General features: G+C 29.9%; 58 protein-coding genes and 1 pseudogene. 24 read left to right on the top strand and 35 right to left on the bottom strand.

The features are described 5' to 3' along the window. From ACTF45_RS07300 to ccsB, 4 genes and pseudogenes are all read left to right on the top strand, one after another. A pseudogene (locus ACTF45_RS07300) lies at positions 1 to 1053 on the top strand (translational GTPase TypA); the annotation flags it as partial. 6 nt (positions 1054 to 1059) lie between these two features. After that, positions 1060 to 1443, top strand: coding sequence for a DUF309 domain-containing protein (locus tag ACTF45_RS07305; protein ID WP_288346781.1), 384 nt, complete (start codon positions 1060 to 1062; stop codon positions 1441 to 1443). Next, positions 1433 to 2161, top strand: a complete 729-nt coding sequence (lptB, locus tag ACTF45_RS07310; RefSeq protein WP_288346779.1) for an LPS export ABC transporter ATP-binding protein — start codon at positions 1433 to 1435, stop codon at positions 2159 to 2161. Before ACTF45_RS07305 ends, lptB begins: the two co-directional genes overlap by 11 nt. A gap of 111 nt (positions 2162 to 2272) precedes the next feature. Then, a complete protein-coding gene (gene ccsB, locus ACTF45_RS07315; protein ID WP_288346777.1) occupies positions 2273 to 3217 on the top strand; it encodes a c-type cytochrome biogenesis protein CcsB in 945 nt (314 codons plus the stop codon). Between the two features lie 10 nt (positions 3218 to 3227). Here the strand turns inward: ccsB and rpe are convergent, their stop codons facing one another. Further along, complete coding sequence (gene rpe / locus ACTF45_RS07320; RefSeq protein ID WP_288346775.1) at positions 3228 to 3983, bottom strand: ribulose-phosphate 3-epimerase; 756 nt, start codon at positions 3981 to 3983, stop codon at positions 3228 to 3230. A gap of 187 nt (positions 3984 to 4170) precedes the next feature. Here rpe and glpX point away from each other — a divergent pair, with 187 nt between their 5' ends. The 7 genes from glpX (at position 4171) to ACTF45_RS07355 (ending at position 11122) form a co-directional block, all read left to right on the top strand. Then, positions 4171 to 5172: a class II fructose-bisphosphatase gene (gene glpX / locus ACTF45_RS07325; protein WP_438949668.1), complete on the top strand. Its 1002-nt coding sequence runs from the start codon at positions 4171 to 4173 to the stop codon at positions 5170 to 5172. Between the two features lie 17 nt (positions 5173 to 5189). Further along, complete coding sequence (locus tag ACTF45_RS07330) at positions 5190 to 6500, top strand: glutamyl-tRNA reductase (RefSeq protein ID WP_288346772.1); 1311 nt, start codon at positions 5190 to 5192, stop codon at positions 6498 to 6500. A 129-nt stretch (positions 6501 to 6629) separates the two neighbouring features. After that, positions 6630 to 7925, top strand: a complete 1296-nt coding sequence (locus tag ACTF45_RS07335; RefSeq protein WP_438949669.1) for a glucose-1-phosphate adenylyltransferase — start codon at positions 6630 to 6632, stop codon at positions 7923 to 7925. A 98-nt stretch (positions 7926 to 8023) separates the two neighbouring features. Further along, on the top strand, positions 8024 to 9442 hold the full coding sequence (gene gndA / locus ACTF45_RS07340) for an NADP-dependent phosphogluconate dehydrogenase (protein ID WP_288346768.1): 1419 nt from the start codon (positions 8024 to 8026) through the stop codon (positions 9440 to 9442). Next, the gene (gene pgl / locus ACTF45_RS07345; RefSeq protein ID WP_288346766.1) at positions 9430 to 10167 is read left to right on the top strand and encodes a 6-phosphogluconolactonase; all 738 of its coding nucleotides are present in this window, start codon (positions 9430 to 9432) and stop codon (positions 10165 to 10167) included. The genes gndA and pgl overlap by 13 nt, the downstream gene beginning before the upstream one ends. 30 nt (positions 10168 to 10197) lie before the next feature. After that, a complete protein-coding gene (locus ACTF45_RS07350; protein ID WP_288346764.1) occupies positions 10198 to 10746 on the top strand; it encodes a CIA30 family protein in 549 nt (182 codons plus the stop codon). Then, positions 10736 to 11122, top strand: coding sequence for a coat-like protein (locus ACTF45_RS07355; protein WP_288346762.1), 387 nt, complete (start codon positions 10736 to 10738; stop codon positions 11120 to 11122). The genes ACTF45_RS07350 and ACTF45_RS07355 overlap by 11 nt, the downstream gene beginning before the upstream one ends. Positions 11123 to 11139: 17 nt before the next feature. Here ACTF45_RS07355 and ilvD read toward each other — a convergent pair whose 3' ends face one another. From ilvD to ACTF45_RS07370, 3 genes are read right to left on the bottom strand one after another with little or no spacing between them, the layout of a single operon-like run. Next, on the bottom strand, positions 11140 to 12819 hold the full coding sequence (gene ilvD, locus ACTF45_RS07360; protein ID WP_288346760.1) for a dihydroxy-acid dehydratase: 1680 nt from the start codon (positions 12817 to 12819) through the stop codon (positions 11140 to 11142). Positions 12820 to 12842: 23 nt separating this feature from the next. Further along, positions 12843 to 13133 carry a membrane protein gene (locus ACTF45_RS07365; protein WP_011132409.1) on the bottom strand — a complete coding sequence of 97 codons (291 nt, stop codon included), beginning with the start codon at positions 13131 to 13133 and terminating at the stop codon, positions 12843 to 12845. Between the two features lie 29 nt (positions 13134 to 13162). Beyond that, positions 13163 to 13780, bottom strand: coding sequence for a uracil phosphoribosyltransferase (locus ACTF45_RS07370; RefSeq protein WP_288346757.1), 618 nt, complete (start codon positions 13778 to 13780; stop codon positions 13163 to 13165). A gap of 62 nt (positions 13781 to 13842) precedes the next feature. On the opposite strand from ACTF45_RS07370, the gene ACTF45_RS07375 reads away from it, so the two are divergent. The 5 genes from ACTF45_RS07375 to purQ all read left to right on the top strand — a co-directional run bounded on the left by ACTF45_RS07375 (position 13843) and on the right by purQ (position 16659). After that, complete coding sequence (locus tag ACTF45_RS07375) at positions 13843 to 14355, top strand: pentapeptide repeat-containing protein (protein WP_288346755.1); 513 nt, start codon at positions 13843 to 13845, stop codon at positions 14353 to 14355. Positions 14356 to 14364: 9 nt separating this feature from the next. Beyond that, on the top strand, positions 14365 to 15420 hold the full coding sequence (locus ACTF45_RS07380; protein WP_438949670.1) for a GTP-binding protein: 1056 nt from the start codon (positions 14365 to 14367) through the stop codon (positions 15418 to 15420). A gap of 53 nt (positions 15421 to 15473) precedes the next feature. After that, positions 15474 to 15641, top strand: a complete 168-nt coding sequence (locus ACTF45_RS07385; protein ID WP_288346751.1) for a hypothetical protein — start codon at positions 15474 to 15476, stop codon at positions 15639 to 15641. 100 nt (positions 15642 to 15741) lie between these two features. Beyond that, a complete protein-coding gene (gene purS / locus ACTF45_RS07390; protein WP_288346749.1) occupies positions 15742 to 15993 on the top strand; it encodes a phosphoribosylformylglycinamidine synthase subunit PurS in 252 nt (83 codons plus the stop codon). Then, on the top strand, positions 15994 to 16659 hold the full coding sequence (purQ, locus tag ACTF45_RS07395; protein ID WP_288346747.1) for a phosphoribosylformylglycinamidine synthase subunit PurQ: 666 nt from the start codon (positions 15994 to 15996) through the stop codon (positions 16657 to 16659). A gap of 50 nt (positions 16660 to 16709) precedes the next feature. On the opposite strand, the gene fba is transcribed toward purQ, so the two are convergent. From fba to hisA, 16 genes are all read right to left on the bottom strand, one after another. Then, the gene (gene fba, locus ACTF45_RS07400; protein ID WP_288346745.1) at positions 16710 to 17783 is read right to left on the bottom strand and encodes a class II fructose-bisphosphate aldolase; all 1074 of its coding nucleotides are present in this window, start codon (positions 17781 to 17783) and stop codon (positions 16710 to 16712) included. Between the two features lie 164 nt (positions 17784 to 17947). Continuing rightward, complete coding sequence (locus ACTF45_RS07405) at positions 17948 to 19051, bottom strand: Gfo/Idh/MocA family protein (protein ID WP_438949671.1); 1104 nt, start codon at positions 19049 to 19051, stop codon at positions 17948 to 17950. Beyond that, the gene (locus ACTF45_RS07410) at positions 19051 to 19440 is read right to left on the bottom strand and encodes a hypothetical protein (protein ID WP_438949672.1); all 390 of its coding nucleotides are present in this window, start codon (positions 19438 to 19440) and stop codon (positions 19051 to 19053) included. Before ACTF45_RS07410 ends, ACTF45_RS07405 begins: the two co-directional genes overlap by 1 nt. A 4-nt stretch (positions 19441 to 19444) precedes the next feature. Next, on the bottom strand, positions 19445 to 20323 hold the full coding sequence (accD, locus tag ACTF45_RS07415) for an acetyl-CoA carboxylase, carboxyltransferase subunit beta (protein ID WP_288346739.1): 879 nt from the start codon (positions 20321 to 20323) through the stop codon (positions 19445 to 19447). 182 nt (positions 20324 to 20505) lie between these two features. Continuing rightward, positions 20506 to 21405, bottom strand: coding sequence for a phosphoribulokinase (locus tag ACTF45_RS07420; protein ID WP_288346737.1), 900 nt, complete (start codon positions 21403 to 21405; stop codon positions 20506 to 20508). A 90-nt stretch (positions 21406 to 21495) separates the two neighbouring features. Continuing rightward, on the bottom strand, positions 21496 to 22569 hold the full coding sequence (leuB, locus tag ACTF45_RS07425; protein WP_288346735.1) for a 3-isopropylmalate dehydrogenase: 1074 nt from the start codon (positions 22567 to 22569) through the stop codon (positions 21496 to 21498). Between the two features lie 28 nt (positions 22570 to 22597). Next, entirely contained in the window at positions 22598 to 23632 is a 1035-nt protein-coding gene (gene lpxD / locus ACTF45_RS07430; RefSeq protein ID WP_288346733.1) for a UDP-3-O-(3-hydroxymyristoyl)glucosamine N-acyltransferase, read from the bottom strand. Between the two features lie 14 nt (positions 23633 to 23646). Next, positions 23647 to 24729 (bottom strand): glutamate 5-kinase, encoded by a 1083-nt coding sequence (gene proB, locus ACTF45_RS07435; protein ID WP_438949673.1) that lies wholly within the window; start codon positions 24727 to 24729, stop codon positions 23647 to 23649. After that, positions 24726 to 25220: a YqeG family HAD IIIA-type phosphatase gene (locus ACTF45_RS07440; RefSeq protein WP_288346729.1), complete on the bottom strand. Its 495-nt coding sequence runs from the start codon at positions 25218 to 25220 to the stop codon at positions 24726 to 24728. The genes proB and ACTF45_RS07440 overlap by 4 nt, the downstream gene beginning before the upstream one ends. A 4-nt stretch (positions 25221 to 25224) precedes the next feature. Continuing rightward, the gene (locus ACTF45_RS07445; protein ID WP_288346727.1) at positions 25225 to 25761 is read right to left on the bottom strand and encodes a DUF3727 domain-containing protein; all 537 of its coding nucleotides are present in this window, start codon (positions 25759 to 25761) and stop codon (positions 25225 to 25227) included. Positions 25762 to 25794: 33 nt separating this feature from the next. Further along, on the bottom strand, positions 25795 to 26250 hold the full coding sequence (gene ruvX / locus ACTF45_RS07450) for a Holliday junction resolvase RuvX (RefSeq protein WP_288346726.1): 456 nt from the start codon (positions 26248 to 26250) through the stop codon (positions 25795 to 25797). Then, positions 26247 to 27302: a hypothetical protein gene (locus ACTF45_RS07455; RefSeq protein WP_438949674.1), complete on the bottom strand. Its 1056-nt coding sequence runs from the start codon at positions 27300 to 27302 to the stop codon at positions 26247 to 26249. Before ACTF45_RS07455 ends, ruvX begins: the two co-directional genes overlap by 4 nt. Continuing rightward, positions 27303 to 28463: a hypothetical protein gene (locus tag ACTF45_RS07460; protein ID WP_288346724.1), complete on the bottom strand. Its 1161-nt coding sequence runs from the start codon at positions 28461 to 28463 to the stop codon at positions 27303 to 27305. A 23-nt stretch (positions 28464 to 28486) separates the two neighbouring features. Beyond that, entirely contained in the window at positions 28487 to 29029 is a 543-nt protein-coding gene (locus ACTF45_RS07465) for a thylakoid membrane photosystem I accumulation factor (RefSeq protein ID WP_288346723.1), read from the bottom strand. Between the two features lie 14 nt (positions 29030 to 29043). Continuing rightward, the gene (locus tag ACTF45_RS07470; RefSeq protein WP_288346722.1) at positions 29044 to 30666 is read right to left on the bottom strand and encodes a DUF3685 domain-containing protein; all 1623 of its coding nucleotides are present in this window, start codon (positions 30664 to 30666) and stop codon (positions 29044 to 29046) included. A gap of 79 nt (positions 30667 to 30745) precedes the next feature. Further along, positions 30746 to 31513: a 1-(5-phosphoribosyl)-5-[(5-phosphoribosylamino)methylideneamino]imidazole-4-carboxamide isomerase gene (hisA, locus tag ACTF45_RS07475; protein ID WP_288346721.1), complete on the bottom strand. Its 768-nt coding sequence runs from the start codon at positions 31511 to 31513 to the stop codon at positions 30746 to 30748. 93 nt (positions 31514 to 31606) lie between these two features. Here hisA and ACTF45_RS07480 point away from each other — a divergent pair, with 93 nt between their 5' ends. Beyond that, positions 31607 to 32527: an NAD-dependent epimerase/dehydratase family protein gene (locus ACTF45_RS07480; RefSeq protein ID WP_288346720.1), complete on the top strand. Its 921-nt coding sequence runs from the start codon at positions 31607 to 31609 to the stop codon at positions 32525 to 32527. Here ACTF45_RS07480 and pgsA read toward each other — a convergent pair. Beyond that, positions 32501 to 33043 carry a CDP-diacylglycerol--glycerol-3-phosphate 3-phosphatidyltransferase gene (gene pgsA / locus ACTF45_RS07485; protein WP_438949675.1) on the bottom strand — a complete coding sequence of 181 codons (543 nt, stop codon included), beginning with the start codon at positions 33041 to 33043 and terminating at the stop codon, positions 32501 to 32503. The genes ACTF45_RS07480 and pgsA overlap by 27 nt on opposite strands. A 133-nt stretch (positions 33044 to 33176) precedes the next feature. Here pgsA and ACTF45_RS07490 point away from each other — a divergent pair, with 133 nt between their 5' ends. Next, positions 33177 to 33788 carry a PCC domain-containing protein gene (locus tag ACTF45_RS07490; RefSeq protein WP_288346719.1) on the top strand — a complete coding sequence of 204 codons (612 nt, stop codon included), beginning with the start codon at positions 33177 to 33179 and terminating at the stop codon, positions 33786 to 33788. An 11-nt stretch (positions 33789 to 33799) separates the two neighbouring features. Here ACTF45_RS07490 and ACTF45_RS07495 read toward each other — a convergent pair whose 3' ends face one another. The 3 genes from ACTF45_RS07495 to nth are packed head-to-tail and all read right to left on the bottom strand — an operon-like array spanning position 33800 to position 35361. Then, positions 33800 to 33988, bottom strand: a complete 189-nt coding sequence (locus ACTF45_RS07495; protein WP_011132434.1) for a hypothetical protein — start codon at positions 33986 to 33988, stop codon at positions 33800 to 33802. A 24-nt stretch (positions 33989 to 34012) separates the two neighbouring features. Continuing rightward, a complete protein-coding gene (locus ACTF45_RS07500; protein WP_438949676.1) occupies positions 34013 to 34672 on the bottom strand; it encodes an SDR family oxidoreductase in 660 nt (219 codons plus the stop codon). A 35-nt stretch (positions 34673 to 34707) separates the two neighbouring features. Further along, a complete protein-coding gene (nth, locus tag ACTF45_RS07505; protein ID WP_438949677.1) occupies positions 34708 to 35361 on the bottom strand; it encodes an endonuclease III in 654 nt (217 codons plus the stop codon). 98 nt (positions 35362 to 35459) lie between these two features. Between nth and ACTF45_RS07510 the strand changes: the two genes are divergently transcribed. Both ACTF45_RS07510 and ACTF45_RS07515 read left to right on the top strand, forming a co-directional pair. Further along, the gene (locus tag ACTF45_RS07510) at positions 35460 to 36518 is read left to right on the top strand and encodes an ABC transporter ATP-binding protein (RefSeq protein WP_438949678.1); all 1059 of its coding nucleotides are present in this window, start codon (positions 35460 to 35462) and stop codon (positions 36516 to 36518) included. A gap of 246 nt (positions 36519 to 36764) precedes the next feature. Then, on the top strand, positions 36765 to 37319 hold the full coding sequence (locus ACTF45_RS07515; protein WP_438949679.1) for a ferritin: 555 nt from the start codon (positions 36765 to 36767) through the stop codon (positions 37317 to 37319). Here the strand turns inward: ACTF45_RS07515 and ACTF45_RS07520 are convergent. From ACTF45_RS07520 to ACTF45_RS07540, 5 genes are all read right to left on the bottom strand, one after another. Continuing rightward, on the bottom strand, positions 37305 to 37559 hold the full coding sequence (locus tag ACTF45_RS07520; RefSeq protein WP_438949680.1) for a hypothetical protein: 255 nt from the start codon (positions 37557 to 37559) through the stop codon (positions 37305 to 37307). The two genes, ACTF45_RS07515 and ACTF45_RS07520, sit on opposite strands and share 15 nt — an antisense overlap. A 43-nt stretch (positions 37560 to 37602) precedes the next feature. Beyond that, positions 37603 to 38190, bottom strand: a complete 588-nt coding sequence (locus ACTF45_RS07525; protein ID WP_438949681.1) for a helix-turn-helix domain-containing protein — start codon at positions 38188 to 38190, stop codon at positions 37603 to 37605. 54 nt (positions 38191 to 38244) lie between these two features. Then, on the bottom strand, positions 38245 to 38475 hold the full coding sequence (locus tag ACTF45_RS07530) for a hypothetical protein (RefSeq protein WP_438949682.1): 231 nt from the start codon (positions 38473 to 38475) through the stop codon (positions 38245 to 38247). A 38-nt stretch (positions 38476 to 38513) separates the two neighbouring features. Beyond that, positions 38514 to 39320 (bottom strand): ABC transporter ATP-binding protein, encoded by an 807-nt coding sequence (locus tag ACTF45_RS07535; RefSeq protein ID WP_438949683.1) that lies wholly within the window; start codon positions 39318 to 39320, stop codon positions 38514 to 38516. A 106-nt stretch (positions 39321 to 39426) separates the two neighbouring features. Further along, complete coding sequence (locus ACTF45_RS07540; protein WP_438949684.1) at positions 39427 to 40749, bottom strand: Rieske 2Fe-2S domain-containing protein; 1323 nt, start codon at positions 40747 to 40749, stop codon at positions 39427 to 39429. Positions 40750 to 41113: 364 nt separating this feature from the next. On the opposite strand from ACTF45_RS07540, the gene ACTF45_RS07545 reads away from it, so the two are divergent. Continuing rightward, positions 41114 to 41458: an RNA-binding protein gene (locus ACTF45_RS07545; RefSeq protein WP_438949685.1), complete on the top strand. Its 345-nt coding sequence runs from the start codon at positions 41114 to 41116 to the stop codon at positions 41456 to 41458. 27 nt (positions 41459 to 41485) lie between these two features. On the opposite strand, the gene ACTF45_RS07550 is transcribed toward ACTF45_RS07545, so the two are convergent. Together ACTF45_RS07550 and ACTF45_RS07555 are read right to left on the bottom strand one after the other, a co-directional pair. After that, positions 41486 to 41668, bottom strand: a complete 183-nt coding sequence (locus tag ACTF45_RS07550; protein ID WP_438949686.1) for a hypothetical protein — start codon at positions 41666 to 41668, stop codon at positions 41486 to 41488. A gap of 399 nt (positions 41669 to 42067) precedes the next feature. Then, the gene (locus ACTF45_RS07555) at positions 42068 to 42364 is read right to left on the bottom strand and encodes a hypothetical protein (RefSeq protein WP_011132444.1); all 297 of its coding nucleotides are present in this window, start codon (positions 42362 to 42364) and stop codon (positions 42068 to 42070) included. A gap of 199 nt (positions 42365 to 42563) precedes the next feature. Here ACTF45_RS07555 and ACTF45_RS07560 point away from each other — a divergent pair, with 199 nt between their 5' ends. Further along, positions 42564 to 42743 carry a hypothetical protein gene (locus ACTF45_RS07560; protein ID WP_438949687.1) on the top strand — a complete coding sequence of 60 codons (180 nt, stop codon included), beginning with the start codon at positions 42564 to 42566 and terminating at the stop codon, positions 42741 to 42743. A 27-nt stretch (positions 42744 to 42770) separates the two neighbouring features. On the opposite strand, the gene ACTF45_RS07565 is transcribed toward ACTF45_RS07560, so the two are convergent. Next, a complete protein-coding gene (locus ACTF45_RS07565) occupies positions 42771 to 42929 on the bottom strand; it encodes a hypothetical protein (protein WP_438949688.1) in 159 nt (52 codons plus the stop codon). A 67-nt stretch (positions 42930 to 42996) separates the two neighbouring features. Between ACTF45_RS07565 and ACTF45_RS07570 the strand changes: the two genes are divergently transcribed. After that, positions 42997 to 43362 (top strand): hypothetical protein, encoded by a 366-nt coding sequence (locus ACTF45_RS07570; protein WP_438949689.1) that lies wholly within the window; start codon positions 42997 to 42999, stop codon positions 43360 to 43362. Between the two features lie 151 nt (positions 43363 to 43513). Further along, positions 43514 to 43846, top strand: coding sequence for a hypothetical protein (locus tag ACTF45_RS07575; RefSeq protein WP_438949690.1), 333 nt, complete (start codon positions 43514 to 43516; stop codon positions 43844 to 43846). Between the two features lie 871 nt (positions 43847 to 44717). On the opposite strand, the gene ACTF45_RS07580 is transcribed toward ACTF45_RS07575, so the two are convergent. The 3 genes from ACTF45_RS07580 to ACTF45_RS07590 form a co-directional block, all read right to left on the bottom strand. Continuing rightward, positions 44718 to 45089 (bottom strand): hypothetical protein, encoded by a 372-nt coding sequence (locus tag ACTF45_RS07580; RefSeq protein ID WP_438949691.1) that lies wholly within the window; start codon positions 45087 to 45089, stop codon positions 44718 to 44720. 132 nt (positions 45090 to 45221) lie between these two features. Next, positions 45222 to 45467: a cytochrome oxidase gene (locus tag ACTF45_RS07585; protein ID WP_438949692.1), complete on the bottom strand. Its 246-nt coding sequence runs from the start codon at positions 45465 to 45467 to the stop codon at positions 45222 to 45224. Between the two features lie 288 nt (positions 45468 to 45755). Continuing rightward, the gene (locus ACTF45_RS07590) at positions 45756 to 45950 is read right to left on the bottom strand and encodes a hypothetical protein (protein ID WP_438949693.1); all 195 of its coding nucleotides are present in this window, start codon (positions 45948 to 45950) and stop codon (positions 45756 to 45758) included. Positions 45951 to 46499 lie beyond the last annotated feature (549 nt).

Genomic DNA, 46499 nt, shown 5'->3' on the forward strand with positions numbered 1-46499 from the left:
AAGGGTAAAGTAAGTAAACTTTTAGGATTCGAAGGATTACAAAGAATTGATATTAATGAGGCCTTCGCAGGAGATATTGTTGCAGTTTCAGGTTTTGATGATGTAAATATTGGAGAAACGATTGCTTGTCCTGATTCTCCTCATCCACTTCCTTTAATTAAAGTTGACGAACCTACACTAAACATGACATTTGTTGTGAATGATTCTCCATTTGCGGGTAAAGAAGGGAAATTCGTTACGAGCAGACAATTAAAAAATAGATTAGAGAGGGAATTATTAACTAATGTAGCCCTAAGAGTTGAAGAAACCGATTCTCCAGATAGATTTTCTGTCTCTGGGAGAGGTGAGCTTCATTTAGGGATTTTAATTGAAACAATGAGAAGAGAAGGTTTTGAATTCCAAATCTCGCAACCACAAGTTATTTTTAGAGAAATTGATGATGTTCAATGCGAACCCATAGAAACATTAGTCTTAGATGTTCCAGAAGTAGCGGTTGGCTCTTGTATTGAAAAACTGGGATCAAGAAAAGCTGAGATGAAAAACATGCAGACAAGTTCAGATGGAAGAACCCAGTTAGAATTTCTTGTACCATCAAGAGGACTTATAGGCTTTCGTGGTGAATTTGTTCGAATAACTAGAGGTGAAGGAATTATGAGTCACTCTTTTTATGAATATAAACCTAAAGCTGGAGATTTTGAAACGAGAAGAAATGGTGTACTTATTTCTTTTGAAGAGGGTGTCGCTACTTTCTATGCTTTAAAAAATGCGGAAGATAGAGGTGTTTATTTTATCAAACCAGGAGTGAAAGTTTATAAAGGTATGATTATTGGCGAGAATAATAGGTCACAAGATTTAGAGTTAAATATCTGTAAAACAAAGCAATTGACTAATATGAGATCTGCTGGAGCAGAAGAGTTAGATACTTTACAATCTCCTGTTGATATTACACTCGAGCGAGCTCTTGAATATATAGGTCCTGATGAAATGTTAGAGGTGACGCCTGATTCTATAAGAATGAGGAAATTAAATAAGAAGAAGGCAATGAAAAAATAAAATATTATGAGAGAAGAAGATATTAAAAGTTTTGAGGATGCTTTTTTTGATGCTTTAAATCTCTTTAATAATCAAAAATGGTATGAAGCTCATGATGCCTTTGAGGACATATGGAATACTCTTGAAGGAGATGAGAGACAAATAATACAAGGAATACTTCAAGTATCTGTCTCTCAATTTCATTTAAGTAAAGGGAATCTAAATGGAGCAACTATATTATTGGGAGAAGGCTTAGGTAGGATAAAAAACAGAACTAATATTGATTTAGGAATAGATCTAGTATCTTTTTGCAAATGTCTTGATGAATTATTAAGAAAACTTCAATATAAAGAGGAATTAACTAAAAATGATAAACCTTACCTACTGATAAAAGAGCAAAATGAATTTTGAAATAAAAAACGTATTTCTGACTATCGAAGGTAAATCCATAGTTAATGATGTGTCTATAAAGGTTTTCCCAGGCGAAATTGTAGGTTTAATGGGACCAAATGGTGCAGGTAAAACATCTACTTTTAATCTTGCGGTTGGCAATTTAAAACCTGATAAGGGAGATATATTAATGAATAGCAAATCTATAAAAAATTTACCTTTGCCTAGTAGAGCAAAACTTGGTTTAGGATATTTAACTCAAGAAGCAAGTATCTTTAGAGATCTAACAGTTAAAGAAAATATTGACTTAGCATTAGATAATTCATTTTCTAGTAGAGCAATAGTAAGAAATAAGAGAGAAAAAATAATAAATGAATTTAATCTGAATAAAGTTGTTGATAATTATGGTTATCAATTATCAGGAGGGGAGAGAAGACGTTGTGAAATAGCAAGAGCTCTATCAGTTGGTAGACAAGGACCTAAATATTTACTTTTGGATGAACCTTTTGCAGGGATCGACCCATTAGCTGTAAATGATTTAAAAAAACTTATTATTAAACTTAGTGATAATGGAATGGGAATTCTTATAACAGATCATAATGTAAGAGAGACTTTATTAATTACAAGTAAATCTTATGTTTTAAGTGAAGGAAAGATACTTGCGCATGGATCATCTGATGAACTTGCAAATAATCAAATAGTGAAAAAGTTTTATTTGGGGGATGATTTTCAGCTTTAAGTACTTAATTAAGAAATAAATTTAAATTAAAATAATTGATAAAATCATGAATTTTTTATATTTTTTATTATTTTATAATTAAGTAAACTTATACAGTTTTATATTTTACTAATGATATTTGATGGTTTTATCAAAAATTTTATTTACGATCCAGTATCTTTTATAGGCATTTTAATTTTTTATTTTTTATTAATTAATTTGCCTATTTCTCTAATAGCGTTATTTAATAAAAAATCCTCTTCTTATGTGCGACTAATTACAATCTTAATTAATCTCTTTATAGCTTTACAGCTTATCTCAAGATGGATAATCTCTGGACATTTCCCAATAAGTAATTTATATGAATCTCTTTATTTCTTAGTTTGGGGTATAACTTTAGGTCAATTATTAGTTGAGAAAGAATACTCGACTCCGATAATCCCGGCAATAGCAATACCTATTGAACTTTTAACTATAGCTTTTGCTTGCTTTGTTTTGCCTGAAGATTTAAAGCTATCATCTAATCTTGTCCCAGCATTAAGATCAAGTTGGTTAGTTATGCATGTAAGCGTAGTCATGCTAAGTTATGCCGCCCTTATCATTGGCTCTTTACTATCAGCTTCTGTACTCTTTATCAATAATAGTCAACCTCTTCAACTTAGAAGTAGTTCTATAGGTGTAGGCGGTTTCAAAATATCTGATTCATACTCGACCAACAATGTCATTGAGCCTATAAATTTTTCTCATTCTGAGGAATTAGATACTCTTAGTTATCGATCTATATTAGTAGGATTTGTTCTTCTCACTCTTGGCTTAATTACTGGAGCTATCTGGGCTAATGAAGCTTGGGGAACTTGGTGGAGTTGGGATCCTAAGGAGACTTGGGCTTTCATTTCTTGGTTATTTTATGCTGCCTATTTGCATATGAGAATAAGTAGGGGTTGGCAAGGTAGAAGACCAGCATTACTTGCTACTTCTGGCTTTTTTGTCGTACTAATATGTTACATCGGAGTAAATTTCTTAGGTGTAGGTTTGCACAGTTATGGTTGGATATTTGGAATATTTAATTTGTTTTAAATTCCAGTTATTAAGGCTCTGAAATTATCTTTCCATTTTGCGCATCTAGAGCAACTGACCTTAATTCATCACAACCCTCTTTTAATGTTGGATAAGCAAACATCCCACTTCCTGCAATAAAACAATTCGCACCAGCTTCTGCACATTGCGAAATGGTCCAATTTGCTTTTATTCCGCCATCAACTTCAATATCTACATTTAAATTCTTTTCAATTACGAAGTGTCTAATTTTTCTTATTTTATTTAACATTGTTGGTATGTAAGCTTGCCCACCAAATCCTGGATTAACGGTCATTACTAAGACATGATCAACCATATCCATAATGTTTTCAATCATTTCAAATGGCGTATGAGGATTTAATGCAACCGATGGTGATCCTCCAAGATCTCTTATCTTGCCAAGAACTCTATGAAGGTGAACATTAGCTTCAGCATGAGCTATGACAACTCCAGGCTCTCCATTAGGACCTCTAGTGGCTTTTACATATGCCTCAAGCATGGTTTCACAATTATATTGGCTTACCATTAATTGAGTCTCAAAAGGAACTTCGCAATATTTTCTACATGCAGCAATCATTTCAGGACCAAATGTAAGATTTGGTACAAAATTTCCATCCATGACATCAAATTGAATACGGTCAACACCTGCTTCTTCAAGATCTTTAACGCATGCACCCATATTTGCCCAGTCTGCTGGTAGTACGGAAGGAATTATTTGAATTGGTCGATTAACACCTACTGAATTTTTAGAGTTAGTTTCTGGCATTTTATTTTTAAAATATTTAATAAAGATACTATATTTGGTTGCTTATTCCTAATTTCAAGTCACGGCCTGATAAAGTAACACCTGCAAAGAGTTAAAATAAGCTAATTAGCAAATTAATTCTTATAAAAAAGGCATTTTTTATGAGAATATGTTTTAAACCTCTTAGAAAATCTTTTAAAATTTAATTGTGAATCAAACTTTAATTCAAGAAATTCTCGAAGTAGTCGAGCAAGCCGCAATCGCATCAGCGAAACTTACAGGTTTAGGTCAGAAAGACGAAGCTGATGCAGCTGCTGTTGAAGCAATGAGGTTGCGTATGGGCAAAATTGAGATGAAAGGAAAAATTGTAATAGGTGAAGGTGAACGTGACGAAGCACCAATGTTATATATCGGGGAAGAGGTAGGTAGTGGAAACGGTCCAGGGGTTGACTTTGCTGTAGACCCTTGTGAAGGAACTAATCTATGTGCTAACAACCAAAGAGGATCCATGGCAGTATTAGCTGCTTCGGACACTGGGGGGCTTTTCAATGCACCTGATTTTTATATGAATAAATTAGCAGCTCCTCCAGCGGCAAAAGGAAAGGTAGATATTAGGAAATCAGCTACTGAGAATTTAAAGATTTTAAGTAATTGCTTAGATCTAGCGATTGATGAACTTACTGTAGTAGTTATGGACAGAGCAAGACATAAAGGTTTGATCAAGGAGATTCGAGAATGTGGAGCAAAAATTCAACCAATTTCTGATGGAGACGTTCAAGCTGCAATTGCTTGCGGATTTGCAGGTACAGGGACTCATTGCTTAATGGGTATTGGAGCAGCTCCAGAAGGTGTTATTTCTGCCGCTGCCATGAGAGCTCTTGGTGGACATTTTCAAGGACAGTTAGTTTATGACCCTGCAATTGCGCAGACCTCTGAATGGGCCAACTATACAAAAGAAGGGAATATCAAACGTTTAAATGAAATGGGAATTACTGATATTGACAAAATCTATGAGGCCAACGAACTTGCATCAGGAGAAAATGTGATCTTTGCAGGAAGTGGAATTACTGATGGATTATTATTTGATGGAGTCAAATTTGAAAAAGACTGCACTAGAACCAGTAGCCTTGTAATAAGTACATTAGATAGTACTTGTAGATTTACAAATACAATACACATGAAAGATGGTGCTAAAAGTATTAGCCTTTAATATTTCAATTTAATTTTATGCATATTGTTGTCGTCGGACTAAGTCATCGCACGGCACCTGTCGAAGTGCGCGAGAAGTTAAGTATTCCTGATCAATCGATTTCAGAATCATTAAAAACTCTGAGTATCAATTCTGATATTTTAGAAGTTTCTATTTTAAGTACTTGTAATAGGTTAGAAATATACGCTCTTGTTAAAGAGATAAATATTGGTATTTCAACTATTAAAGAATTTTTAACAGATTACTCGAGCGTAAATTTTGAAGACCTAAATCCTCATCTTTTTGACTTTAGACAAGAGGAAGCTGTTTTACATTTAATGAAAGTCTCAGCTGGATTAGATAGCTTAGTTTTGGGCGAAGGGCAAATACTCTCGCAAGTTAAAAAAATGATGAGATTAGGTCAGGAGAATCAATCTACTGGGCCAATTCTTAATAGGTTATTAAGTCAATCAGTTAGTGCCGGGAAAAAAGTTAGATCTGAAACAAATTTAGGAACTGGTGCTGTTTCAATTAGTTCAGCTGCTGTAGAACTGGCTCAATTAAAAATTGGACAGGATCATGGTGTTGATGGGCTCGTTAGTTTGAAATCAGAAAAAGTTCTAGTTGTTGGAGCTGGAAGGATGAGTAGACTTTTAATAACTCATTTGAAATCTAAAGGATGCCATAAGCTTACTCTTTTAAATAGAAATATTGATAGAGCAGTTAATCTTGCAGGAGATTTCCCAGACCTTGAAATAAATTGCAAGAGTTTAAATGAATTGGATGAAAATATATCTTTAGCCTCTCTTGTCTTTACAAGTACTGCCTCTGAAAAACCTTTTATTGATTTAGCAAGAGTTGAAAATATTAGTTTAAATAACAAACTTAAATTTATTGATATAGGTGTTCCAAGAAATATATCAAATGATGTTAAGCATCATGCTTCTATAGAGTCTTTTGATGTTGATGACTTGGAGGAAGTTGTTTCTAGAAATCAAGAATTTAGACAAAAAATAGCAAAAGAGGCTGAATCTTTAGTTAAAGATGAAAGAATCATTTTTTTGGAGTGGTGGGCTAGTTTGGAAGCAGTTCCAGTTATAAATAAATTAAGATCTGATTTGGAATTAATAAGAAAAGAAGAGTTACAAAAGGCACTTAGTAGAATGGGACCTGATTTTTCTGCTCGAGAAAGGAAAGTTGTAGAGGCTTTAACTAAAGGGATTATTAATAAGATTCTTCACACACCAGTCACTAAATTGAGAAGTCCTCAGTCAAGAGATGAAAGACAAGCATCATTAAAAATTGTTGAAAAATTGTTTTCTTTGGTAGATGATGAACAAAATTTTTAAAAATAACTGACTTTATATTAAGTTTTTCATTAGATTTTTCTAAATACCTTTGTAAAGTGGCCATTCCCATTTTTAAATTTGCACATAATCAGTTAATTTTAATAGTTGAGTATACCTCCATTAAATTGAATGAAGCGTGTGTTGGCAATCATCCTCGGAGGAGGAAAAGGTTCTAGGCTTTATCCCTTAACAAAAATGAGGGCTAAACCTGCGGTTCCTTTAGCAGGTAAATATCGTTTGATTGATATCCCAATTAGTAATTGTATTAATTCTGGGATTAATAAAATGTACGTTTTAACTCAGTTTAATAGTGCTTCTCTTAACAGACATATTGGGAGAACCTACAATTTAAGTGCTCCTTTTGGGCAAGGATTTGTGGAAGTACTAGCTGCTCAGCAGACTCCTGATAGTCCAAAGTGGTTTGAAGGTACTGCTGATGCAGTAAGAAAGTATCAATGGTTATTCCAAGAGTGGGATGTGGATGAATATTTAATATTATCTGGTGATCAGCTTTATAGGATGGACTATAGTTTATTTGTCCAACACCATAGAGATAATAAAGCTGATTTAACAGTAGCTGCTTTACCTGTTGATGAATCTCAGGCTGAAGGTTTTGGCCTTATGAGAACAGATGATTTGGGTAATATTAAAGAATTTAGTGAAAAGCCAACCGGTGAGAAATTAAAATCAATGGCGGTTGATACCTCTAAGTTCGGATTAACTAAGGAATCAGCACAAGAGAAACCGTATCTTGCCTCGATGGGAATTTATGTTTTCAGTAGAAAGACACTTTTCGATCTCTTAAATAAGTTCCCTAGTTATACAGATTTTGGTAAAGATATAATTCCTGAGGCATTAAGTAGAGGCGATACATTAAAGAGTTATGTTTTTGATGATTACTGGGAAGATATAGGAACTATAGGAGCATTTTTCGAATCAAACTTAGCACTAACACAACAACCAAAACCTCCGTTTAGTTTTTATGATGAAAAATTTCCTATATATACTAGGCCTAGATATCTTCCTCCATCAAAACTTGTAGATGCTCAAATTACTGATTCAATAGTTTGTGAAGGAACTATTTTGAAATCTTGTAGCATCTTGCATTGTGTTTTAGGTGTGAGAAGTAGAATTGAAAGCGATTCTGTTATTGAAGATACTCTTGTAATGGGATCTGATTTTTTTGAATCGCTAGAAGAGAGGATTGAATTAAGAAAAGGTGGTGGTACTCCTCTTGGAGTAGGGGAAGGTTCAACTATAAAAAGGGCAATTCTTGATAAGAATGCAAGAATTGGGGATAACGTGGTGATAGTAAATAAGGATAGAGTAGAAGAAGCAGATAAACCAGACCTTGGATTTTATATAAGAAATGGAATCGTTGTTGTAGTTAAAAATGCAACTATTGCTAACGGAACAATTATTTAATTTAGTTTTTCGATCATTTTTCGCTGACATAAGTAATGTTTTTTAAGCAATTTCTCTAAGTTGCATGCAATATATATTTATTGCGTTTTTTATTTTTTATGTCCAAGGCACATTTTGGTTTAATCGGTCTTGGAGTTATGGGGGAGAATTTAGTTCTTAATGCAGAAAGGAACGGATTTTCTAGTGTAGTTTTTAATAGAACCTATTCAAAAACTCAAGAATTCTTAGAAGGTAGAGGTTTAGGAAAGAATGTAGAAGGAGCTAAAACACTTCAAGAATTTGTGAATAAACTTGAGAGACCAAGAAGAATTTTAATGATGGTTAAAGCCGGGGCAGCTACAGATGCTGTTATTGATAATATTTCTGAATATCTTGAAGAAGGTGATTTATTAATTGATGGAGGTAATTCTCAGTTTAAAGATACTGAAAGAAGAGTTGCGACTCTTGAAAGTAAAAGCTTTGGATATATAGGAATGGGTGTCTCTGGAGGGGCTAAAGGAGCCTTGGAGGGGCCAAGCATGATGCCTGGTGGAACTAAAGCCTCTTATGACGCTATAGAAAGTTTATTGACTAAAATGGCTGCGAAAGTAGAAGACGGTCCTTGTGTAGCTTATGTTGGACCCGGTGGTTCAGGCCACTTCGTTAAAACTGTTCATAATGGTATTGAATATGGCATTGAGCAAATTCTTGCAGAAGCATATGACCTTATGAAAAGAGTCAAAAATATGAATGGATCACAAATGGCTGAGGTTTTTGGTCTTTGGAATAATACTGATGAATTGGCATCTTATCTTGTAGAAATAACGCAGATATGTTTAAACACCAAAGATGAACTAACAGGCGAAGATGTTGTGGAAAAAATATTGGATAAAGCTGGCCAAAAAGGTACTGGATTGTGGACTGTTGTTAGTGCCTTAGAACTGGGCATATCAGTTCCCACTATTTATGCATCATTAAATGCAAGGGTTATGAGTTCTCTTAAGGTTCAACGTAGTGAAATCGAGAAAACAATTCCGATGGAAGCTATTGAAGATTTTGATTTAGGAGAAATCTCTAATGGTATGAAACCTTTGTTTGATGCAGTCGTTCTTGCTACTATTGCTAGTTACGCTCAAGGGATGGATATATTAAGTGAAGCTTCATCAGTTTATAATTATGAGCTAAATATGCCATCTATTGCTCAAATATGGAAAGGTGGTTGCATTATTAGATCAAAATTATTAAAAAAGATTCAAGATGCATATCAAAAAGATCCAAATTTGAAGAATCTAATTTTTGATGATTGGTTCAACAACGAAATTTCTACAAGAATTGATAATTTAGCAAGTGTCGTTTCTTCTTCAACTAAGGCTGGTATTCCAGTGCCTTGTTTATCAAGCACTTTAGATTATTTAAATAGTTACAGAACAAACAGACTCCCTCAGAATTTAGTTCAAGCCATGAGAGATTGTTTTGGCTCACATACTTACGAAAGAGTTGATAAGGAAGGAAGTTTTCATACTGAATGGATGAAATGATTGAACAATCTTATGGTGGATACAAACTTTACATATATAAAGATAAACTTGAACTCTCATCTAATGTCTCTAATTTTATAGAAAATCAAATTGTTCAAAAGTTAAAAATTAAAGACAGATTTCAATTTTGTGTAAGTGGTGGTTCAACTCCTAAATCTGTATATCAATTACTTTCAGAAAGAGATATTGAATGGGAGAAGGTTGATATTTTTTTAGGTGATGAGAGGTGTGTTGATCCAAAATCTGAATTAAGTAACTCTCTGATGATAAAAAATTCCTTGCTAACTAAATATGGTTCTAAAGCCTTCTTTTATGAGATTTTTAGTGATAAAAAAGTTGACGATAATATCTCTAAAAATTTATTAATTTCTAAATTAAATGAAAAATGTAATGGTAAACCTCCATCTTTTGATTTAACTTTATTAGGCCTTGGAGATGATGGTCATACCGCTTCATTATTTCCATATCAGAAAGATAATAATGCTGATGATTTAGTGATTTTTAATGAGGGTAAGGGGCTTAAAAGAATTTCTCTAACACCTAAAGTACTCTCTGCTTCTTCAAATATAATATTTTTAGTTAGTGGTGCTTCTAAACAATTAGCACTCCAGAGGTTATTGGATAAAGATGAATCTCAAGAAAGGACTCCCTCTAAACTAATTAAATCAAGTAACCAGATATCAATATTTTGCGATGAAGAATCTTCAAAAGAATTATCAATTTAGTTAAAGTCTATATTAGATCTAAACTAATTAATGAGTAATAAAAAAGTTTTATTCCAGAAAAAAGAGTTTGAAGGATGGAAAACCTTAAACGATACGGTTATGGGTGGTTCAAGTTCAGCTTATTGCGAAAATACAAATTCTGGGTTGCTATTAAAGGGAAATATCATAGAGAAAGCTGGTGGCTTTGTTAGTTGCAGATCATCGATATATAAACCTTCATTAGATATTAACGAGTATCAATCTTTTGAATTAAAAATAGATGGTCAAGGAAGAACCTTTAAATTTGCAGTCGCATGCGAAGATGACATCCTTGGCCTGACAGAATTTATTCCTGGTGGTCTGAGATGGATAAAATCTTTTCCTACTAAAAAATTTGGAACAACTAAGATAGAAATTCCTTTTAATTCTCTTAATCCATCAGTAAGAGCTAATAAGGTCCGTTTCCCTTTCAAATTCAAACCATCAAAAATTAAGAGATTACAACTGCTGCATTCAAAATTTGGAGATGATGGTCTACTTAATGATGGATTCAAATCGGGTCCAATAAAAATCTTAATAAAATCAATCAGTGTTCTTTGAAGATTTTGATAATAAATTTAATACTTTAATTGCTAAGTCTGCAGATTTAACAAATAAACCTTTTCTGCACTCAGTAGTAAATATTAATGGCGAATATGAAAGAGATAATGAGGATATTGATTTAACTGTAAATATTTTATGTAGAGATAATGAAGGGAAAAGATTAGATATCTATGATCTTGAGTTGGAACTTTTTAGATCAAATAGTGAATTAGTTTTAGTTATTTCAAAGCTGAACTTTCCTGATGAACCTATTTTATGGAGTGGTGTAAAAACAATATGGATGAATAGTAATGATGGCAAAAAATGCTCTCCACCAAAATATAGTTCAAGATTGGAGAACCTTGCTACGAGGATAAAAAATCTTATTACCTAGAAAAGGCTATTTGGATATTATTCTTCCAAATCTGTAACGGCTCCTAGGCTTGAGGTGCTAACAATTCTTGCATATTTAGAAAGAACTCCTTTTTTATATTTTTTACTAGGCTTTTCCCAGTTAATTCTTCTTATTTCTAATTCCTCATCAGATAGTTCAACTTCGATTAATTGGTTTGTCGCATCAACAGTTATTAAATCCCCTTCTTTTATTAACGCTATATTTCCTCCAACTGCTGCCTCTGGCGCAATATGACCAACAACTAGGCCATAGGTGCCTCCACTAAATCTACCATCAGTTATTAGAGCTACTTTTTCTCCCAGGCCTTGCCCAACAATTGCCGATGTTGGTGCCAACATTTCTCTCATCCCTGGTCCGCCCACAGGACCTTCATTTCTTATGACAACAACATTACCAGCTTTAATATCATTATTCAAAATTGATTTGAGACAATCCTCCTCACTCTCAAAAATGCGAGCAGGTCCTTTTAATACAGGATTCTTTATTCCACTAATTTTGGCTACACAACCTTCCGAGGCTAAGTTACCTTTTAGAATCGCTAAGTGACCTTTTTTATAAAGCGGATTATCAATATCTCGAATGACATCCTGATTCTCTGGAGGTTTATCTGGAATATCTTTTAAGGATTCAACTATTGTTTTACCCTCTATGTTTCTACAATTACCATGTATTAAACCTGCGTTTAGAAGTATTTTCATAACTTGTGGGATTCCACCTGCTTTATGAAGATCGACTGTTACGTATTTACCGCTGGGTTTTAAGTCGCAAATTACAGGTACTTTTTGTCTTATTCTTTCGAAATCATCAATATTGATATCTATGCCTGCTGTATTTGCTATTGCTAATATATGGAGAACGGCATTAGTTGAACCTCCAATTGCCATAATGACAGATATTGCATTCTCAAATGATTCTTTAGTCATGAGAGTTAAAGGTCTAATGTCTTTTCTAATTGCATCAACTAATATTTCAGCACTTTTTTCAGCGCTAACTTCCTTCTCGTAATCTTCAGCTGCCATTGTTGAACTATACGGAAGACTTAAACCCAAGACTTCTATAACGGCAGACATAGTGTTAGCTGTAAACATTCCGCCACAACTTCCAGCTCCTGGGATACAATTTTTTTCAACTTCAATTAATCTCTTTTCATTTATTTTCCCAGAAGTTAATTGCCCAACAGCTTCAAATGCACTGACAACTGTAAGATCCTCACCATTTAATTTGCCAGGTTTTATTGTCCCTCCATAAATAAATATGGATGGGATATTCATTCTTGCAATTGCAATCATTGCTCCTGGCATATTTTTATCACAACCTCCAATAGCTAAAACCCCATCCATACTTTGCGCATTGCATGCTGTTTCGATTGAATCAGCTATAACCTCTCTTGAAACTAGGGAATATTTCATCCCCTCTGTTCCCATAGAGATTCCATCACTTACGGTGATGGTTCCGAACATCTGAGGCATTCCCCCTGCTTCTCTTATTGACTCTTCAGCTTTTAGGGCTAACTTGTTTAACCCCATATTGCATGGTGTGATAGTACTAAATCCGTTAGCAACTCCAATAATGGGTTTAGTAAAATCTTCATCACTAAAACCAACAGCTCTTAACATTGATCTGTTGGGAGATCTTTGGACACCTTGAGTTATTGCAGATGATCTTAATTTATTCATATGATTTGAGAACCTTTTTTATTTTATTGTCCTAACTCCTCAAGTTGCCTCCTTACATCAGCAATTGCAGAATTAAGCTCTTCAACTTTCTGCTCTAATTTATCCCCTTCAACGTCTTTAATGTTTTCGTTAGTGTCAATAGCCTCTGAACCATCTTGAATTCTAGATGAATACATCATTGCTTTTTGTTTCTTTTCTTCTTTTCTTTTATCTGCTTCGGAAATTAACCACCATGCCAAACCTGCTGCTCCGATAAAAGCCCCACTTATTAAAGATAAAAAATTATTTGAAGACGAATCTCTATATTCAGACATTGGTAATTAATTTCTATTTACATTATATCTTAGTTCTTATCTGAAAATATAGTACTCAAACGCAATAAAGGGTTTCCAATTCCGGGCTTCAACAAATTTGAATTTTCGTCTTCTTCATCAATACAAGATGTATATATAACTTGTTGAGGAAATATCTTTGCAACTTCATTTAGACCTTTATTGCTGCAAATGGATGATATTAATAAAATCCTATTAGATTCAACCCCTAATCTTTTTAAGTTAATAAGAGTTTCGATTGGATTTGATTTCATCTTTATTTGATCTGAATAAACCATAACACCTACATTTTCTTCGATCTTTGTTGGTAATTCTCCTAACAAAAGAGTTGAATTGGGGATCACTTCTTTTGCTCCGTACCATAGGGATAATCCTTCAGGCATTATCGCTATTACTTTTATTGGGTAATCATTATTTATAAACACACCTTCTGCCTCTCCATGATCTGTTTTTATCGACTCTTTTTTATATGGAAGCCAATCTCTTAAAGCTTCATAAGTAAGCCATTTTCCTAATTGTTCATAGCCAGTTGAATATAAAATATTAGGAGTATTTTTCTCTCTTAAAATTGAAAGCCAATGTTTTATTAATGGATGAGGAGGAACAATAACCTTTAGTGACATTGCCATATATTTTCCTTTAAGATGGTAATACAAACTTTAAAACCCTAGATCTAAAATACATTTTTATTATGATTAAATCAATTAATTTTCCTTCCCTCAAGAATGCTTTAATAACTATATTGTTTATTGGAATCCTATTTTTTAATTTTGTAAACTCTGCTTGGGCTAAACGACCCCCAGAAATAAGAAACCAGCAAGACCTTGATCTAGAGGAAGATATGCATGGTCAAGATCTTAGTGGGAATGAATTTGTAAAGTTCAATTTAAATGGATTTGATTTTAGTCAAAGTAACTTGGAGGGCGCAGTTTTTAATAATAGTAAATTGCAAAACGCAACTATGACTGGAGCTAACCTTAGTGACGCTTTAGCATATGCAACAGATTTTACAGACGCAGATCTTTCAGATGTGAATTTCACAAATGCTTTATTAATGGAAAGTAATTTTGAAGGAGCTAAGATTGATGGCGCAGATTTTACTAATGCAGTTCTTAGCCGTATACAACAAAAAGAATTATGTGAAATAGCAAATGGTACTAATAGTTCGACAGGAGAAAGTACAGAATATAGTCTTGGTTGTTAGAAAATATATATGAATAAAAGAATACCTGTAATTGTAATTTCTGGATTTCTTGGTTCAGGAAAGACTACTTTTTTAAGATATTTACTTAGAGAGAGCAATAAAAAATTTGGGTTAATAATTAACGAATTTGGCGATGTTGGTATTGATGGTGACCTGGTTAAAAGCTGCAATGGCTGTGACGATTCTGCTGAAGACTGTATTATTGAATTAAATAATGGTTGTTTATGTTGCACCGTTCAAGATGATTTTATTCCCTCGATAAAATCACTTTTAAATTTTAATCCAGATATAGAAGCAATAATCATTGAGACAAGTGGACTTGCCTTACCCTTACCATTGATACAAGCACTCAATTGGCCTGAGATAAGGACATCAATATATCTTGATCTCGTAATTGGCATAGTCAATGGAGAGTCAATGCTTAAGGGCTCTCCAATAAATGATTTAAGTGAAATAACTAACCAGTACGATGAGTTAAATAAGATTGACCATAATGCATCTATTGACGAACTCTTTGAAGAACAGTTAGAGGTTTCTGATATCGTTCTAATATCTAGAGCAGATGTTTTGAATGAAAAAGAATTTAATTCTATCGAAAATATAATCAAAGAAAAGTTTAATTCAACTGTTCCCATTCTTAAATCTTTTAATGGCAAAATTGATTTAAAATATCTATTTGATATTGATTTAAAAAAGGATAATTATAAAAAATTTATTTCTGAAGAACATGATCATAATCACGTTGAACTTGTCTCTGATTCAGTAAAGTTAAATTATTTTCTTGACAAAAAAGAATTTGAGAAAGAGATAGTAAACGTTTTAAGTGAAATTAATATTCTTCGAATAAAAGGACGTATATGGATTCCAAATAAATCTTTGCCTTTACAAATACAAATAGTTGGAAAAAAAATAAATACTTGGTATGAAGAAGCACCTCTTAATTGTTGGAGACCAATTGATAGTGGTGGACTTGAATTAGTCGTAATTGCCTTTAATAGTGAATCGATTAATAAATTTATAAAAAAAATTAAAGAGAAATTTAAGGTTTTAAACGTCCAAATTTAAGCATTTAATTTTATAGTTGTTTCTGGAAAATTTCCCTGATTTCAAAATTGAAAATGGAAGATTCAAAAATTGCTTTTAAAGCTAGTATCCTTGCTGAAGATTCAATTCCTTGTTTTAAAGTTATTTGCTCTAAATGTGCTGGGTCAGGTAATTTTAAAACTCCTGAAAACTCAAGAAGAACTTGTTTAGAATGTTTTGGTAAGGGTTATTTATACGTTTAATTAAATTTTTTGTTTTTAATGATAAAAATATTTGTTTATTGATTAAGAGTACTTTTTTATTAAAATTTACACTATTCTTTTATTAGAAATAATTTTTTAATTGGATCAATTTGAAGTTAAAGTTTTTATAAGGTTAAGACCTTCCGTTCTTGATCCAGCAGGAGAGGCAATAAAATCTGCTTCCAGCAAACTTGGAGTCGCAGGAATTAAATCTTTAAGAATAGGAAAAATGATTGAAGTTAAAATCGAAAGTAATGAAGAAGATATTAAAGAAAAAATTGATTTATTGTGCGACCGGTTATTTGCTAATACAGTCATTGAAGACTATGAGTATTCAATAAATAAATTATAAATGGCTAGTTTTACTGTTGGTATTGTCGTTTTCCCTGGTTCTAATTGTGATCGTGATGTTTCCTGGGCTTTAGAGGGTTGTTTAGACATTAAAACAAAATTCCTATGGCATGAATCATCTGATTTGAATGATGTTGATTCAATTGTTTTGCCAGGAGGATTTAGTTATGGTGATTATTTAAGATGTGGAGCAATAGCAAGATTCTCTCCATTAATAAATTCTTTACATGACTTTGTTAAAAGCGGAAGACGTGTATTAGGAATATGTAATGGGTTTCAGATTTTAACTGAATCAGGTTTTCTTCCTGGAGCACTTGTTGCTAATAAAAATCTCAATTTCATTTGTGATGATGTTGACTTGAATGTAATCACTTCGAAAGGCGGTTGGTTTCAAAAGTCAAACGAAACACAAAATATAAAATTACCAATAGCTCATGGAGAAGGTCGTTATCATTGCGATCAAGATACACTTAAAAAACTTACTGATAATGATTTAATTGCATTGAAATACAAAACTAATCCTAATGGTTCAACCTCTGACATAGCAGGTATAACTAATGAAAAAGGAAATGTTTTAGGATTAATGCCTCATCCTGAACGAGCTTGTGATGAATCCATTGGCGGAATAGATGGTCTCTATACTTTGAGATCTTTAATTACTCAATAAAAAAAGACCTCGAATATTGAGGTCTTTTTTATTTTATCTTTGCTTAAATATTATACTGCTGCTTTTACTTTTGGATCTAAGTTACCCTTGGCATAAAGATCAGCGTAATAATTTGTGCTGCTTTGTTTGATCTTACTTGCTTGACCTTCGCACCAGAATTGCTTATATCTATCTAGACAAACTTGCTTCATGTATTTTCTTGCAGGTTTATTGAAATGTCTTGGGTCGAAGTTGGCTGTGTCGGCAAAAGCAGCTTCTCTAACTGCTGCTGTAAATGCAAGTCTATTATCAGTATCGATATTTACCTTCCTTACCCCGTTTCTAATTCCCTCTTGAATTTCTTCTACAGGTACACCGTATGTCTGTGGAATTTCTCCACCATATTTATTAATGATATCTAACCATTCTTGAGGAACTGAACTTGACCCATGCATCACAAGATGAGTATTTGGTAAAGCTTTATGGATCTCAGCAATTCTGCTTATAGCAAGAACCTCTCCTGTTGGCTTTCTTGTGAATTTATATGCACCATGACTTGTTCCTATCGCTATAGCTAAAGCATCAACTTTGGTTTTCGCTACAAAGTCTGCAGCTTCTTCAGGATCAGTTAAAAGCATATCTGTTGAAAGTTCACCTTCAAATCCATGACCATCTTCAGCTTCACCTTTTCCTGTCTCTAAGGATCCTAAGCAACCTAATTCACCCTCAACACTAACTCCCACTGAATGTGCGAAATCTACTACCTTTTTTGTTACTGCAACATTATATTCATAACTTGCGGGTGTTTTTGCATCTGCCTCTAAAGATCCGTCCATCATTACTGATGTAAAACCATTAATAGCTGCTGAATAACAAGTTGATGGCTCATTACCATGATCCTGATGCATTACAACTGGAATATTTGGATAAGTTTCTGTTGCGGCAAGGATCAAGTGACGAAGGAAAATCTCTCCAGCATAATTTCTTGCTCCTCTTGAAGCTTGAAGAATTACAGGGCTATCAGTTTCGTAAGCAGCCTCCATAATTGCTTGAACCTGTTCAAGATTATTTACGTTAAAAGCTGGTATACCGTAACCATTCTCGGCTGCGTGATCTAAAAGTAGTCTCAGTGGAACGAGGGCCATAATTAAAAATTAATTAGATGCTTAAGAAAAAATAAGCAATATGTTCCGAGAGTTTAATATATAGAGGGATCAAATGTCACGTCATTAGATATACAAATCACTAAAAAATTAAAATTAATTCAATACTTTATCGAGTAATAATTGTTACTCAGCAATGTATATAGCTAAATTTTTATAGAAATACCACTCTCAGAGGATCTTCTTATTGCTTCACAAACTCTTTGACTAATAAGTCCCTCAGACAATCCAGGGATTACAGGTGTTTGATTATTGATACTCTCAGCCCATAAATTGTGAATTCTCTTAACAGGTGCAATTCTTCCATCAGACCATGTTTTTTCAAAATTGTAGAGAGGATCCGCAGGCAAATTATATGTTTTATCCTCTTTGTTTGAAAATTTTAAATTAAAACCATGTACGTAATCTTTTTGATTCTCACTGCTTAGGAAAAGTGAACCTTCACTTCCGTACACTTCCAAACTAAATCCTCTTCCATTTTTTGAAATCGAGGATAATGAAACCTGACATGGTATGAGAGTGCTATCGTAATTAGTTATTTCAAGGTTAGCTATACAAATATCTTCACTTGTTACTTCCAATATCTTGGAGGAATTAGACAATGATCTTTCCTTAATTGATGTTGATATTTTTCCAGATACCTTTATCGATTCTCCAAAAAACCAGTTCAACATATCGAATGCATGAGTTCCCAAAGCTCCAATTACTCCTCCCCCTTTTTCTCTTAATGAATACCAGTTCCATGCTCTCTTGGGATCAGATCTGCTGCCCATTAACCAATCAAGTTTAATTAAATAAATTTTACCTAAAATATTCTCATCAATTATTTTCTTGGTTTGTAGAAAAAGAGGTACTGCTCTATATTCAAAATCTACGCAAACACTCAAATTATTAATTAAGGATATTCTTTGGAGTTCTTCAATTTCTTCGGAAGTTAAGGCAACAGGTTTTTCTAATAAAAGATGTTTATTATTCTCCAGTGCTTCCTTTGCTAATTTAAATCTTGATTCAGGAGATGTAGCAATTATTATACCGTCGATATCTTTAGATTTAACTAATTTTCCCCAATCATGATAAAAATTTAAACCGGTTTCTTTCTCTAATGATGGTCCTTTTTCTTTTTTATAGTGATAAATTGTAGTTGGAATTAAGTAATCTGATTCTTTTAAAGCTTCTAAATGAATTTTTTTTCCAAATCCTAAGCCAGCAATTGCGATTCTTAATTTTCGTGAAATATTAATGTTAGTCATTAATCTATTTTTTCAGAACAACCTTTTTCAATAACAACATCAATAAGCTCATCATTATTTGAAGTTTGCCACTTTGAACCGAACTGTGGGATCCCATTAATTGAAGTATCTTTATATGTTTTATCCTTACAATTAATTCTCATAACATAAAGAGATAATTCTTCTTTATCGCTTGGTTCATTAGGATTTTTAAGGAACTTTGTTAAAACTGTTATTTCTTCAGCATTTATTTCCTTAATACTTCCCATATCAATCCATTCCTTACCATCATTATTTTCTTTTAAAAGTAGCCAATCTACATTACTGACAGCATATGCAAATTCAGAGTTATTTAAAATTAGAATTAAAAAGGTAAAACATAAAGAAAAAAATTTATAAATAATATTCATCTTTTTAATTTGTCTGAACCAGTTCTTTTACACCATGGACTTTTAAAAGTTTTGTCAAAGTGCTTTTTAGTTCCTTCCTATTTACGATTACATCAACAAATCCATGTTCTAAAAGATATTCTGCTGTTTGAAAATTATCAGGTAATTTTTCTCTTAAAGTTTGTTCTATTACTCTCCTCCCTGCAAATCCAATAAGAGCTTTTGGTTCAGCCAATATTAGATCTCCTAACATCGCAAAACTAGCAGTAACTCCTCCCGTAGTTGGATGAGTTAATAAAGGCATGTAAAGAAGATTTTTTGCTCTATGTTTTTTTAGTGCACCTGATATTTTTGCCATTTGCATAAGGCTTAACATTCCCTCTTGCATTCTTGCTCCACCAGATGCACAAACAATTAAAATTGGATAGTTTTTAATTGTTGCTCTTTCAATAATTCTCGTAATCTTTTCTCCTACTACGGATCCCATTGATCCTCCCATAAATCTAAAATCCATTACTGCTAAGGCTAAAGGCATTGAATTAACGGAGCATAAACCAGTTATTACTCCATCTTTGAGACCAGTACCCTTTTGACTCTCCTTTATTCGTTCTGAATAAGATCTTCTATCCTTAAATTTTAATGGGTCAGTGGGACTTAATGATTCATCAAACTCTTTAAATGAATCTTTGTCAGCGATTATATTTATTCTTTCATCGCTATTAATCCTATTATGATGGCCACAATTACTGCACACATTAAAATTTGAAATTAAATCTTTTCTATAAGCAACCTGGCCACATTCTGAACATTTAACCCAAAGACCATCACTTTCCTCAGGATCTTGAGATACCTTCCCAACAAATTGATCTTTTCTCCTTGCGGCAAACCAGTCGATTAAAGACACAATATTCTCTGTTTTTTTCTATTTAAGTCTAAATAAGGCCCTTTTATCAAGGAAGATATATAAATATTTGAAATTCTTTATTAGTTAAATTTTACAAATACCATAATATGTTTATTTTCATGTATTTATGCCTTCAAAATTAAGATTATTTTGAAGGCTTAAGTAAAAGGTACTAAAAATATCTATAAATGTTTTTTTTCTTCAATCATTTTATGGATTATTGGAGTGAGGATCAATTCCATGGCAAAACCCATTTTCCCTCCATTAACAACTATGCTCGTTGGGCTTGACATGAATGAATCATGAATCATTCCCAAAAGATATTGAAAGTCAATTCCCCATTTTTCTCTTGCCCCTTTTCTGAAATGTATTATTACAAAACTTTCATCTGGCGTAGGAATGTTTCTACATATAAAAGGATTCGATGTATCAATTGTTGGTATTCTCTGGAAATTTATATCCGTTTTACTAAATTGTGGACAAATATGATTTATGTAGTCTGGCATTCTTCTCAAAATAGTATCAACTATGGTTTCTGCTGAATAACCTCTTTCAGCATTATCCCGATGTATTTTTTGTATCCACTCTAAGTTTGTAATAGGTACAACACCAACAAGTAAGTCTGCATAGGAGGAAACATTATATCCTTCTCCCTCAACACCACCATGCAAACCTTCGTAGAAAAGAACATCTGTTCCATTCGGAATATCCTCCCATGGGGTGAATTGTCCTGGTTCTAATGATGTTCCAAGTCTTGCATTATGTTCCTGTGCTTCTTCAGTACTGTGAAGATAATATCTTTTTTTTCCTCCACCTGATTCACCATAAATTTTAAAAAGTTCTTCTAATTTGTCAAAAAGATTTGCTTCTGGCCCGAAGTGAGAAAAATTCTCCCCTTTTGAAAGTGCTTCTGCCATTGCTTTTTTCATAGGCATTCTTTCGAACCTGTGATAACTATCTCCTTCCACAACAGCTGGAACTATATCTTCTCTTGCAAAAATATGCTCAAATGCTCTTTTTACTGTACTTGTTCCTGCACCTGATGATCCTGTTACAGCAACTACTGGATGACGTTTAGACATTTAATTAAAACAATATCCATTAATTCTGACAGGTCATATGCCAACTTTTTGTTCAAGTTAAAGATATTTTTTAATTTATTAATTTTTTATTCAAATTTCTTGGATTATTTTTTCTCCAATTTCACTACAAGAAAGAACTTGGCAATTACCATTATCTAGATCTGACGTTCTATATCCTTTCGATAAAACATTATCAATTGCTATTTCTATATCATCAGCTGCTTCTATCTCATTTAGACCAATTTTAAGCATCATTGAAGTAGACAAAGCCATTGCTATAGGATTAGCAATATTTTTTCCAGCTATATCAGGAGCGGAACCATGAACAGGTTCAAAGACACCAGGTCCTGAATTGCTTAATGATGCTGATGGAAGCATTCCAATCGAGCCAGTTATCATTGCGGCTAGGTCACTTAAAATATCTCCGAATAAATTGCTAGTTAAAATTACATCAAATTGGCCAGGATCCTTTACGAGTTGCATGGCGGCATTATCAACATACATATTACTTAAAGCTAAATCGTTTTCTTTTGAAGCGACTAATGAAACTGTATCTCTCCATAATTGGCTTACTTCTAAAACGTTTGATTTATCTACAGAACATATTTTTTTATTTCTTTGATTTGCTATCTTAATTGCAACTTCTGTAATTCTTTCTATTTCATTTGAATCATAAACCATTGTATTGAAAGCTTTTTTAATTTTAGTGTTCGTGATTTCTCCTCTAGGCTGTCCAAAATAGATTCCACCTATTAGCTCTCTTACTACAATTAAATCTACATTTTCAATAACTTCTTTTTTTAAAGAACTTGAATCCAGTAAGGATTTTCTTATCTTTACGGGTCTTATATTAGCGAATAAATTTAATGCTTCTCTTAATTTAAGTAAACCACTTTCTGGCCTTAATTCTCTTGGTAAAGTATCATATTTCACATCACCTACACAAGCCAAAAGTACTGCATCACTAGCTTTACATTGATCTAATGTCTCTTTTGGCGCTGGATCATTATGTTTCTCATAAGCTATACCACCAAAATATTCTTCCTTAATATCAAGATTAAAACCATACTTCTTAGAAAGTTTTTTTAAAATGGTTATTGAAATTTCTGATATTTCTGGGCCTATACCATCTCCAGAAAGTAGAACAACTTTATATCTTTTCATTTAGTTTTTAATTTATTAAAAGAATAATTTATTTCTTGTCTAGTTGTCTAAGTTTTTTTGCTAATTCAGGTAGTTTTTTAAAAACACTTGAACTCCTTAACCAAGATTTATTTTTCATAGCTGGGAAGCCGCTAACAACTTCTCCATCTTCAATATCACAATGAATCCCACATTTTGAACTAGCTATGACATTATTCCCAACTTTCACTCTGTTATTAACACCTACTTGTCCAGCTAGGATTACGCTATTTCCAATCACAGCTCCTCCTGCTATCCCAACTTGAGCAGCAAATGCACAATTTTTTCCTATTTTAACTCCATGACCTATTTGAACTAAGTTATCCATCTTAGTTCCTTCATCTATAAATGTATTACCGACAGATGGCCTATCAATACAACAGTTTGTCCCAATTTCTACAAAGCTCTTTATTATTACACAACCTTTTTGAGGCATTTTAATCCACTTACCTTCTTGGGGAATAAAACCAAACCCTTCAGAACCTATGACAGTATTTGAATTTATTACACAATTATTTTCAATGCTTGTGTTTTCATAAATTACACAATTCGGATGAATTACATTATTATTCCCTAATCTTACGTTTCCTAAAATAGTTGTACCAGGAAAAATTTTGTTGTTATCGCCAATTATTGAATTTTCGCCTACATAAACATTAGGTCCTACATAACAATTTTCTCCTACTTTTGCAGAACTTCTTATAACAGCTGAATCGTCAATACCTGGGTTGAAATTAATTTCTTCATATAGAAAATTTAATACTTCCGCAAATGCTATTCTTGGATTCTCAACAACTATATTTGAAATATTTAGTGATTCTAGTAAACCTAATATTTCATTATTATTTGATGTAATAATTGCTGAAGCAGAAGTTTTTCCTAAATTATCTTTCAATATATTATTTTCTTCTAAAAAGGATATTTGATTTTTTAATGCAATATCTAAAGAAGCAGCATTTTCTATATCTATATTTTCGAATATGTTTGCTTTGATAAATTTTGAATCTCCACTTTTTATGAGATCAACTAATTTACTTAATAACATTTTTCGATTTTTTTTTAGGTAAGAGCAAGAACATCCCTATGAACAACGATCATTGATGAATTAATGTTTTCTTTTTTATTTAAGATTCTTTTTAGAGAATCACTACTCATTGATGTTATACCTTTTGCAACTTCTTTCTTATTAGTATTTACAATTCTAACAGCCTGATTAACAGTAAAATCTCCTTCTACCTCTTTAACTCCTACAACTAGAAGAGAGGCACCTTTTTGCTCAATTGCAAGACAAGCACCTTCATCTAATGTTATTTGTCCAACTGTTTTAATAGCATGAGATAACCAACTTTTTTTATTACCTACTGGTTTATCAACAGGATGAAATATTGTGCCTATTTTTTTTTCATTGAAAATATTTATTAAATTATTTTCATTTCTGCCATCGGCTAATTGAACTTCTACTCCTCCTTTTGTTGCTATTTCAGCAGCAATTAATTTTGTTGTAATACCACCTGTCCCCCATTCGTTATTATAATTTTGGATGTTTTTATCTTTTATAATTTTTAATTGATTACTATTAACTTCTTTTATTGGATGAGCATCTTCATTATTTCTTGGGTCTTTTGAATATAAATTTTCTATATCAGTTAATAAAATCAGCTTATTGGCATTTATTGCTAAAGCAACTAAAGCAGAAAGAGTATCGTTGTCTCCATATTTAAGCTCTTCATTGGCAATAGAATCATTCTCGTTGACTATAGGTATGACATTCATATCAATTAACTTTTTAAATGTTTTTGAAGCATTATTAAAGGATTCTCGTGAATCAAAATCAGTTTTTGTTATTAGTATTTGAGCTATATTATGACCTAGCTTTTTCATTGTCTTTTCATATAAAGTCATTAAATTAACTTGTCCTATTGCAGCTACAGCTTGAAGTGTACTAAGTTCTTTTGGTCTTGTATTCAAATTTAATTTTTTACATCCTAGTCCAACTGCGCCACTTGTCACGAGAATGACTTTATTGCCTTTTAAAATAAAACTTGTTAGAGATTTACACAAACTTTCTATTACTTGTTCTGTAGATTGATCCTCATTTCCTCTGAGAATACTAGTACCAATTTTTACGACCCATGTTTTCATTTTAAAAAATTAGAAATCATTTTTTCTAGGATTAATGTTAAATTTATTTTTATTGGTAATCCATTTTTGCTTAATCTTTTAACTAATATTGTCTGAATATTACATCTATTTCCCACGATAATATCTGTAAAAATTCTATCTCCTATTATTGCAATATTTTTTGAGTCCTCATTCATTTCTGAAATTACATCCAAAGTAATTTTTTTCCTTGGTTTCAGCGCGTTTGATTTATATCGGATATCTAATTCCTTAGCAATCTTTCTAATTCGTTCATTAGAGGGATTATTACTAATTAAGTACAAAGAGAATAATTTTTTAGATTCTTTTATCCAATTTTTTACATTTATTGGAACTATATTTGATTGGCGACTTAATAATGTACCATCAACATCTATTAATAAGCTTTTAATTCCTTCATTTTGTAGTTTTAAATGAGATATTTCATATATAGGTAATTTAGAGTCCCAATAGACATTAACAAGAGAACTCATTATTTTAAAAACTACTCTTTTCTAACTCAGATTCTATTAAGGGTTGAACTTTATCAAATTCATCATCCTCAATTAATAACGCTCCTTGGTCGATAAGTTTTCCTACGATAAAAAAAGGATCTAGAGGAATATATAATCCATATTCTTGTTCCAATAAATTAAAACTCACAAGTAATTCATATGTTTCACTTTCCTCCTCTATACCATCTTCTTCTAACTCATCATAAATTGGCTCTTCGAGTTCACCAGATACAGTTAATGTAACTGCGGATCTTATAAGTTTTAGATCATGTTCTTGTAGAACTGCATCAGCATTCTTTAAGACTTGCTCGTTTTTCTCAATTTTTTCAATTAATTCTGGCTCATCATTTTCATTAATTTTGAATAAACTGACTGGTGTATCTACGGGTGTTAATAATGCATATTCTTTTTCTTCAACCTTTACTATTTGTTCAAGATAACAAAATAGTTCATTTCCATTTGAATCATTTAGGATAAGTGTTTGTGCCTCATAATTATCTTTGGAGTTATGATCGTTCATTTTTGATTTAACTTATATAGATTTATATTAATATTATATTTGTTTATTACCCACTAATTCTTTTAACTCAGGACCTTCCTGAATCCATTGCTCAAGAATTATTTTGGCAGATAAGCTATCAATAAGTCCAGATTTATCTTTCTTTACTCCAAATCTATTTGTTGATTCCCACGTGGAGCTATGTTCATTAACGAAGGAAAAAGGAAGTTTTAATTCATTAAAAAGAAATTCACCATAAGTTTTGCAATCAAGAGCTTGAAATGTCATCCCCCCCGCCTCGTCAAGCGGTAAACCAACAATAAAACCAGTTAAATTAAGTTTTTTAATGTGTTCTTTAATAATAATTATTTCGTTATTATTTCTTTCTCTCTTTAATGCAGGAAGAATATTTACCGTAATAAAAAGTGAATCACAATATGCTAATCCTATTCTTTTTAGCCCAACATCTAAACTTAATATTGACTTAGATTTGGGCTTGCAATATTTCACTTAGACTTCAAAGGAAATGGGGACGGGTAAGCGTTACCTTGTGGATTTAGTTTTTCAAAAATTGATTCTAATGATTGGTTTATTTTATTAGTCTGCTTAGATTCGTTCCTAACAATAGTATTTCTAACAAGGATAATTTCTTGGTAATTATCTCTAAAACCAGAATTCTCTAAATATGTATTTAATTCAGCACTTTCTTCATAGGTCTTAATTATAGAATAAGGAGATTTTTCAAAAAAATTATTCAGAATATTTTTTAAAATAGGACTTAATCTAGCATCCCAACTTTTACCAATCGTTAATGTATAAATTTTATTATCTTGAAAATTTATATCTTTTAAAATTGTGCATAAAACAGCATTGTTGTGAATTATTGCCCCGCTATTTGAATCATTTCTATTGGAAATATCTTTTTGATCAAGATCCAATATCGTCCTTATTAATGGAGATTGATTTGAACGAATAAAATTAAGTACATTTAATAAATTTAATTTGGTTATTGCTTGAAATTCATCAATAAAATAATAATTTTTATTTTTATTTTTAATGGACTTATTAATATTATTTTTACTCCACAGTTTCACCTTTTGTAATGGTTGGAACCCTAATTCTCTTGCACTTGAAATAAGGTAATTATTTTCTATATCTGAATTAATTACCCAGCTTGTAGTTTTTATATCTGTAATAGAGATTGATTTCTTGATCAATCCTAGTATCAAATCTTTTTCAGTTATAGAAGACTTTATAGTTGTTAAATTAGGCTTCGATATCCTTAAACAAGAACCCTTGAAGTTTAAAGGAAATATATTTAAATAACCTACAATTTTTTTTTCTTCTATTGCAATAATACATTTATGCTTATTTTTTTTTAAATTATTTAAAAAAATTTTTAAGTCCTCAAAAGTGTTTATAATTGCCATTTTTAAAAACCAATTATTTAACTTCTCACTTCTAAAATCCATTAATAGATTTAAATGACGAATATGAAGCTCCTCAAAGGAAACTTTTCTATCCTTATTAGAATTCAAAATATGATTTGAATCTTGTTTCATTTATTTATTATTCCTTATTAATACTATAGGTGTTTTTTCGTCAGAATTGCCTGCGGGATTAACCTTTAGGATTTCTTTGAGTATATTATTTACTGAACTATTTGAACTGGCTAATATTTTTACACCACCTAGATCATTTACATCAACTACGGCTACATCTACTTTAAGCTGTTTCGATAACTTATCACAAAACAATTTCGTATTTATTGGACCCATAACTATGCTTTTATCATATGGAACAACTGTTCCACTTATGTCATCAATTAGTGAGGATTCAAAACCAGTTAATCTATAAAATATCCCTTTAATCCCAATACATTTAAATAAAAAACCTAAAATTAATGAAAAGGTTATCCTCATAACACCTATTTTATCGATAAGTAATTGCATACCACAAGCGGTGGCAAGGCTACTTGTGGGATGAAAAAAATAACATAATATTTTTGAAAAAATATTGTATTCTAAGTTTTGAGGTGCGACATATCTTCCTTGCATAATTGCTAGTGGTGTCTCACCTATAGTTAAAATATCTTTCTCTTTTGTGACATTTTTGCAGTACTTCATAACAGTTTCAATTGGATTATCAAATGAGCCAAGCAAATCAGTTTTAACAGCTATAGCTTTATAACCAAGTTTTAAAGGAATTTCAATTAATTCTTTTTTATTATGATGATTTAAATTCACTAATAAACCATCTTGTTTTTTTGTAATGCCAAAATGACCGTAATTTTCCCAAAAAATCTTTAACCATATATATTTGATTTTGTTTTTAAAATCACTATTTTTAAATTTTAAAATTACTTGTATTAATAGTTCTGAATTTGCTTTTATAATTGTTGTTGGCCAATAATTATGTATATTTTTTTTTATAGATCCAGAATAAATATAAATACTTTCCTCATAATCTAATTTTTTAAGATAATGATTATTTTTAGATTGAAAAAAATCTAAATCTAGATTTAGATTAGAAACCATAGTTTCTTTATTTTTACTTTTATTGATTATTTTTAAATTAATAATTACTTCACTATTTTTATCTTTATTTCTATACTTATAATCTTGAGGTATTAAAACTAATTTTGATTTGAGGGATTTATTAAAATAAAAATCTAGAAATATTTTTAAAAATAAAAATAAGAAAATAATTTTTAGAATAATCATATGTTTTTTATTTCAAAAACTCATTAGAGATCATTTTTTTTTTCTGAGATTATACTGTTGTATTCGTTAAAGCTTTCAACTGAGAATGATATCTCATTAATGTCTATCCCTTTTAATTCTCCAATAATCTTATTCAAATCATCAATATTAACCAATCCATTCATATCAAATTTAACTTCTCCAGTGCTATCCAAAATTATTGTCTGAGGAATTAAACCATTCCAATAATAATTAGGTAGATTCGAGTCTGTTTTAGAAGAGTCATTTTGTAATTCATCTGTAGTAAGAGCAATTAAGTCAATATTATTTCTCCAAATCAGATCTAATCCTGAGATTATTGGAGCCATAGCTTTACTGTCAGAGCTGTCGTCAAGATAAAAAAATAAAACAGAGATCCTTCCGTTTTTTAATGATTCTTCAAGAGTAGTTTGAGGAGGAACTATAGCTCCATTACCTGCATATATTGGAAAAATATTTCCGTCATAGCTATTTGTATCTCTACTTGCATTAGCGGGGTAAGAAGTAAAAAATATTAATAAGATAAGTATTGATTGAAATAACTTCATTAATGGAAGGAAATTTATTTAGTGCTAGATCTACCTAAACCTTGTAGGATACCTTTCCCAACTAAACCAATAGCTTTGCCTACTACTTTTGTTAAGAAATTCACGAAAAGGTTACCAATATATTTTACAGCAATTTCTAATTGAGGAGCTATTGCATCTCTAATTTCAACTAATAAAGTAACTTGTTTTTGAAACCACTCTAAATTTTCTAGTTCTTTTTCTCTATTCTCATTTTTATAGTATCTTGTAAATTTAGAATCAATGATATCGATATATTCGCGTTTACTTTCATATAAATAAATTGGCATATAAATATTTTCATGCCATCTATTATAGTTGTTGATATTATTTCTAAATCTTTCAAAAGATCTTGTAGATTGCAATTGTGGATTTATCAGTATTGTTCTTAATTCCGGCCAGCTTGAACAAATATTAAATACTTCAGAGGCTAATAAATTACAATTTCTTATTATCCAATTAGATATTATATTTTCTAGAACAACAAATGATTCTGTCTCGTATAGAGGTAATAGTTTGCCATCAAAATCTATGGGTTCATTTTTTATTATTGGATCTATAAACATTATTGATTCATGTGACTCTCTATCTTTTTCATTGCAAGTTACTTCTTTATAGATATATTCATTTATTGAGATCGATTCGCCATTTTTTTTAATTCTGAAATAGCCTTCAGTTATATTTGATATGGTATTGAGCTTTAGTTCTTCAATAAGAGAATTAAAGTCCTCTTTATAGTCTTTTTCTTTATAATTTTCTTTTATATTTTTTATTAAATTATCAAGTTCATCAAGCATTGTACAAATTAGACGTGAAATAAACTCTTTTTTTATACCTGACAAAATGATAGATGAATTATTAAATTCAACATCGAAATTGGTTGAAGCATATCTCTTACTAAGACGTTCAAGTATTAAATCCCAAATTTCTAATGTATTTTTATCTTTTATAAAAATAGTATTAGTATTTTTATTTTCTATATTGATTTTGTTTTCAGTGTAAATAGCTTCTGAATAAAGGTCTAATGAATTACCCCATAGGAATATTAGGAAGGATTTGGCAGTTATAAGTTCTCTTAATCTTCCCTTTAAAATGAATTTGTAAAATTCAGGTGTTGAGTCAGAATTCACATATTTGAAAATATAATTTATTTCATTATCAATTTGTTTGAGACCAGATGATAATAATTTCTGATTAAAAGTAAGTTCTTTTTCTTTTTTAACAACTACAGAAGGATTATTTTCCAGGTCGAATACTCTTCCTCCCTCTGAGATGATATTTATAGACTCTAAAACTTTATCAACACTTGGATTTAAAAGTAAACCTTCACTATTTAAAGAGGGAGTTACTTTTGTTTTATTTAAAAGTTCACCTGAAAAAATTACAAGAATATTTGATTCATCCCACCTCTCTTTTAATTTTAATAATTCCAATCTTATGAGATCTTCTGATTGGTAATTAAGAATATTCCATATTATTAAATCTGGATTTAAATTTTTACTACCGCTATCTAGTGTGATATTTAAATTATTGTCTAATGAAGTCAACTTTAATGATAAAGATTCTGCAATTAAGCTTGGAGCAATAATTAGTATCGATTTTTTCTTAGTTAATTCCAATTTTAAAAGTCTACCTCTTATACAAAATTAACTAACAAATTCGTTAAAAACCAGTGCTTTATAAATATTTACTGGGTTTTCAGGCGTAATAGTCTTTATTAATTGGAATATCATTTATTCTTTCTGTAGATAAAATATTACTTGCTTCACTTATTGTAAATTTATTTTCATAAAGAGCTTTTCCTACTATTACTCCACATAGTCCAGAATCTTCAAATTTAGTTAATGATAACAAGTCAGAAATTGAACCTACACCGCCTGAAGCAATAACCGGAATATCAGTAATTTCAATAATCTCTTTTATAAAAACTTCATTTGTCCCTTCTAAGGTTCCATCGGTATTAATGTCTGTAATAATAAAACTGGCAATTTTAAAAGAGGAAAATTCCTTTACTAAATCTGTGGCTAACACATCGGATTCTTCTAGCCATCCTCTTGTGCTTACTTTTCCCTCCTTTGAATCAATTCCAACAATAATTCTTTTTGGAAATTTGCTTGATAGACTTTTAACTAGTTCTTTATTTTCAATAGCTGAGGTTCCCATTATAACCTTATCGACTCCGTAGGAAAATAATTGTTCAATCCTTTCTTGTGATCTTATACCTCCTCCAATTTGAATAGGAATATTGACTGATTTGACAATCTTTTTAATTGATTGATCATTTGTTGGAATACCGGTTTTAGCAGCATCCAAATCAACGATATGAATACATTTTGCACCCTCTTTTTCCCAGTATTTTGCTTGTTCATAAGGCTCTCTAGAGAAGTCTTTTCTCTTGTTAAAGTCGCCTTTAAAAAGTCTTACACATTTACCATTCATCAAATCTATTGCGGGAATTAGTTTCATGGATTTATCCTTTTCATTAATTACTTCTTAGTAGTACTATTCATAAATGTACTTCTAACTTAGATTACTACTTTAGTTTAATATTTTTGGAATATGAAAATTCTTGTAATGGGTGGAACAAGATTTGTGGGCAAGTCTTTAGTGGGTAAGTTGCTAAATCAAGATCATGATATTGATATTTTTACAAGGGGTAATAAATCTAATCCTGAAAATACAAATTTAATAAAAGGTGATAGAAATGATATTGAATGTATTCTTAAACTACAAAATAATAAATATGATGTAATCTATGATATCTCTGGTCGTGAAGTAGAACAAACAAAAATTCTTATCGATAATGTAGCTGATTCTTTTCAACGATATATTTACGTTAGTTCAGCAGGTGTTTATTCGGAGAATTATGAATTACCTTTATCAGAGGACTCTTTACTTGATCCTCAAAGTAGGCATAAAGGAAAGTTCGAAACTGAAAATTGGCTAATTGAACAAAAGATCCCTTTTACAAGTTTTAGACCTACTTATATTTATGGACCTGGAAATTATAATAAAATTGAAAATTGGTTCTTTGAAAGGTTATTTCAACTGAAAAAAGTCCCTATTCCTGGCGATGGTTCACTGATAACTCAGTTAGGTCATGTTTCAGATTTAAGTGATGTAATGATTAAGTGTTTAGATTTTGATAAATCTAAAAATAATATCTATAACTGTTCGGGAGAAAAAGGGATAACCATAAAAGGTTTGATTTATATGTGTGCAGAAGTTTGTGGTTTAAAGAAAAACGATATATCTTTAAATAAATTTGATTATGAAAAATTAGATCCTAAATCAAGAAAAGGATTCCCAATTAGATTAAATCACTATCAAACTGATATTTCCAAAATCAAAAATGATTTAAATTGGGAACCAAAATTTGATTTATTTAGTGGTTTGAAAGATAGTTTTATCAAAGATTATCAATTTAAAAAGGACAATAAATTTGATAGAACTTCAGATAGTGTTCTTTTTAACTCTTAAATAATCTATAAAAGTTAAAAGTGTCAAAATAAATCCAAGCCAATAACATGTTATTCCTAAATTAAATAATAAATATTTAGAAAATGGTTGGAAAAATATAACTAATGCAATAAAAAAGAAGAAGGTTTTATACTTCCCTAGTTGAGAAGCAGGTAATCCATCTTTCATAGTAGTTCTTAATGCAGATATTATTAATTCTCTAAATAATATTAATGCTAATGACCAAAAAGGAATTATTTCCATTTTACTCAGCCACAATAAAGGAATTAGCAAAAATATTTTGTCTGCTAGTGGGTCAATAATAGCTCCAAACTTTGTTTTAAGATTTAATTTCCTGGCAAAATACCCATCAAAATAATCAGTTATTCCTCCGAGAATAATTAAAGCGAAAACAAATTTGGTTTTGTTTATTTCTAAAAATATTATTAGTGGTAATGTTAGAAATAATCGAGATATTGTTAATATATTTGGAATATTTGCTATTAAATTTTTAACGCTTTTATTTTTGTTTAACAAAATATTTCTATAAATAAATTATATTTTACACTTTTATAAGTTTTAGGTTTTGACAAAATTCTAAAGATTATAAACACTTCTTCAATATAAGAGTAAGTATATTTTATATTATTAATACATTATAGTTACTGAAATGCAGCCCCATAGCTTAAAGCTATCTTCAGATTCTGATTTAATTATTTGTATTAAGAAATATTCTTTTTCAAATAATTTAAATGGTTATGTATCTGGTGTAGTAGGCAATCTTAGGAAGGCTAGTATTCAGTGCCCAGGTAACCAAGAAATTAGTATATTTGAAGGTAACTTAGAAATAGTATCTCTTAATGGGCATTTCAATAATGGCGATGTTCACCTTCATCTGAGTTTCGCTGATGAAGGATGTAATGTTTTTGGAGGACATTTAGAAGAAGGCTCGATTGTTAAAAAAGGAACGGATATTTTATTAGTTTCTTTTGAAAATGAGATTATTGATTTCTCTAATCAAAATTCAACTAACAATCAATCACGAGTTAAAGCATATATCCTTAAAAATTGTCCTTGGTCAAAGAGAAGTCTTAGGTTACTTGATTCGTTATCTATTCCGCATGAAGCGATTCTTATTGAGAATGACAAAGAGTTTCAAAAGGTTAATTCATTAAGTAATCACAATACTTTTCCTCAAATATTTTTAGATGATGTTTTTTTTGGAGGATATGATGAACTATCAAAACAAGCAAAACATGATTATTTAAATTCATTTAAATAATCATGTTTAAGCTATTTGTCTCGATTTATAAGTTTTTCCGAATTTAATTCATCCTCTAGCTGCTTTATTAATCTCGCAACTAGAGTTTGAAATTCCGGCTGACATCCTTTAAATGCTGCTTTATGCCTAATTGGTTCATTTCTTGTTCTTAAATCAGTAAGCATCAATTGTAATGCATCAATATTTGGGTTTATTTTCATGGTTTTTATTTATTTTTGCATCTTTTAAATATTTTGCATAGCCTTTTTAAAAGATACTTTTTTATTCTCACTGGAACTTGTTACTTCTATTGTTTTATTAAAAGATTGTTTGTTACTTAAGGAATCTATACAACATTTTGCTACTAATCTTCTTGGTATAGAACCTTTAAATTGTGTATCTTCTTTTGAATAATCTATGTTCTCATCTTTTATTTTTTCAATTTCTTTTAATCCTCCAGGCCTTATTATTGTCCAATCGAAATTTTGATTTTTTAGAAAGTTCTCACCAATTTTTTTCCAGATAAGAATTAAACCAAATAAGTTTAATGGGTGAAAAAATTTACCAGTACACAAAGAGCTTACTAAAATAACTCTCTTTATTCCGACTCTTTTACAACTTTCTAATTGTCTATACACCCCTAGTGCATCTACTTTTGCAGGTCCAGTTAAATCTAATGAAGCTCTTGCTCCGGTAGCAATTATTAATGCATCTACATTTTCTAAAGCCTTATCTAGTGCACCTCTATTATCTAATGAAATTCTAAAGGTTTCTGTATTTTTAAGATTCTCTGGAACCTTTGAATTTTTCCTAACTATCTGATTTACTTTTATTCCTTTCTTTAATGCTTCTTCTGTTATTCTATATCCTGTTTTACCTGATGCTCCGGTAATCGCAATTTTCATAATAATATATTTAATTTTATTATTATATTAAGTTTTTAAGGCTTTTTACATATAAACTTCTTTTTTCTATTGGGATATAGTGTTCTGCACATTAAGCATTTTGTACCATCGCAACCTCTTGCCGTACAATATTCTCTTCCATAGAAAATTATTTGCAAATGTAATATGTTCCACTCTGAGATTGGAAAAATATTTTTAAGATCTTTTTCGGTCTGCTTTACATTATCTCCATTTGTAAGTCCCCATCTTTGTGATAAACGATGTATGTGAGTATCAACAGGGAAAGATGGAATATTGAATACTTGTGACATTACAACTGAAGCTGTTTTATGACCAACTCCAGGTAGTGACTCAAGATCTTCGAATGAATTGGGGACTTGACCATGAAATTTTTCGATTATTAATTTTGATAAGAGGTAAATATTTTTAGATTTTTGGTTGGAAAGACCTAATTGTTTTATGTATTCATATATTTTTGATACACCGAGTTCTTTCATTTTTTCTGGAGTATCTGCGACTTTATATAATTCCTTAGTTAGTTCATTAACTTTCTTATCTGTAGACTGGGCGCTTAATACTACTGCTACAAGCAGAGTGAAAGCATTTGTGTGATCAAGGGGGATTGGAGGAGATGGATATAATTTTTTAAGTTCTTTAAGTATGATTTCTGCTCTTTCGCTCTTTTTCATTTATTTATTTTCTTTAAGGGATGTATAAAATTATACAAGTGTTATGAGAGATGAATTTTTTCTGCTAATTTTATTATTCTAAAGACTTTAATGTTTTAGTGGAAAAAGAGGCGTTAATAATTGATGATTTACATCATAAATATGATAATCAAAATACTTCAAATTGGATATTAGATGCAATTAACTTAAAAATAGAGAATGGTCAATTATTAGGACTTCTTGGACCTTCTGGTTCCGGTAAAACTACTCTTTTAAGATTGATCGCCGGATTTGAATATCCTTTTAAAGGAAAAATTATTCTAAATGATAAGGTAATTTCAAATAAACATAGAATACTACCTCCAGAAAAAAGGAAAATAGGAATGGTTTTCCAGGATTATGCTCTTTTTCCTCACCTAACTGTTTTAGAAAATGCAATGTTTGGTTTGAAAGATAAAAAGAATAAATCTAGAGTTAATTTTCTAATAAATATTGTTGGTCTAGATAAATTTATAAATAGATATCCACATGAATTATCAGGAGGACAAAAACAGAGACTTGCTATTGTTAGAGCTTTAGCTCCGGGAACAAATTTTATATTACTAGATGAACCATTTTGTAGTTTGGATATGCACGTAAAATTAAAATTAAGAAGTGAACTTCCAAATATCCTTAGAAGTTGCAATGCTAGTGGAATAATGGTTACTCATGATCCTGAAGAGGCAATGGCTATATGCGACAAGGTTGCTGTGATGAATGAAGGGAAAATACATCAAGTTGATTCACCTATGAAACTTATAGAAAACCCTAAAACAATTTTTGTAAGTAGTTTTATTCTTGGCAATAATATTCTTAATCTCAAAAAAGAAGAAAACTCTTATTCATGTTGTATAGGTGAAATAAATACTTCTTCTTTGGTGGGTAAAAACAATATCAAATTTATTTCTATTCCTCAGAAATTTATTTCTATTAAAAGTTCTGTAGATGGCGATGCAAAAATAGTTTCAAAAGAATTTATGGGTGAATATTTTCTTTATAAACTATCGCTTAAAGAAGAAACATTAAGGGTCAGAACTAACATTAATGATAACCTTAATGTTGGAGATAATTGTTTTTTAAGTATAGATAAAGATTGTTCCTGTTTTTTATATCCTGGAGCACATAAGATCTTTATTTAATTAAATTTTATAGGCAATTACACTTGCCCCCTTTCCAGTTTGAACATTTTTTCTTTTTACATTTCTTTTTTTTGTTAGCATATAATTTATTAATTAGTAGAAATTCATAATAATCTTTTCCTAAATTCATTTTATTGATATTGCTATTGATATTCATTATCATATTCACTCATATATTTTTAATCTTTTTGTAGTAACCAATTTATACAAAATGTTGTATTATTTAAATATATATTTTGATTGAAAATGACTATGAATAATTTACAAGCAAAAAAACTAGTTAATTTAGGCCCTTCTGGTAGAGCTGTTGCTCAGCCAATGGATGTTAGCTTATTGGATAACTTTTATGAACATCTAACAATGGAAAGATATGCGAATGTTCAATATTTTTCTATCTATTTATGGTTCCAAGAAAGAGATTTAGATGGCTTTGCTTCACATTTTCTAAGTGAATCTCAAGGAGAAATGGAACATGCCTATAAATTCGCTAATTATTTTATTGCTCGTGGACAAACTGTAAATTTGAAGGAATTACCTGCTCCAATTCAAACATGGGATTCTATTGAGGACATAATATCTTATTCATTCAATATGGAAGCTGATTTAACTTCTTCATTACAACAGCTATATTCAATTTCAGAGAGAATTTCAGATACAAGAACTAGTGTTTTCTTAGATCCAATTGTGGATGCTCAAACAAAATCTGAGGATGAATTTGCTCATATATTAGGAAAAGTTAAATTTGCAGCGAATCAGCCTTCTGCAATACTTTTAATTGATAGCGATTTAAAGAAAAAATAAATTCTTTTCTATTCTTTTTTGATAAATAGTTCTTTTACATTTCTCAACTAATAAACTAGAAAAACTAATATTTTCATTATTCCTATTTTTTAATACTTTTGCTATTGAATATATCTCATTTAATCTTTGCGAGATATTTATATTTTCATAAAATAATCTATCTCGCAAGCCTAGATGTGAAGTGTTGAAATAAGCTTGATGAATATTCGTTATCCTGTCACTTAATGAGTCAACTTCCATTAGTAAGTTATTGATTATGAATTCGGATTTATACATATTTCGTTTATAAAGGTGAGGCTTCAATAAAGGATGGGGCCACACTTAATGTCTGTGTACCATTTGGAGCTATTAATAACTCAGATGAACGGAGTTTTGAGATTAATCTTGTAGATGTTACCCTTGTTGAACCTATTAATTCTCCTATCCTTTCATGAGTAAGCCTAAAAGGTAATTCGCACCATTGACCGCATCTTCTTCCGAGACGGTTCACTAATATTGAAAATAGAGCTTGCATTCTTTGCTCTGCATTTCCAAGATGTCTTATTCTTAAGAGTTGAAGAGTCCATTCATTAACAGCATCAAAGCCAGAATTTTCAGCAATATTAACATTACTATGGAAGGACAAATCAGTTAACGCTTCTACACAAACACCTTCACTACATAATAAATCAGTTCTTAATTGATCTCCTGATTGCAAGAAAGCAAGAGTCATTCCTTCTGTCTCTTCACATGGACAATATACCCTTGCAATACCTGTCTCAACTTCAAGACAGGTCCCCTTTGGCCTTGATGAAGGATCTATAAGAACTGACTGCCCAGTTATTATTCGTACAGTTTTTGATGAATATTCTCCATAATTATGGAAATTCATATTATTTATACTTTGATAATGAGAATTATTATCAATTATGGATCAAATAAATACTTATTGCAACAGATTCTCATTATCATAACTAGTTTTGAATTTTTTCTTTACATTAGTAATTCGAATATAATTTAAATGGGTGGAATTAATTTTAGAATTAGATATGAGCTCTAATAAAATTTGTTTAAATTGTGGTAGTTCCGATCTTGTCTCTGACAGATCATTAGGAGGTAGGATGGTCTGCTTTAAATGTGGTTCCTCTTCATTTAAAAATAATTCTTTTTCGCGCATTCAAAACAAAAAGATTATTTATTTATTAATTGCCTTGGTTATTCTATTGATTGTAGTTCTTTAGGTTTTCTGTAAACATGCCAATAGCCTTTATGTTTTGTAACCTCGATATTAATATCAAATAAAATACTTAAATTTTTGCCATTTATTGTTTCGCTTTGCGTTCCATCTGCAATTATTATTCTTTCTTTCATCATTATGACCCTGTTGTATATTTCTGTAATCATTGATATATCATGAGTTACGCAAATTATTTTCGTATTTAATCTTGTTAATTCATTAATTTGATCTATTACATAAAATTTTGATTTTAAATCTAAATTAGCAATAGGCTCATCTAGAATTAATATCTCCGGATTTTTAACTAAAGCTCTAGCAATTAGAACAATTTGTTTCTCACCCTCAGATAATTGTGAAAAATATCTTTGGGATAACTTTGTTAATAACATCTTGTTAATAAGATTTTCCGCTAATAAAACATCCCTTTCACATTTATTTGAGATTTTGGAATACTTACCATGTAAACCACTAATAATTAAATCAAATACCGTTATATTTGCATTTATTCTTGCCTTAACGTCGTGATTTACTGTACTAATCTTTTTTCTAAGTTCCCAAATACTAATAAGTTCTTTATTAAATAGTTTAAAAACAGTTTCTTTCTTTAGAACTGGATATATATTTCTATTTATTAATTCTAATAAAGATGACTTTCCAGAGCCATTAGGTCCAATCAAAATTACATTTTCATTATATTTTAGTTTTAAATTTAAATCCTTCACTACCTCGTATTCATTTTTAAAGCAACTAATATTTTTTGCTTCAAGCCAATAATCATTAATCACTAAAATTTGTTACTCCAGAATATGAATAACTGTATTGAACTAAGAACGAATATTAAAAGATAAAGCCAATTAAGCCATGCTGGTCGATTAACTTTTTTCATTGACTTTATATTATGAGCAACAAAAACAACAGTGGTGCTGCATATCTTATAAATGTTTTTCTTATTATATTTATATTATTAATTACTTCCAATTTCTTAATTTCTGGAGGATATTTTAAAATTATCTCATCATAAACATTAAGTTCCTTATTTTTATTTATGTGTTTCCAAGGATTATCCTTTTCTTCAGATTTTTTATACCAATTCCAGAAATAATTTATTATTCTATCTTCACCTAGTAATTTTATCTCATCATTTTTTATTAAGCCTAATTTTTGATTATAAGTTTGGGTTTTAAGAATCATATAATCTTCATCAAAGATTTTGTAAAAAATCTTTTTTTGAATCTCTTTAAATAGTATTAAGTTATTAAGAAATTTGTTTTTAAGGAATTTCCTATAATGTCTAACTATTACTCTCGCTTTATTATCTCCTAGGGGAATGTGATCAAGTACTTGCACATATCGTGAAGCGGCTGGATCCCCCTTATAGATTAAAATCCTTCCTGGCGGAATATATTTTATTCTTATAAATTCTTTTGTAGGATTACTTTTGTAAAAATATATACTTTCAATATAATTTGTATTGATATTTATTTTTTGATTAAAACTTACTAGTACATTTTTATTTACATCTTTGTCTGGAATTGTATCCCCATGAACCCAAAATATATGAAGTATATCCAAATGATTTTCGATAATTCTTGACCAATCACATTTAAAATCAACTAAAACTTCTTCAGATACGGAATCTTTAACTGAAAATCCATTAGCAGTTAACTCATAATTACTGATTAATGCATCATCTTTAAAATTATTTAAATCTGTTTCTGACTTGTCAGTAAAATAAACAAAAATATAACTTCCCTTCTCTACTACTTTGTATTGAGATAAGTAAATTCTCTTTGCATAATTATCATAATTATTATCAACAATATGACTACAGATTATCCTATCTATATTTTGACAGTTTCCTTGAGAACTGAATCTTGCCCCATGATATGGGCATGTTAATTCACCATTAGAAATTGAACCGCCATAAAACGAGGAACCTCTATGAGGGCAAATATTTTTGATACATCTAACATTATTGTTCTTGTCTCTAAAAAGAAGAAGAGGTTCATCAAACAATGAAAAATAATGAATTTTATTTTTTTGAAGCTCTGTTGAAGGACAAATTGCATACCAGCCATATAAACCTAATTTTAAATCTTTTTGTTTTTCTCTTACCTCTAAATTATCTATATTAACAACGGTTCCTTTTTTAAAAGGCTTTAAAACCGTATTAATGTCTTTAGTTTTAAAAAAATTAATTTGCTTATTTTCCATAAACTAATATCTTTTTTTAATTGACCAGTTATCTTTGGAAACTATAACTCAAGTAAATAATCAATTTCTGTTATAAATAAAATTCTCTATCATTTGTAGCAATATTTGGAGAAGAAATATTAGATTATCATCCCCTTAACTAATAAAGTATCTTTTAAGCGTTTGAAAAGTAAAGTTTGTTCTATTCTTTGTTTTTTCAAATAATTTTGTAGATTTATCAAAATTTTCTTGAAAATATTTTATTTTTTAAATAACTTTATCTAACTTAAATTTTTTCTATACCAATGAATTATCAAGTTTTAATGAATGCGATTGTTTAATAATTCTTGTTAATGTAAATTAAATCAATAATATTTGGTTTTCAATGATTAAAAATATTTTTAATATCCTTTTATTATTTCTTTTCTTGATTTTCGATACCCCTGCTTATCCTATTGACTCTTCACAAAGGGCTATTGAAAAATATTCTTTAAAGATTTCCAGTAAGTTTGCAAATACTTATTGTAACTCGATAAAATTTGGTATCTCCAAGGATGGGGCGTTGAGATTTTCAATAGGAGAGACAAATAAAGAATTTTCTAATAGTAAATTAAATAAATTTATTGACTATGAACTTCTTAATAAAAATATTCTGCTAAGCCTAAAAAATAATTGCAAGATATTCGACTTCCCTGAATATGAATTAGACAAATTGGCATTTAAAAACTAAATTTTAAATATTTCCTAAAATAAAGCTTTATTTCTTCCCTATCCAATCATTTGGTTTCTCCATCATCCAGTCAAAAACCCCTTTTGCATCAAGATTTCTAGAGGCAATTATGAATAATATTGGAAATAATAAAGACACTATTCCGATTACAAATATTTCTAATTTTCCAATTCCAATTTCAGATAATGTTAAAGCAAAAATTTTAATCATTTTTCGATTCTATTACTAATTTGGTGACTGGCAATAGTTGATAAATCAATATTAGAATAATTTATGTTTATGAAAATTATATTACTAAATTATGGCTAACTTTAATCTAATATTTTGTATAAAGTACCTATTTAACAATTCATGTTATTTAAATAACTTATATGAAGAGTTTAATTTTTAATGACGTTTAATTTATTAACCTACTTTATTGCATCGATTTTGACATTATTGATAATTTTCATGTTTTCTAAAATCTTTTTTAAAAGTAAAAAAAGAAGTGCAGAAAGTATTTATAAATTAATTGATGATTTAGAAAAAAAATATATCTATTAGATTTATTCAAACTTCTAATTGGGAATGTTATTTAATAATTGAAAATATTTTCACTTATTAATGAAATTAATCAAATTCTATGCCAACTTCTTCTTTAGCATCTCTATCTAAATCAGGAAGATGTGGTTCTACCCAGTGTTCTTTATTATCGATACCTGCTGCGTTGACATAATTCATAATGTGTTGATCAACTTGCTTATATAAGTCATGAAGGTTTAAATCCATCCGAATGTCATGAGCAATTTCTGAAACTTGTTGCTCAGTTAAACAATGATCCGGATGTAATAAATCACAACAAGGAATTCTTTTTTCAATCAACTCATTTATGTTGATCTTTATTTCGTAATCTTGATGTACAGTCATTACTGTATAAAGTAATTAATAATAATAATAATTACTCTTTTATTTATTTACGAGTTCGGTTATGAAACGAAGTTGTTTGGTTTGAGAACTTTATCTTTTTCATTTAATTATCTTAATTTTCATGTGAAATGAAAAGAAAATTGAAAATGCACTTGCATGGATATATTTTTATGTTTGATTTAAATAAAAGACATTAATTATGAATTCATTAAAGTTCTCTAGAGAGACGGGGAGTTATTTGCTAAAAATATTAGATAAATTTAAAAAGAAGAAATCTAGTGGAGGAGCTTTCATTACATGGTTCCTTGTATGGTATTTTGGTTCTTCAATATTATTATTACTAAGCTTGCATTCTTATTATATGGGCTTTGCTAAATAATAATAAACGAAGTTTAAAAAAGTTTAATTATATAAACAGGTCTTCCAAGTCCTTATATAAATCATCTTGATCTAATTGATTACCTGGAGAATCTAGTTTCTCTACTTCTATTAAAGACACTTCATCTTTAGACTTGTAATAAAGATATCCAATGGCCCCGAACAAAAGAGTGAAAGGTATGATCATAATAATAATTATTGACTTGTTTTGAATATAGTGCAACACTTACTTAAGTCAAGTGCTGAACTTTTATATGCCCACAAAGAAAAGAAGAGTTGGTTTTATCCCTAGAAGCGATGTCTTGGATATAATAAATAAATTAAGTTTTGAAAGCAATTTAAGTATTTCCAAAATAATTAATATTTTAGTAGAGGAGGCACTTTATAAAAGAGGGATATTCAATATAAAAAATGGTGAAGTTTTGAATTATGAAAAAGATAATTTTGATAATGAAAATCCAATAAAGATAAAAAATGATGACAAAGATATCTCTAATGAAATTAATAATGCTGAAATTCAATATGTTAAAGAGCCGAGGAATAAATTTATTGACAAAGAAATTTATGAAAAATTTTTAATGTTCCTTCAATTTCAAGATGAAATGAAAAAAAGGGATTAATATAATAAGTGTTGCACTGTTCAGTACAGTAAGGTACTATTTAGGAGCACATATTTTGAATTTTTAAGTCTTTGTCGAATATTTATTTTCTGAGATTAGAAAATAAATTCAGTTATTTTGAGGTCCTTTTCCTTTTTCTTTAACTTTTACTATGAATTTTTATACTCAGGAATTAAAGCTTAACCTTTTGCCTCCAGATAAATTATATTGTGATTTTAATTATTGGAGCTCTTTATTTACTCAAGATATGTCCATACTTTGGGAAAAGGGACATTGTATTCCTTTAAAGAAATTACCATCCGAAGTTTCTGATATGATTTTCCCTTATTTATTATTAGCCTTATCAGACTACAAGATTTTGAATAAAAAGAATTTAAAAGGGATTGGACTTGATAACTTATTAAACCTATGGTTTGATAAATATTCTTTGAACAAAAATGGTTATTTCCAACTTACGAGTTTAACTAGAAAAAATATAATTTAAACAATAAGGTATTTTAAGATTATTTTTATTAATTTTTTCTTCAAAAGTTTTCAGTAAATAGATTAGATAATTTTAAAAAGTAATTGCACTAAAAATAAATTGTTTATAAACAAATCAAATAAAAAAATATTTGTATATTTATTTATTGATAGCGGACTAAATCCTCGTGGAGAATTGGACTTTAGTCCGCTCTATCTTTTTAGCAAAGTAATATTTAAGTGGCAAGTTAAGTCTCAATTTTTATTTTAATGATATCTTTTAACTCTTAATTTTAAATATTATTTTACCAAGTTGATTTGTTAGTTTATTTAGGATCAATATTTATAAATTACCATTTATTTACTTAAAAATAAAATTAGTCCACGAGTAAAGATAATTGCAACCGCGAAAAGATAAATCCAAAACAATACCATACTTATCTTGTTCTCTAAATTACCTTTGTGATAATTGTCTTTCATTAATAATTAATAGCAATATGATATTAAAGATAAAAAGAATTCTAAGGTCCTATCAATAATTGTAACTTCCTGAAAATTTTTTTGAAAAAATTTTATTTGTGGGATATTTTCTAACTGATTTTTATCTGAGTAAAGTTTTACATATTTTTTTGGAAGTATTCCTCGGAATAAATCATTAATGCAAGTTTTATTAAACGAAAGGTAATAATTAATTTTTCTAATAATTAAATATCAAAATTAGTGTTTATTTTTTTAGATTATTTTTAATTTTTACTAATTTATCATCACTAGTCGAAGTTATTTCTTTCTATTATTTCTTGATTTCAATTTAAAATTTCTTAATGATAATTTTCCATTAGTTATAGTTTTTATTTATTTGAACTTGTTTTTATTACTAAATTTCTCTTAAATTTTTATTTGCCTATTTTTTCTATAAACACTTCTGGATCTGAGAAATCTTCTTTAATTTGTTTTAAACGTTTTTGGTAAATAACCTCGTATTTAGACTCGGAAGGATCACGGCTTTTGAATCTATTATAATTTTCTCCTTCATATTTTTCTAAGTTTATAAATTCTTCTACTTGTTTGATAAGATCTTTATAAATTGAAGCTCCTATAATTTGTTCTTGAGAAAGGTCTCTTGAATTTGAATTAACATACTCAATAATTCCTTTATATGTATAAAGCCATTGTCTCCTTATCACAGGATCGAGGGCGATAACTTCTTTAACTATAAAGTTTGTACACAGTTTCAACTTTATTTTTAAATCTTTAATATCAGTCAAAAAATAAGGGAAGAATGCTTAAATCATTTTAGATCAAGCTTTATATAATTACTATTATGTTTTTTTGGACTCTTATTTAATTATTCAAATTAAATTCTAAAGAAAAAATCATCAAAAAATATTCTGTAAACTTTATTTTTGTAGCTTATAACCAAATTGAATCAATTGGTTATACGTAGATTTAATTTGTAAATGGTTTAAAGATAGACGTCTTTCTTCATTCTTTTGGACATAAAAAAAACCTTTATTATCTAAATTTTTCTCAATTGTTACGTTTTGCCTCCCTTTATTTAGAATCCAAGGCTCCTTTTGAAAATTCTCATCTCCAAATTTATAATCCCATGGGAAAGTTTCGGCAATTTTATTTTCTTGTGACAAGTAAGGTATTTATCGCTTGTGATACTTTAACTGTACTTTATTTTATTGTTGTTGAAGTAATTGATGGCTATATATTTACTTTTTGATTTATAAGGTCTCTCCACAAACAAGCCATTACGTAAGTTAAAAGTGAGCTTGAAAATATTAAAAAAAATGATGTAGTAGTCATGTTGTTATTTGTTAAATAAACCCTAGTGAACCCGCTGTCTAACCAATAGTTAAACAGAAGATGAATTCAAGTAAATCTCTTGGAACAGAGTTAATAATTAAACTAAGTTGAGACAATTTTTATGACCTTATCGTTTTGTTTAATTCAAACTTTTCAGCTTTTTCAGTTTGACACTCAGTGTCATCTTCAGAACATTTTATTTCTGCTTTCTTGTTCATGTGACTGTTGCAACCGCCTGCCATAACTGGTAAACCACTTGTAGCTGTAAAGCCAGTTAAACATAAGAAGGCTATGTATGGAATGATTCTTTTCATCTAATTGTTACTATATGTAAACTTATTATGTTACATTTAATTCCTAACTGTGAGTAGATAGGATATTCTTTTGAGTTTCATTGATTTATTAATGAATTTAATTATTTGTATGTATGCCGATAGATTTTGAAAAGACTTATTTATTTGTTTTTACTATATAAGTTAAGTTCTTTATAAGCAAAAAAAAACTTCGCTAAATAATGCCGAGCCTAGGTGATGAGGACTTTTATTATTACAGAAATTTTATATAGATCAACCCACTCAAATGATGCAAGTATTTTATAAATCACTACATTAGTCTCATTTTCTTTAAATATTATTTTTTTATTGGAAAGGCTTAGTGATGTTTATTAATTAGTTTTTTAAGCTCCTAATTAAGTTAAATTTTATTATGCAATATTAAATAATTCTTTATTTATGGAAGTTTAAATTAATTTATTTAGCAATTAAATTTATTTACATGACTGTTACTAAGAAAAGAATTGGATTTCTAACGTCGGAAGTTAATATCTTTTTTTACTTTTTTTTAGAGACTAATCAATATAAAAG

The organism is Prochlorococcus sp., from assembly GCF_965655815.1.
Taxonomy (GTDB): domain Bacteria; phylum Cyanobacteriota; class Cyanobacteriia; order PCC-6307; family Cyanobiaceae; genus Prochlorococcus_A; species Prochlorococcus_A pastoris.

Coding starts and splice junctions, on each gene's coding strand:
- ACTF45_RS07305 (WP_288346781.1), top strand. CDS start 1,060: ATGAGAGAAGAAGATATTAAAAGTTTTGAGGATGCTTTTTTTGATGCT.
- lptB (WP_288346779.1), top strand. CDS start 1,433: ATGAATTTTGAAATAAAAAACGTATTTCTGACTATCGAAGGTAAATCC.
- ccsB (WP_288346777.1), top strand. CDS start 2,273: ATGATATTTGATGGTTTTATCAAAAATTTTATTTACGATCCAGTATCT.
- rpe (WP_288346775.1), bottom strand. CDS start 3,983: ATGCCAGAAACTAACTCTAAAAATTCAGTAGGTGTTAATCGACCAATT.
- ACTF45_RS07330 (WP_288346772.1), top strand. CDS start 5,190: ATGCATATTGTTGTCGTCGGACTAAGTCATCGCACGGCACCTGTCGAA.
- ACTF45_RS07335 (WP_438949669.1), top strand. CDS start 6,630: ATGAAGCGTGTGTTGGCAATCATCCTCGGAGGAGGAAAAGGTTCTAGG.
- gndA (WP_288346768.1), top strand. CDS start 8,024: ATGTCCAAGGCACATTTTGGTTTAATCGGTCTTGGAGTTATGGGGGAG.
- pgl (WP_288346766.1), top strand. CDS start 9,430: ATGGATGAAATGATTGAACAATCTTATGGTGGATACAAACTTTACATA.
- ACTF45_RS07350 (WP_288346764.1), top strand. CDS start 10,198: ATGAGTAATAAAAAAGTTTTATTCCAGAAAAAAGAGTTTGAAGGATGG.
- ilvD (WP_288346760.1), bottom strand. CDS start 12,819: ATGAATAAATTAAGATCATCTGCAATAACTCAAGGTGTCCAAAGATCT.
- ACTF45_RS07365 (WP_011132409.1), bottom strand. CDS start 13,133: ATGTCTGAATATAGAGATTCGTCTTCAAATAATTTTTTATCTTTAATA.
- ACTF45_RS07370 (WP_288346757.1), bottom strand. CDS start 13,780: ATGGCAATGTCACTAAAGGTTATTGTTCCTCCTCATCCATTAATAAAA.
- ACTF45_RS07375 (WP_288346755.1), top strand. CDS start 13,843: ATGATTAAATCAATTAATTTTCCTTCCCTCAAGAATGCTTTAATAACT.
- ACTF45_RS07380 (WP_438949670.1), top strand. CDS start 14,365: ATGAATAAAAGAATACCTGTAATTGTAATTTCTGGATTTCTTGGTTCA.
- ACTF45_RS07385 (WP_288346751.1), top strand. CDS start 15,474: ATGGAAGATTCAAAAATTGCTTTTAAAGCTAGTATCCTTGCTGAAGAT.
- purQ (WP_288346747.1), top strand. CDS start 15,994: ATGGCTAGTTTTACTGTTGGTATTGTCGTTTTCCCTGGTTCTAATTGT.
- fba (WP_288346745.1), bottom strand. CDS start 17,783: ATGGCCCTCGTTCCACTGAGACTACTTTTAGATCACGCAGCCGAGAAT.
- ACTF45_RS07405 (WP_438949671.1), bottom strand. CDS start 19,051: ATGACTAACATTAATATTTCACGAAAATTAAGAATCGCAATTGCTGGC.
- ACTF45_RS07410 (WP_438949672.1), bottom strand. CDS start 19,440: ATGAATATTATTTATAAATTTTTTTCTTTATGTTTTACCTTTTTAATT.
- ACTF45_RS07420 (WP_288346737.1), bottom strand. CDS start 21,405: ATGTCTAAACGTCATCCAGTAGTTGCTGTAACAGGATCATCAGGTGCA.
- leuB (WP_288346735.1), bottom strand. CDS start 22,569: ATGAAAAGATATAAAGTTGTTCTACTTTCTGGAGATGGTATAGGCCCA.
- lpxD (WP_288346733.1), bottom strand. CDS start 23,632: ATGTTATTAAGTAAATTAGTTGATCTCATAAAAAGTGGAGATTCAAAA.
- proB (WP_438949673.1), bottom strand. CDS start 24,729: ATGAAAACATGGGTCGTAAAAATTGGTACTAGTATTCTCAGAGGAAAT.
- ACTF45_RS07440 (WP_288346729.1), bottom strand. CDS start 25,220: ATGAGTTCTCTTGTTAATGTCTATTGGGACTCTAAATTACCTATATAT.
- ACTF45_RS07445 (WP_288346727.1), bottom strand. CDS start 25,761: ATGAACGATCATAACTCCAAAGATAATTATGAGGCACAAACACTTATC.
- ACTF45_RS07455 (WP_438949674.1), bottom strand. CDS start 27,302: ATGAAACAAGATTCAAATCATATTTTGAATTCTAATAAGGATAGAAAA.
- ACTF45_RS07460 (WP_288346724.1), bottom strand. CDS start 28,463: ATGATTATTCTAAAAATTATTTTCTTATTTTTATTTTTAAAAATATTT.
- ACTF45_RS07465 (WP_288346723.1), bottom strand. CDS start 29,029: ATGAAGTTATTTCAATCAATACTTATCTTATTAATATTTTTTACTTCT.
- hisA (WP_288346721.1), bottom strand. CDS start 31,513: ATGAAACTAATTCCCGCAATAGATTTGATGAATGGTAAATGTGTAAGA.
- ACTF45_RS07480 (WP_288346720.1), top strand. CDS start 31,607: ATGAAAATTCTTGTAATGGGTGGAACAAGATTTGTGGGCAAGTCTTTA.
- ACTF45_RS07490 (WP_288346719.1), top strand. CDS start 33,177: ATGCAGCCCCATAGCTTAAAGCTATCTTCAGATTCTGATTTAATTATT.
- ACTF45_RS07495 (WP_011132434.1), bottom strand. CDS start 33,988: ATGAAAATAAACCCAAATATTGATGCATTACAATTGATGCTTACTGAT.
- ACTF45_RS07500 (WP_438949676.1), bottom strand. CDS start 34,672: ATGAAAATTGCGATTACCGGAGCATCAGGTAAAACAGGATATAGAATA.
- nth (WP_438949677.1), bottom strand. CDS start 35,361: ATGAAAAAGAGCGAAAGAGCAGAAATCATACTTAAAGAACTTAAAAAA.
- ACTF45_RS07515 (WP_438949679.1), top strand. CDS start 36,765: ATGACTATGAATAATTTACAAGCAAAAAAACTAGTTAATTTAGGCCCT.
- ACTF45_RS07520 (WP_438949680.1), bottom strand. CDS start 37,559: ATGGAAGTTGACTCATTAAGTGACAGGATAACGAATATTCATCAAGCT.
- ACTF45_RS07525 (WP_438949681.1), bottom strand. CDS start 38,190: ATGAATTTCCATAATTATGGAGAATATTCATCAAAAACTGTACGAATA.
- ACTF45_RS07530 (WP_438949682.1), bottom strand. CDS start 38,475: ATGCGCGAAAAAGAATTATTTTTAAATGAAGAGGAACCACATTTAAAG.
- ACTF45_RS07540 (WP_438949684.1), bottom strand. CDS start 40,749: ATGGAAAATAAGCAAATTAATTTTTTTAAAACTAAAGACATTAATACG.
- ACTF45_RS07545 (WP_438949685.1), top strand. CDS start 41,114: ATGATTAAAAATATTTTTAATATCCTTTTATTATTTCTTTTCTTGATT.
- ACTF45_RS07550 (WP_438949686.1), bottom strand. CDS start 41,668: ATGATTAAAATTTTTGCTTTAACATTATCTGAAATTGGAATTGGAAAA.
- ACTF45_RS07555 (WP_011132444.1), bottom strand. CDS start 42,364: ATGACTGTACATCAAGATTACGAAATAAAGATCAACATAAATGAGTTG.
- ACTF45_RS07560 (WP_438949687.1), top strand. CDS start 42,564: ATGAATTCATTAAAGTTCTCTAGAGAGACGGGGAGTTATTTGCTAAAA.
- ACTF45_RS07565 (WP_438949688.1), bottom strand. CDS start 42,929: ATGATCATACCTTTCACTCTTTTGTTCGGGGCCATTGGATATCTTTAT.
- ACTF45_RS07570 (WP_438949689.1), top strand. CDS start 42,997: ATGCCCACAAAGAAAAGAAGAGTTGGTTTTATCCCTAGAAGCGATGTC.
- ACTF45_RS07575 (WP_438949690.1), top strand. CDS start 43,514: ATGAATTTTTATACTCAGGAATTAAAGCTTAACCTTTTGCCTCCAGAT.
- ACTF45_RS07590 (WP_438949693.1), bottom strand. CDS start 45,950: ATGAAAAGAATCATTCCATACATAGCCTTCTTATGTTTAACTGGCTTT.